Origin of the sequence: Cupriavidus oxalaticus, assembly GCF_038900635.1 — a bacterium.
Classification (GTDB): domain Bacteria; phylum Pseudomonadota; class Gammaproteobacteria; order Burkholderiales; family Burkholderiaceae; genus Cupriavidus; species Cupriavidus oxalaticus_B.
Genome location: NZ_JAYMRX010000009.1, coordinates 55,655 through 111,466, shown reverse-complemented (window position 1 = coordinate 111,466; position 55,812 = coordinate 55,655). Strand labels below are relative to the sequence as shown.

The window sequence follows — 55,812 nt, the reverse complement described above, 5'->3', positions numbered from 1 at the left end:
CGCCCAGGTAGGCGCCCCACGGCCACGCCGCGATCGCCACGTGGATGGTGTTGCCCTTGGCCGACACGCCCAGCTTTTCCGAGCCGATCCACACCAGCGGGCGGATGTAGCAGGATTCCAGGTTGTTGGCGCGCACTACTTCGCGCTGGGCGGCTTCCAGGGTGGCCTCGTCGAACGGCATGGCCATCTGGAAGATCTTGGCGGAGTTGAACAGGCGGCGGGTGTGCTCTTTCAGGCGGAAAATGGCGGTGCCTTCGGGCGTCTTGTAGGCGCGCACGCCCTCGAACACGCCCATGCCGTAGTGCAGCGTATGCGTCAGCACGTGGATCTTGGCGTCGCGCCATTCGATCAGCTTGCCGTCCATCCAAATCTTGCCGTCGCGATCCGCCATCGACATGTCTATTCTCCCAGCGCCGTGAAAGTAGCAAAAACGACATTGTAAGCCCGGGGGGCATGGGTGCCAACGCGAGCGGCGGGGGGAGGGCAGGGGAAAAGGGGGAGAGAAGGCCGCCGCGGCGGACTAGAATCCTCATTTCCGTGCGTTTGCCGGGTCGCCGCTTGCATCGTCAGGCCCTGCCCCGCGACGCCAGCCCATTCCCTCGTGCCTTTGACCAGACATTCCGACCCGCATGCCGAACCCGGCCAGCCAGGCTGGGAGCAGGCGCTGGAAGCGCTGCGCGCCCTCGCCGGCGCCGAGCCCGCCGCCGCCAGCGAGGGCGGCCGCCGCCTGCTGTGGGCGCTGACGCTGGAGCCGGATGGCGCGGTGGCCACCATCGAGCCGCTCGAGCAGGTGCGCGGGGCGCGCGGCTGGGGCAAGCCGAAGCCCGTACCGCTGGCGCGCGTGGCCGAGGATGACCGGCTCGAGCCATGGGACGCACGCATCGCGCGCGCGATCCGGCGCGATGCCTCGCACAACCGGCGCTATGTGCTGGACCGCGCCGCCGCCGCCATGGCGCTGGTCGGCCACCCGGCGGTGGTGCTCGCCCACGCGCCGTCGCAGACACTGGAGGTGGTCGAGGACGCGCCCGCGCTGGAGGCCGTGCACAGTGCCGGCCGCTTCGTGCTGCGCCTCTACCCGCCGCTGCGCGAGGCGCCGGCGATGGAGGCTCTCCTGCCAGCCGCCGCGCGCCAGGAGGCCGAGGCGCTGCGCCAGGTCACGGTGCTGCGCGACGGGCCGCACCGCCTCAAGGTGCTTCGCTTCACCCCGGCGCAGTTCGACGCCGCGCGGCTGATCGGCGACGGGCTGGCGATCCCGGAGGACGGCCAGGCCCAGCTCGACCGCACGCTGCGCGCCCTGGCCGGCCACTTCCAGGTCCATGCCGACCAGGCCGCCGGCACACGTCCGGTCGAAGCCGAAGCGCGGCTGCGCGCCGAGGTCGCGCCCATCGGCGGCGTGGCCGGGCGCGGCATCACGATGCGGCTGGTGGTCACGCCGCTGGGCCAGCTCGGGCCGCGGCTGGCGCCGGGCGCGGGCAGGGAACACCTGATGGCCGCGGTGCGCGGCGAGACGCTGGTCACCCAGCGCGATCTCGACGCCGAACTGGCCTGCGTGGCTGAGGTCTTTGCCGCGCTGCCGGTGCTGGTCACGCAGTCGCCGCCGGGCGGGGAATACACCTGGACGCTGGACGACCCGGAGGATGCGCTGACCGTCCTTGAAACGCTGCCTGGCCTGCCCGCGGTGCAGGCCGTGGAATGGCCGCGCGGCAAGGAAATCCGCATCGTGCCCGCCGACCTGCCGCAGCTCGGCGTCCACATCGAAAGCCGCGGCGCCTGGTACCGGCTCGCCGGCGAGCTGCGCGTGGCCGAGGGACTGGTGCTGGAGCTGGGCAAGCTGATTGACTGGACTGGCAGCCACGCCGGTCGCTTCGTGCCGATGGGGCAGGGGGTCTACGTGGCGCTGACGCGGGCACTGCGCGGCCAGCTGCGCGACCTGGCCTCGGTGGCCGAGCGCATCCCCGACGGCATCCGCGTGCCGCAGATGGCCACGCCGTGGCTGGATGACGTGCTGGCCGGCGCGGGTGTCGATCCCGACGCGCATTTCCGCCAGCGCATCGCCCGCCTGCGCGCGGCGCGCGACACGCAGATCACCGTGCCCGCCACGCTGGCGGCGGAGTTGCGCCCCTACCAGGAAGCAGGCTACCGCTGGGCCATGACGCTGGCCGCGTCGGGGCTGGGCGCCTGCCTGGCCGACGACATGGGACTGGGCAAGACGGTGCAGTCGCTGGCGGTACTTGTGGCGCGCGCGGCCGGTGGCGCCGCGCTGGTGATCGCGCCCACCTCGGTGTGCGGCAACTGGGCGGCCGAGGCGCGCCGCTTCGCGCCCACGCTCAATGTCCATGTCTATGCCGAAGGTGCGGACAATGCGCGCGAAACGCTGCTGGCACAGGCCGGGCCGCACGACGTGGTGATCGCCTCGTACACGTTGCTGCAGCAGGCGCGCCAGGATTTCTGCGCGCGCGACTGGCATACGGTGGTCGCCGACGAGGCGCAGGCATTCAAGAACGCCATCACGCGGCGCGCCCAGGCGATGTTTGATCTGCGCGCCGATTTCCGCATGGCATTGAGCGGTACGCCCGTGGAAAACCGGCTGGCCGAGCTGTGGTCGGTGATGCGCTTCTGCAACCCGGGTTTGCTGGGCTCGCTGGCCCGTTTCAACGAGCATTTCGCCAACCCGATCGAGCGCGGCGGCGTGCGCGAGGCGCGCCAGCGCCTGCGCCGCATGATCGCGCCCTTCGTGCTGCGCCGGACCAAGGCCCAGGTACTCGACGAACTGCCGCCGCGCACGGAGCTGGTGATCCGGGTCGAGCCCGAGGCGGTGGAAGCCGCGCATTACGAAGCCCTGCGCCGGCAGGCGCAGACCCAGGCCGAAGCCGCGCTGGCGCGCGTGGAGGCGGCACGCAAGGCCACGCAAGGCGCGCCCGCAGGGGCCAGGGCGCGCGCCCTCGCGCAGGCGCAGCAGCAATCGCAAGCGCGCATCCATGTGCTGGCGCAGATCATGCGCCTGCGCCGCGCCGCGTGCGACCCGCGCCTGGTTACGCCCGAAATCCGCAGCCAGCTGCGAGAGGGGGAAGAGAGCGCCAAGCTGCGTGCCTTCGTCGCGCTGGCGAGCGAACTGGCCGCCAGTGGCCACAAGACGCTGGTGTTCAGCCAGTTCGTCGATTTCCTGCAGCTGCTGCGCCAGGGCCTGGAGCGCGCCGGGCTGGCGCTGCAGTACCTGGACGGCGCCACGCCGGCGGCCGAGCGCACACGCCGCGTGGCCGCGTTCCAGGCGGGCGAGGGCGATGCCTTCCTGATCAGCCTGAAGGCGGGCGGCTTCGGCCTGAACCTGACCGCGGCCGACTACGTGATCATCGCCGACCCGTGGTGGAACCCCGCCGCCGAGGACCAGGCCATGGGCCGCGCGCACCGCATCGGCCAGCAGCGCCCCGTGACGGTGTACCGGCTGATCAACGCCGGCACCATCGAGGAGCGCATCGTCGACCTGCACCGCGACAAGCGCGCGCTGGCCGACGGCTTGCTGGAGGCGGATGACGAAAGTGCCGCGGGAACGGGTGCGCCATTGCCGGATATCGACGAACTGGTGGGCCTGCTGCGCCGCTGAACGTCACGCCAGGCCAACCATATGCTTCCAGGGCATACCTACAAGCGAACTGGTTCGTTTGGTTTTGGCAGGATCCTTGCTATCTTGTGACGCTGGCCCGGGGCCCAGACCCCGGCCGTTTCTTGTGCTGACCTTCCTGACGGTGCCCCCATGCCCTTTTCGTCCCGCCTGCCGCGCTTGTCCTTCCGTTCCGCTTCCCGCCTGGCCGCAGGCATGGCCGCCCTGTGCGCCGCCGCTGCCGTGAGCGGGCCCGCCCGGGCCCAGGGCGAGTGGCCGACGCAGCCGGTGACCATCCTGATGGGTTTCACTGCCGGCTCCGGCGTCGACATGGTGGGCCGCGCGCTGCAGGAATCGCTGCAGAAGTCGCTCAAGACCACGATCATCTATGACTACCGTCCGGGCGCCGGCGGCAACGTTGCCTCTGAGGTGGTGGCGCACGCGAAGCCGGATGGCTACACGCTGCTGCTCGGCACCGCGGCCACGCACGGCATCAACCCGGCGCTGTACAAGAACCTGCCGTTCGACGCCGAAGCCGATTTCACGCCGGTGGCGCCGCTGGTCGAAGTGTCCAACGTGCTGACCGTCAATCCGGCCGTGATCGACGTGAAGACGGTGAAGGAATTCATCGAGACGGTGAAGGCCAATCCGGGCAAGTACAACTATGCCTCGACCGGCAACGGCACCGGCACGCACCTGGCCTTCGCCGAGTTCAATTCCCGCGCCGGGCTGGACATGGTCCACGTGCCATACAAGGGCGGGCCCGATGCGCTGCAGGCCGTGCTGAAGGGCGAGGTCTGCTGCATCTTCAACCAGGTGCAGAGCGTGCTGCCGCAATACCGTGCCGGCAAGGTGCGGCTGCTGGGCGTGACCACCGGCAAGCGCGTGCCGGTGATTCCGGACGTGCCGACCATCGCCGAGAGCGGCGTCGCGGGCTACAACAGCACCATCTGGTTTGGCTTCTTCGGTCCCAAGGGGCTGGATCCGAAGATTGCGCGCAAGATCAACGACGCGGTCAAGGTCGCGCTGGAAACCCCGTCGATCCGGCAGAAGCTGGTCGATGCCGGCAATACGCCGCGGATCGAGTCGGTGGAGCAGTTCAAGGCTACCGTGAAGGCGGACCGGCAGAAGTGGGCGGGGGTGGTGAAGACGGTGGGGGCTTCGATCGATTGAGGGCACATCGGGGGCTTCACTTCGTTGAGGCTCCGGCCCTCTCCCCCGGCCTCTCTCCCGCGAGCGGGAGAGGGGAGCAAGCAAGCGGGGTGCCCTAAGCCCTGACCCCCAGCCGCGTCAACAAGTGCGCCAACTGCGCCTGCGTCCCCGTAGCAGTCTTGTTAAAAATAGCCTTCAACTGCGTCCTCCCGGTCTCCCGCCGAATCCCGATTTGCTCGCAAGCCTCGGGCAACCCCATCCCGGTTGACAGCTGCAGCGCCAGCCGCGTCTCCGCCGGCGTCAGCCCATACAGGTCCCGCAGCACCGCCGGCAATGTCATCGGCGCAACCCCCGGCTCATGGATCGCCACCAGCACGCTGGGCCGTTGCCAATCCATCGACAGCTGATGCGCCGGCGGCAATGGCAGCAAGATAACCTGCGCCTGCCGCCCGCCGCCATCGACCGCCCGCAGCGCCTGCGCCGGCTGCGGATTGCCCGGATCGCACGCGGCCTTCAATGCTTCGGCAAAGGGCCGCGAAAGCCGCCATTCGTCAGTCCGCATGCCTGCCGCCGATACCGCCGCCGCACTGGTTTCGATCGACACCGCCGGCAGCAGCCGCCGCACCCACGCCTCTCCCGTACTGTTGGCGAGCAGCGTCTTGCCATCGTCCCGCAGCACGATCACCCCGAACGGCAGCCGCTCCAGCAACTGGCTCGACGCATGCGCCAGCGCCGACACCTGGTGCGTGCGGTCGCGCAGCGCCATGGCGTGGCGCACATGCGGAATCGCCCAGTCGAGCGCGCGCGCGTCCTCGGGCGAATACTGGTTGCCGCCCAGCGGCCGCTGCAGCGACAGGAACACTTCATAGTGCGGCTTGCGCTCGATCAGGCAGGCCATTACCGATGATTGCTCGAACTGGCGCAGGAACTCGCCATAAAACGGCGAGTGGCGCATCGCCAGCGAACCAAGTTCGCGCGAATCGATATACCAGTTGCCTACCGACATGCGCTGTGCGAAGGGCAGGGCCGGGTCGATGGTTTCGTAGTACTCGCTGTAGGCGGCCACCGCTTCGGGAACGGGATTGACCACCTGGTTCACCAGCACGCGTTCGTGGACCGTATCGCGCACCAGCAGCAGCGCATGCGAGCTGTCGCTGGCCTGGCAAAGCGCAGCCAGGCTGCGGCGCCAGGCATCGGCGTCGAAGATCCCCTCGTACAGCGCGCGGATGGTGTCATGCATCGGCGTGTCGCTCATGGTTTTTCTTCTTTCTTTTTTTTCGTACTTTTGGTACTTCCTTCGCGCGGCTGTGCCAGGGCTGCCGGTGTGTGGCCGGCCGGCGTACCGCGCGAGGGTGGAATTCAGGCCCCTTCCAGCGCAGCGCCCAGGCGCGAAAGCAGGTGGGTGAGCTGGGCCTGGCTGTTGGTGCCGGTCTTGAGGAACACGGCCTTGAGCTGCGTACGCGCCGTTTCATGGCGGATGTTCAGCTGCTGGCTGGCTTCGGGCAGGCCCTGGCCGCCGGCGAGCTGGGTCGTCAGCCGCGTTTCCGCCGGCGTCAGGCCGTAGAGGTCGCGCAGCACGGGTGCCAGCAACAGCGGCGCGTTGTCGTGCTCGTGCACCACCACCAGCGCCGCCGGCTCCTGCCACTGCGCGGCAAAGGCGTGCGAGGGCGGCAGCGGCAGCACGATCACCTGCGCGCTGGCGCCGTTGCCGTCGGTGGCGCGCGCGGCCTGGGCGGCCACCGCGCGCTGCGGATCGCAAGCCGCGGCCAGCATTTCGCCGAACGGGCGCGACAGGGTCCAGTCCGAGACCTTGCCCGCCGGGTCCAGGCGCCGCACCCAGCGTTCGCCGGCGCGGTTGCTCAGCAGCACCTGGCGCTGCGGCGAAAACACCAGCAGCGCGAAGTTGAGCCGCTCCACCAGCTGCGACGACAGCCGCGCCAGCACGGTCAGGCCGAGCGTGCGGTCGCGCATGGCCATGGCGCTGCGCATGTGCGGGATGATCCAGTCCATGCCGCGGGTGTCGTCGGTCGAGAACAGCGGCTGCGTGCGCCCGCGCTGCATCGAGAAATAGACTTCGTAGTGCGGCTGGCGCGCGACCAGACATGCCACGTAGGAGCGCAGGTCGTAGCGGTGGAAGAAATCGCGGTAGAACGGGTGGCGCGCCATGGTGCCTTCGCCCAGTTCGCGCGCGTCGACGTACCACGCGCCCGGCTGCAGCCGCGGTGCGAAGTGCTTGGCCGGGTCGATGGCCTGGAAATCCGATTCGTACTCGGTGAACAACTCCACCACCGGATTGACGATTTCATTGACGGTGACCTGGTCGCGTACGGTGTCCCAAACCATCATCGAGGCGTGCGCCGAGCCGGCCATATCTGTCAGGGTGCGCAGGCTTTGCTGCCAGGCACCGGGATCGAGAATGCCCTCGTACAAGCCACGGATCGCTCCGTGCATGTCGGCTTCTTTCATCTGATTACCCCCTGCATTCGCGACAAAACAATGCGCGGCGCCGGCTGTGCGCCCAGGCGCACGCCGGCATGCCTTTGTTGTTATCCGCCTGGTGCTGTTCTGGCCGTTTGCTGGACCGGCTCTGGTGTCAATGCGTGTCTGTTGTAGCAGACGTTGCATACATTACCGCACTCGGGGGGCCAGGGGGACATTGCCTTGACCCTTCTTTCGTGGGGAGGCAGGGAAGCGGCCACGCCGGCCCGGAACCTTCGTGTGCATGATGGGGCACATTATGAGTCCATTGCAGCCCGGAATCGCCAAAGCGTCCACCGCGATCAGGTAAAATCCCCGTTTCCCCGATTTTTCAGCGAAATCTCGCGCCTTTCACCGTCATGACCACTGTCCTGCGTCTTTCCGATCTGATTTCCCAAGGCAAAATCTCCGGCAAGCGGGTATTCATCCGCGCCGACCTGAACGTGCCGCAGGACGACGCCGGCAATATCACCGAGGACACGCGCATCCGCGCCTCGGTGCCAGCGATCGAGGCCTGCCTGGCCGCCGGCGCAGCGGTGATGGTCACCTCCCACCTGGGCCGCCCGACCGAAGGCGAGTTCAAGCCGGAAGACTCGCTGGCGCCGATCGCCACGCGCCTGTCCGAGCTGCTGGGCAAGCCGGTCAAGCTGGTGCAGAACTGGGTCGACGGCGTCGAGGTCGCGCCCGGCCAGGTGGTGCTGCTGGAAAACTGCCGCGTGAACAAGGGCGAGAAGAAGAACAGCGACGAGCTGGCGCAGAAGATGGCCAAGCTCTGTGACGTCTATGTAAACGACGCCTTCGGCACCGCGCACCGCGCCGAAGCCACCACCCACGGCATCGCCAGGTACGCCCCGATCGCCTGCGCCGGCCCGCTGCTGGCCGCCGAGATCGACGCGCTGGGCAAGGCGCTGGGCCAGCCGGCGCGTCCGCTGGTGGCAATCGTGGCCGGCTCCAAGGTCTCTACCAAACTGACCATCCTGAAGTCGCTGGCCGACAAGGTCGACAACCTGGTCGTCGGCGGCGGCATCGCCAACACCTTCATGCTGGCGGCCGGCCTGAAGATCGGCAAGTCGCTGGCGGAAGCCGACCTGGTCGGCGACGCCAAGGCCATCATCGACATCATGGCCGAGCGCGGCGCCTCGGTGCCCATTCCCGTCGACGTGGTCTGCGCCAAGGAATTCAGCGCGACCGCCGCGGCGACCGTCAAGGACGTCAAGGACGTGGCCGACGACGACATGATCCTGGATATCGGTCCCAAGACCGCAGCGCTGCTGGCCGAGCAGCTGAAGGCCGCCGGCACCATCGTCTGGAACGGCCCGGTGGGCGTGTTCGAATTCGACCAGTTCGGTAATGGCACCAAGGTGCTGGCGCAGGCCATCGGCGAGTCCAAGGCGTTCTCGATCGCCGGCGGCGGCGACACGCTGGCCGCCATCGCCAAGTACGGCATTGCCGACCGCGTGGGCTACATCTCCACCGGCGGCGGCGCGTTCCTGGAATTCCTGGAAGGCAAGACGCTGCCCGCCTTTGAAGTGCTGGAACAGCGCGCAGCAGGCTGAAGCATCCGCCAGGCCTGGCGCCGTGCCGGGCCGCAGTCCCGCAGTCCCGCAGTCCCGCAGTCCTTTACCAAGGCCAAGGAAACCCGCGCATGACCCGTTCTACCAAGATCGTTGCCACCATCGGCCCCGCCTCCAGCTCGCTGGAGATCCTGACGCGCATGATTGCTGCGGGGGTCGACGTGGTGCGGCTGAATTTCTCGCACGGCAGCGCGCAGGACCATATCGACCGCGCCCGACTGGTGCGCGAGGCGGCGCAGGCGTGCGGCCGCGAGGTCGCGATCATGGCCGACCTGCAGGGCCCCAAGATCCGCGTCGGCAAGTTCGAGCATGGCAAGGTCACGCTGAAGCCGGGCGACCCCTTTGTGCTCGATTCGGCCTGCCAGCTCGGCAATCAGGAACGCGTTGGCCTGGACTACCAGGACCTGCCGCGCGATGTCGGCCCGGGTGACCTGCTGCTGCTCAACGACGGCCTGATCGTGCTGGTGGTGGACCGGGTGCTCGGCACCGAGATCTTCACCACCGTGCGCATCGGCGGCGACCTGTCCAACAACAAGGGCATCAACCGCCAGGGCGGCGGGCTGTCGGCGCCGGCTCTGACGGCCAAGGACATGGACGACATCAAGACCGCCATGGCCCTGGGCGCGGACTATGTCGCGGTCAGCTTCCCGAAGAACGCCACCGACATGGAAATGGCGCGCCAGCTGGCCGCCGTGGCCGGCCAGCCGCACGGCCACAAGGCCCGCATGATCGCCAAGATCGAGCGCGCCGAGGCCATCCATCCGGGCGTGCTGGAAGAAATCCTGCTGGCGTCCGACGGCATCATGGTGGCGCGCGGCGACCTCGCCGTGGAAGTCGGCAATGCGGCCGTGCCCGCGCTGCAGAAGCGCATGATCAAGCTGGCGCGCGAAGCCAACAAGCTCACCATCACCGCGACGCAGATGATGGAAAGCATGATCGTCAACCCGGTGCCGACCCGCGCCGAGGTGTCGGACGTGGCCAACGCCGTGCTGGACGGTACCGACGCGGTGATGCTGTCGGCCGAGACCGCTGCCGGGCGCTACCCGATCGAGACCGTCGAGGCCATGGCCGCGGTCTGCATCGAGGCCGAGAAGTCCGAGGTGGTGCAGCTCGACACCGACTTCCTGAACCAGACCTTCTCGCGCATCGACCAGTCGGTGGCGATGGGTGCGCTGTTCACCGCCTATCATTTGCAGGTGAAGGCAATTGCCGCGCTGACCGATTCCGGCGCCACCGCGCTGTGGATGAGCCGTCACCGCATCCATGTGCCGATCTACGCCATGACGCCCAACCTGGCCTCGCAGCGCAAGATGCAGCTGTACCGCAACGTGGTGCCGCTGCCGCTGCAATCCAGCGCCGACCGCGACACCGCGCTGGAGCAGGCCGAAGAACTGCTGCTGGCGCAGGGCGTGGTGCAGCGCGGCGATTTCATCGTGCTGACCATCGGCGAACCGATGGGGCAGCCGGGCGGTACCAACACCCTGAAGATCGTCAGGGTGGGGCATTGAGCGCCGACAGAAGAATACAGAGACACCCCATTTTTATTTAGGAGTTAGACATGCCACTCGTTTCGATGCGCCAGCTGCTGGACCACGCAGCCGAGAACAGCTACGGCCTGCCGGCCTTCAACGTGAACAACCTCGAGCAAGTGCAGGCCATCATGCAGGCGGCCGACGAGGTCAACGCTCCGGTGATCATGCAAGCCTCGGCCGGCGCCCGCAAATACGCCGGCGAGCATTTCCTGCGCCACCTGATCGAAGCCGCGGTCGAAGCGTATCCGCACATCCCGGTGGTGATGCACCAGGACCATGGCCAGTCGCCGGCGATCTGCCAGGGCGCGATCGACCTGGGCTTCTCGTCGGTAATGATGGACGGCTCGCTGCGCGAAGACGGCAAGACCCCGGCCGCGTACGACTACAACATCGACGTCACCCGCAAGGTGGTGGAACTGGCCCACGCCGTCGGCGTGACCGTGGAAGGCGAACTGGGCTGCCTGGGCTCGCTGGAAACCGGTGAAGCCGGCGAGGAAGACGGCATCGGCGCCGAAGGCGTGCTGGACCACTCCATGCTGCTGACCGATCCGGAGCAGGCCGCAGATTTCGTCAAGGCCACCCAGCTGGACGCACTGGCCATCGCCATCGGCACCTCGCACGGCGCGTACAAGTTCACCCGCAAGCCCACCGGCGACATCCTGGCGATCAGCCGCATCAAGGAAATCCACGCCCGCATCCCCAACACCCACCTGGTGATGCACGGCTCGTCGTCGGTTCCGCAAGAACTGCTGGAAGAAATCCGCAAGTTCGGCGGCGACATGAAGGAAACCTACGGCGTGCCGGTCGAGGAAATCCAGGAAGCCATCAAGTACGGCGTGCGCAAGATCAACATCGATACCGACATCCGCCTGGCCATGACCGGCGCGATCCGTCGCTTCTTTGTCGAGAACCCGAGCAAGTTCGACCCGCGCGAATACCTGAAGCCGGCCCGCGAAGCCGCCAAGCAAGTGTGCAAGGCGCGCTACATTTCCTTCGGCTGCGAAGGCCAGGCCAGCAAGATCAAGCCGGTCACGCTGATCGACGTCGCGCAGCAGTACAAGTCGGGCAAGCTGGCGCAGGTCGTGCAGTAAGCAGCCCCCTGGCCCCGCACAGGCGGGGCCGACGCTGACGCCTGGGGCTTCGCTACCGCACGAGGCCCCGCATTGTTTTCTCCCCTCTCCCGCTCGCGGGAGAGGGGTCGGGGGAGAGGGCAGGCGGTTGCCCGTGCCACGGTGTCCGTTGATGCGCTCCCCCTCTCCCCCAGCCCCTCTCCCGCGAGCGGGAGAGGGGAGCAAACCGGACGGCGATTCGCCAACTACATCATGTCCAACGCTCTCTACCAGTCCTCCATCAACTCGCTGCCGCTGCTGGGCCACGGCAAGGTGCGCGACAACTACGCCGTCGGCGCCGACAAGCTGCTGATCGTCACCACCGACCGCCTGTCGGCCTTCGACGTCATCATGGGCGAGCCGATTCCCGACAAGGGCCGCGTGCTGAACCAGATGGCCGACTTCTGGTTCAGGAAGCTGGCGCACATCGTGCCGAACCATGAGACCGGCATCGAGCCCGAAACCGTGGTCGCGCCCGAGGAAGTGGAGCAGGTCAAGGGCCGCGCCGTGGTGGTCAAGCGCCTGAAGCCGATCCTGGTCGAAGCCGTGGTGCGCGGCTACCTTGCCGGCAGCGGATGGAAGGACTACCAGGCCACCGGCAAGGTGTGCGGCATCGCGCTGCCCGCCGGCCTGCAGAACGCGCAGAAGCTGCCCGAGCCGATCTTCACCCCGGCCGCCAAGGCCGAGATGGGCGAGCACGACGAGAACATCTCGTTCGCCGAGGTCGAAGCCCGCATCGGCATCGCGCTGGCGCGCCAGATGCGCGAGATCTCGATCCGCCTGTACAAGGAAGCGGCTGAATTTGCCGCCACGCGCGGCATCATCATTGCCGACACCAAGTTCGAGTTCGGCCTGGACGACAACGGCGTGCTGACGCTGATGGACGAAGTGCTGACCGCCGATTCCTCGCGCTTCTGGCCGGCCGATTCGTACCAGGTCGGCACCAACCCGCCGTCGTTCGACAAGCAGTTCGTGCGCGACTGGCTGGAAGCCGTGCGCATCGACGGCAAGCCGTGGGGCAAGACCGCCCCGGCGCCGCAGCTGCCGGATGACGTGATCGAGAAGACCGCGGCGAAGTATCGCGAGGCGCTGACGCGCCTGACGGGCGAAGAATTGAAGTAAGGTTTCCACCGGCTTCCCGTAAGCCGACTGCGTTCCCCTCTCCCCGCATGGGGAGAGGGTAGGGTGAGCGGTGGTTGGCATGGCACCACGCGTCGAGAGGCGCATGGCCCTCACCCCCGGCCCCTCTCCCGCAAGCGGGAGAGGGGAGCAAACAAGCAAGGATCAAACGTGAGCAAGCAAGACAAGCCGCTGGTCGGCGTCGTGATGGGCAGCAGTTCCGACTGGGACGTGATGCAGCACGCGGTGGCCATGCTGAAGGATTTCGGCGTGCCGTTCGAAGCCCAGGTGGTGTCCGCCCACCGCATGGCCGATGACATGTTCCGCTATGCCGAGACCGCGCGCAGCCGCGGCATCCGCGCCATCATCGCCGGCGCCGGCGGTGCCGCGCACCTGCCGGGCATGATTGCCGCCAAGACCATCGTGCCGGTGTTCGGCGTGCCGGTGCCGTCGAAGTACCTGCGCGGCGAGGATTCGCTGCTGTCGATCGTGCAGATGCCCAAGGGCGTGCCGGTCGCCACCTTCGCCATCGGTGAAGCAGGCGCCGCCAATGCCGCGCTGCATGCCATCGCCTCGCTGGCGACCACCGATGACGCGCTGGCCGCCGCGCTGGAAGCTTTCCGCGCGAAGCAGACCGAAGCCGCGCGCGCCATGACTTTGCCGCTGTAATGCTGCCGCTGTAATTCTCCGGACCCACACGGAACCGAGCAATGCCGACCGATATCCATCCCTACCTCTCCGAAGCCCACACGCCGGAATCGCGCGCCGAGTTCGGCGTCGACCGTCCCGACGCGCCCATCCTGCCCGGCGCGTGGCTGGGCATGCTGGGCGGCGGCCAGCTCGGCCGCATGTTCACGCATGCGGCGCAGGCGATGGGCTATCGCGTGTGCGTGCTCGATCCCGACCAGGACAGCCCGGCGGGCGCGGTGGCTGACAAGCATATCTGCGCCCAGTACACCGACGAGGCCGCGCTGGCCGAGGTGGCCAAGCTGTGCCAGGCGGTGAGCACGGAATTCGAGAACGTGCCGTCGCTGTCGCTGGACCGCCTGGAGCAGCTGGGTTCGTTTGTCGCGCCGCGCGGCTACTGCGTGTCGATCGCTCAGAACCGCATCGGCGAGAAGAAGTTCTTCGCCGCATGCGCCGAGCGCACCGGCGTGCCGACGGCCCCGCACTGGGTGATCCAGCACGACGCCGACGTCGACCAGCTGCCCGACCACGTGCTGCCCGGCATCCTCAAGACCGCGCGCATGGGTTACGACGGCAAGGGCCAGGCCCGCGTCAAGACGCGCGACGACGTGCGCGCAGCATGGAAGGCGATGCAGCACGTGCCGTGCGTACTGGAACGGATGCTGCCGCTGGCCTATGAAGTCTCGGTACTGGCCGCGCGCGCCGCGGATGGTTCCACCGCGACCTGGCCGCTGGCCGAGAACGTGCATCGCGACGGCATCCTGTTCTCGACGGAAATGCCCTCCACCAGCGTCTCGCCCGAGATCGCCGACCGCGCCCGCGCCGCGGCTGCCGCCATTGCCACGGAAATGGGCTATGTCGGCGTGCTGTGCATCGAGTTCTTCGTGCTGACCGACGGCTCGCTGGTCGCCAACGAAATGGCGCCGCGCCCGCACAACTCGGGCCACATCACCATGGATGCGTGCGAGACCAGCCAGTTCGAGCAGCAGGTGCGCGCCATGGCCCGCCTGCCGCTGGGCAGCACGCGCCAGCATTCGGCCGGCAAGATGCTGAACCTGCTGGGCGATGTGTGGTTCGAGTTCGGGCTTGAACGTACGCCCGCGTGGGACGAGGTGGTGGCGCAGCCCGGCGCCAAGCTGCACCTGTACGGCAAGAACGATGCGCGTCCGTCGCGCAAGATGGGGCATGTCAACTGCATCGGCGAGCATGCCGAAGCGGCCGACGCGGCCTTTGCCGCCGCCGCGCAGGCACTGCATATCCCCCTCTGATATCCCGCTCTGATTCGACGCAAGGAACACGATGTCGCCGCGAATGCCCACGGCTGCTGAACTCGATGAAGCCGTCCGCCTGCTCGAGGCGGGGCAACTGGTCGCTTTCCCGACCGAGACGGTCTACGGGCTCGGCGCCGACGCCGAAAATCCCGAGGCGGTCGGCCGCATCTTTGCGCTGAAAGGGCGGCCGTCCAACCACCCGGTGATCGTGCATGTGGTCGATGGCGCCGATATCAGCTACTGGACCGACGAGGTCCCGGAAGCCGCGCAGAAGCTGATCGATGCGTTCTGGCCGGGGCCGCTGACACTGATCCTGAAGCGCGCTTCGCATATCGATGCCGCGGTGGCGGGGGGGCAGGACAGCATTGGCCTGCGGTGCCCGTCGCATCCGGTGGCGCAGGCGCTGCTGGCGCGCTTCAAGCGTGGGCGCGGCGGGGTTGCGGCGCCTTCGGCGAACAAGTTCGGGCAGGTGAGCCCGACCACCGCGCAGCATGTGCGGGATGAATTCGGCGACGCGGTCTATGTGCTGGAAGGCGATGGGGTCGAGGTCGGGATTGAATCGACCATCGTCGACCTGTCGCGCCTGAGCGCCGGCGTCGGGCCGGTCTTGCTGCGACCCGGTGCCGTCACGGTGGGGATGCTGGCGCAGGTACTGGGCGAGGCGCCCTTGCCGCCCGATGCTGCCGCGCCACGCGCTTCAGGCACCCTGAAGGCCCATTACGCGCCGCACACGCCCTTGTTGCTGGCGGATGCGCAGGCGGCTGCCGCGCGGTTGGTCGCCCTGCCGGCCGATGCGCGCGTGGCGTGGGTAGGACGCGCGCCGCTGGCGGATCAGCGCTGCACGTGGGTGCAGGCGCCGGCCGATGCTGCCGCGTATGCGCAGGAGCTGTATCGGTTGCTGCGCAAGCTCGACAAGCAGGGCTATTCGCAGCTGGTGTTCGAGACGTTACCTGAAGGGCAGGATTGGGCCGGGGTGCGGGATCGGCTGGAGAGAGCGGCTGCGGCGTTCGGGGGCTGAAGCGGGAGCCCTCACCCCAATAACCGCAATGCCGTATAAACCGCCATACCCACCGCAATCATCCCCACCATCCGCCGCGTCAGCAGGTAGAACGCTGTGGCCACCACCCCCGCCACCAGCTTGTAGTTTGACAACGCCACGGTGAAATGCCCCTGCCACGTCATCAGGTCGGGCAGGATGATTGCCGCTAGCGCCGCTGCGGGCGCGTAACGCAGCGCTCGCTGGATGCGGTCAGGCACCGAGACGTGCTCGCCGGCCATCAGGAACAACGCGCGCGTCAGCACTGTGACCACCGCCATGCCAACCAGCGCGATCCAGATCTCGGCATGGCTCATGCCCGGTCTCCCGGCGGCGTCTCAGCCGCATTGCCGATCGGGGGGGACTTGCGCTGGCGGATACCCCGCAGCGTAGCCCGAGCCGCCAGCTCGTCGCTGGCCATGCCCGCTGCAATCGCACCGACCACCGCCACCACCAGCCCGAGCCGGTACGGCAGGTCAAAGCACAACAATGCCAGCACCGCCGAAATCACCACAGCCATCAGCGTCGAGCGCGAATTGATGGTGGCGATCATCACCGGGATCAGCGCCATCGTGCCCGCCAGCCCCAGCCCCCAGCTGTCGGGAAACAGGCTCGCCAGCACGATGCCGAGGATCGACGACACCTGCCACATCGCAAAGTTGGTCAGCGCCATGCCCCAGAAGTAACCTTCCTTGCCGGGCTCATAGCCCGGCGTCGAATACTTCTGCAGGAAGTAGACAAAATGCAGGTCGCCGTTGAAGAACCCCAGCACCGTGCGCCGCGCCAGCGTCAGGTAGCTGAAGTGCGGCTGCATGGCGGCGCTGAAGATGACGAAGCGCAGGTTGACCATGGCCGCGGTCAGCCAGATGGTCCACAGCGGCAGCCCGGCGGCGAACAGCGGCAGCACCGCCAGCTGCGCCGAGCCGGCGTAGACCAGCAGCGACATGCCGATGGCTTCGGGCACGGTCAGCACCGATTTGCTCATCGCCACGCCGGTCACCAGCCCCCAGGAAAACACCGCGGGAAGGGATGGGGCAAAGCGGCGCGCGCCGGCCATGAAGCCGTCGCGTTCGGCGGGTGCGAAGCGATGCCAGAAGCGCAACCACAACGAGGGTTGTCGGGAAGTCATGTCAAAGGAATGGGGCGATGCAGGCCCGGGGCCGAGGGCCGGCCCGGAAAGCTGCCGCCGCAGGACGCGGCCGGCACCCTGGCATTATAGGGTCGGAACGCGTCCTGGTAAGTAGACGCTTAACAAAATGAAGCGCCGGCGTTGGTGGCAGGCCACGCGGCGTAGCACGGCGGGCGCAATCTCAGGGCGCTCCGCGATACACCCACTGCATCAGCGCGTCGTGCGCCTCCCGCGCCTGCGAGGCGTTGGGGTGGTTGATCATGCTCACCAGCACGTAGCGGTTGCCGTCTTCCGCGTCGACATAACCAGCCAGCGCACGCACGTCGACCAGCGTGCCGGTCTTGAGGTAGCCGCTGCCGGCCGCATTGGCGCCGGTCAGCCGGTTGCGCAGCGTACCGTCGACGCCCAGCACCGGCAGCGAATCGACCAGCACCGGGCCGACGTTGCTGGCCGCGGCCTGCTGCAGCAGGCGCGCCATGTCGTAGGCGCTGATGCGTTCCTCGCGCGACAGGCCGGAGCCGTTGTCCAGCACCAGCCCGGGCATGTCCAGACCCTGCTTTGTCAGCCACTGCCGCACCACGCGGATCGAGCGCTCGGGGCTGGCCGGGCCGCCGCGGTCCAGCTCGGCGCCGATGGTCAGGAACAGCTGGCGCGCCATCACGTTGTTGGAAAACTTGTTGATGTCGCGCACGATGTCGGACAGCGGCAGGCCATAGTGGCGCGCCAGCAGCACCGCGCCGCGCGGCACCTTGCCGCTGCGCAACGCCGGCAGATGGGTAAAACGCCCGCCTGCGCGCTGCCATTCGGCGACGAAGCCGCCCCAGGTGAATTCCGCGTGCGACAGCGTGGCGATATTGAGCACGTGCTCGCCGCAGTCGCTCGAATAGTCGCCGGCGAACGATGCCAGCACGGTGCCGTCGGTCTGCGGCTGCACGCTGGGGGTGGCGCGGCTTTGCCAGTCGCCGCAGCGGCCGTTGGTCAGAGCCAGCTGGTTGTCGAGCTTGAGTTGCGCCAGCTCTGGCGTGACGCTGACCGCCACCGTCTGCGTGACGGGATCCGGCGTCAGCGTGAACGACAGCGTCTTGAAGGCATAGAGCAGGGCATCGGGGCCGACGTTGTAGGCGCGCTGCACTTCGCCGTCGATGGTGCCGTTGCCGTCCAGGCCGTCGGCAAAATAGCTGCGGTCCAGCACCAGGTCGCCGTTGATGGCGGTGGCGCCGCCGGCGCGGGCGCTGCCGACCAGCTTGGCCATTTCCTCCGGCACCAGCTTGGGATCGCCGCGGCCGCGCAGGTAGACGTTGCCGTTGACGGTGCCGTCGAAGCCAGGCTGCGCGTCGGCGTAGAGCGCGGTCTGCCAGCGGTAGTCGGGTCCGAGCAGCTGCAGGCCGGCGAAGGTGGTGACCAGCTTCATGGTCGAGGCCGGATTCATCGGCTGCTGCGCGTTCCAGCTGGCGCGCGCGCCGGGTGCGCCCAGCCTGACCACGTAGAAGCTCGCGGCCGAAGCCGGCACGCCGGCGCGGCGCAGGGCCGCCGCCACCTGCGCCGGCACGCCGGCCTGCACCAGGCCGGCATCGGCGGAACGCGTGGCTTTTGCCGCCTTGCCGGCAATCTGGTCCTTCTGTGCTTTCGCGCCTTTCTGGACCTTCTGGGATTTCTGTGCCTTGGCCGGCGGCTTGGCCAGCGCCGGCTCGATGACAGCACCGCCGGCCATCAGCAAGGCGGCGGCAAGAAGGGGCGACAGGCGGCGCAGCAGCGCGCCAGGTCGCGATGCGGTTCGCGTGGCGGTTGTTCTTGGCATGGCGGCCATGTTAACGCATGGCAAGCGCCTGCCGGATGACAGCAGCGTGGCGCTCAGCCGGCGCGCGGCGGCGCCAGCCGGGACAGCAGCGATTTCAGCGTGGCCTGGTCGCTGTCGGACAGCGCGCTGCCCACATGCGCGTCATGCTCGACCACCGCGCGGGTGGCAGCGTCCAGCGTCTTGCGGCCCGATGGCGTCAGCACCAGGCTGTAGGCGCGCCGGTCGCCCGCCGCCGGGCGGCGCGCGACCAGGTTCATCTCTTCCAGCGCATCGACCAGCAGCACCGCGCCCGAGCGCGCGATGCCCAGGATGCGCGCCAGCTCGGTCAGCTTCAGGTGTGGATTGCGCGAGATGATCACCAACGCAGAGAAGCGCGGCGGGGTGATCTGCCATTGCGACAGCGACAGCACGAAATCCTCGTAGATGCGGATCTGTGCGCGGCGGATGGCGTAGCCGATCAGCCTGTCGAGCACGCCATAGTCGACATTCGGCACATGCGGATCGAAGCCGCCGTCGGCCACCGCCGGATCCGGCGCAAGCGGCTCGCGCGGCTTGCGTCGCGCGCTGGCGGTGTGCGTGCTGCCAGTCTTGCTTGCCGCGGCGGGTGCGTCGGATGCACCGGATGCGTCGGGGATCATTGCAGTAGTTTCCAGTTGCCGTTGTCGATTGTCAGCATAACGCGGCCGCGCTGGTCAAAGCCATAGTGGTCTTGCCCACTGTAATTGAGCACGCCGTGCGACACCACGATGTCCTTTTCGCTCTCCAGCGCCTGGCGCAGCGCCTGGCGGAAGGCCTGCGTCCCCGGCCTGGCGCTTTTCAGCGCCACCGGCACGATCCGCTCCAGCACCAGCCCGGCGTCGTAGGCATGCGCGCCGAACTGCGTGCGCGACTCGGCGCCATATTGCTTCTCGTAGCGGGTGACGTAGTCGAGTCCCGGCTTGCGTACCGGATCGCCGGCTGCCAGCTGCTCCGGCACGATCACCGGCCCCGCCGGCAGGATCGCGCCATTGACCAGGCGTCCGCCGATGCGGATCAGGTCCTTGGTGGCGGCGCCGTGGGTCTGGTAGATGGCGCCGCCGTAGCCGCGCTCGCGCAGCGTGGTGTGCGGCAGCGCAGCACCGGTGCCGGCGCCGGCAATCAGGATGGCGTCGGGTTTGGCGGCGATCAGCTTGATGGCCTGCGCGGTCACGCTGGTATCGGCGCGGCCATAGCGCTCGGTGGCGATCAGGCGCAGGCCATTGGCGGTGGCGGCGTCGGTGAAATCCTTCAGCCAGGTTTCGCCGTAGGCGTCGGCAAAGCCGATAAAGCCGATGGTCTTGACGCCCCTGGTCTTGGCGGTGGCGGCGACGGCGTTGGCCATCAGCCGCACCGGCTGCGCCAGCCGGAAGGTCCAGGCACCCCGGCCGGGCTTGAGCTCGATCGGCGAGAAGGCCAGCTGGACGGTCTGGCTTTCCTCGGCGACCTCGGCAATGGCGATCGACGGCGCGACCGCGGACGAGCCGAGGATGATGTCGACCTTGTCCTCGGACACGAAGCGGCGCGCGACCTTGGCGCCCTGGGTAGGATCGGAGGCATCGTCCAGCACGATGTAGCGCACCGCCTCGCCGCCGATCTTCTGCGGCAGGTACGGCATCGAGTTCTTCTGCGGGATGCCGAGCGAAGCGGACGGGCCCGTCGTCGACAGGCTGACGCCGACGGTGATATCGGCCAGTGCGGCGGTGGCGGTGAAGGTCGCGGCGATGACAAGTGCGAGGCGGGTGAGCCTGGCAGGGGTTGGGGGCGCCATGGTTGTTCTCCTCGATGCTGAATGATCTTATGGGTTTTCAATTCCTGACGGTTTGCTCCCCTCCCCCGCTTGCGGGAGAGGGGCAGGGGGGGAGGGCAGGCGGGTCAAAGGCTGAGTCCGTGGGATAAAACCGCTGGCCTTGCTTGATGTGGTGCCTTGCTAGCCCACCCCTCACCCCGGCCCTCTCCCCATGAGGGGAGAGGGGGAACACCTTGCTTAGGCTAGTTCGGGCGGCTTGGGGGCATCCCAAACCGTTGGCCTCCGATCTACTTCGTTCCCTGCATCGACTGCCGGTCGAACCCGGCCAACTGCTTGTACCGCAGCGAAATCGCTTCCAGCTCGGCGCGCGGAATCACCTGCTCGACATCGTGGAACCCCTGCGGCGCGCGTTCCTCCGCCAGCTGCATCACCTGCTCCGGCCCGTTCATGCGGTTGCGCAGCACGATACCCGCGGTGCGCGGCAGGCGCTCGGCCTCGTATTCGCGCAGCGCGTAAGCCGTGTCTTGCGTGCCCAGCAGGCTGTCGAGCAGGTAGCGCGCATCCAGGATCGCCTGCGCGCTGCCATTCGAGCCGATCGGATACATCGGGTGCGCGGCGTCGCCCAGCAGCGTGATGCGGTCGAAGGTCCAGCGCGGCAGCGGGTCCTTGTCGACCATCGGAAATTCATAGATCGCCCCGGCGCCGTCGATCAGCGCGGGGATGTCGATCCAGTCCCACTGCCAGCCGGCAAACCGGGCCCGGAACACCGACTTGTCGACCTGCTTGTTCCAGTCGCTGCGCGGCGGGGTGTCCGGCACGCTGTCGGGTACGCGCAGTTCGGCGATCCAGTTGACCAGCGAGCGGCCCTGGCGTCGCAGCGGCTCGGAGATGGGATAGGCGACGAACTTCTGGTCCTGGTGCCCGGCCATGAACATCGAGCGCCCATCGAGATAGGGGGGCGCCTCGGTGACCGCGCGCCACAGCATGCGGCGCGAGAAGCGCGGTGCATCGCCGGTGGCGTAGAAGTGGCGGCGCACCGCGGAGTGGATGCCGTCGGCGCCGACCAGCACGTCGGCGCTGGCTTCGACCTCGGCGCCATCGCCGCGGCGGCGCAGGCCGAAACGCGCCGGCCCGCGCGCGCCGGTATCGAGCACGGTCTCGAACGCATGCCCGGTGTGGATGGCATCGGCACCCAGCCGCTCGACCACGGTGCGATGCAGCAACATATGGAACTCGCCGCGATGGATCGAGAACTGCGGCCAGTCATAGCCCGCCGCCAGCCCGCGCGGTTCATGCCAGATGCGCTGGCCCAGCTTGTTGTAGTAGGAGAGCGACGAGGTCTCGATCGCGAGTTCGGCCAGCGCGTCGCGCAGGCCAAGCTCGGACAGGATGCGTACCGCGTGCGGCAGCAGGTTGATGCCCACGCCCAGCGGGCGCAGCGATTCGCTGGCTTCCCAGACTTCGGCGTCGATGCCGTGGCGGTGGCACAGCAGCGCCAGCGTCAGCCCGCCGATGCCGCCACCGGCGATTGCGATCTTCATGTTGTCTCCCCGCTTGCGGCGCGCACGCACGCGCCATGTCGTCGAATTTGTTATGGAGTATAACAATTCGCGTCCGCTGGGCAAGGCGGGGAACCCCCGGAGCGGGCTGTCCGGGGTCAGGAAAAACCCGGCCTCAGCCGGCCGCCACGCCGTCGGGCCTGGCGGCGGCTTGCTTCAGCGACGGCACCGGGAAAACGATGTCGTAAAGCCAGTTGTACACCAGCGCGTAGACCATGTAGAAGACGGCCACGGCGATATCCATGATCAGCGCGTCGATCAGGCTGATATTCAGGTACCAGGCCAGCGCCGGCAAAAACACCACCAGCAGGCCCATCTCGAACAGGATCGCGTGCAGCACCCGCACCATGACCGATTTGCGGACCTGCCCGGTGATGCGCAGCATGGCCTTGTCGAACAGGAGGTTGTACAGGTAGTTCCAGCCGGTCGCGATCAGCGAGGCGACCGCGCCGATCACGCCCATCTCGTGCAGCTCGTAGCCAAAGGCCCAGCTGGCCAGCGGCGCGAAGATCAGCAGGCCGACAACCTCGAAGCCAACGGCGTGGCGGATCCGGTCCCGGGTAGTGCGCATGGTTATTTCTCCTGCTAGGCAAAAATTCAGACCGGGCCGAGTCTATCTGCTTTGCAGGGATTGCCAAGTTGGATACTATCGTCAAAACCGATAGATATTGAAAAAGGGCATCGCATGAGTCTCTCGCTGGACCAACTCCAGGCTTTCGTCGCTGCTGCCGAAGCCGGCTCTTTTTCCGCCGCCGCGCGCCGGCTCGGCAAGGCCCAGTCAGTGGTCAGCGCCGCCGTGTCGAACCTGGAGATCGATGTCGGCAACGCCTTGTTCGACCGCACCGGCCGCTATCCGGTGCTGACCCCGGCCGGCGAGCGGCTGCTGGCGGAAGCGCGCGTGATCCTGGAGCGCTGCGAGCACTTTCGCGGCGTGGCCAAGAGCCTGGGCGAGGGTGTGGAGACGCGGCTGGTGCTCGCCGTCGACGAGCTCTACCCGGAAGAAACGCTGGGCCAGCTGCTTGAAGCGTTTTCCGGCCGCTTTCCGGCGGTCGAGCTGGAAGTGCTGTTTCCCCTGATGGAAGACGTCAGCCGGCTGGTGCTCGAGGGCGGCGCCGATCTCGGCATCATGTGGCGGCAGGAAGTGCTGCCGCCCGAACTGGGCTTCCATGCGCTGGGCTGGATGCCGATGCAGATCCTGTGCGCGCCCGACCATCCGCTGGCGTCGCAGCGGGTGGACTGGGAAGAGCTGAAGCGCTACCGCCAACTGATGGTCGCGACACGTACCGACAGCGAAGAGAAGATGCGCCTGCGCGTGGCGGCGGACGTGTGGTGGGTGGAGAGCCAGTGGGTCATCGTCGAGCTGGTGAAGCGCGGGCTGGGCTGGGCATTCGTGCCGTGGCACGTGGTGGCCAACTCGCCGGCCGCGGCGCAGCTGGTGTCGCCGCCGCTGGCGTTCCAGCAGCAGGACTGGCCGGTGGCGATGGAACTGGTGTGGCACAAGCAGCGGCCGCTGGGCAAGGCCGCCACCTGGCTGCGCGAGCGCATCTGCGCGCAGCCGTTGCCGAACGCGCCGCAGCGCGGCGCCTAGCGCTGGCCGACTGTCGTGGCGGGTGCGGCGATTGCGGCTGGTGCGGCGCCGGCGGGCGTGCTGCCGGTCGCGCCATCCAGCGCCTGCGGATGCCAGTTGCCGCCCAGCGCCTTGATCAGCACCACCGCCGCCGTGTACTGGCGTCCCGCGATCGTCAGCGCGGTGCGCTCTGCGGTGTAGGCCGCGGTCTGCGCGGTCAGCACGTCTAGCAGCCCCGCGGTGCCGGCGCGGTAGCGGTTGTTGACCAGCACCAATGCCTCGCGCGCGGAGCGCAGCGCGTCGTTCTGCACCACCGCTTCCTGCTCCAGCAGCCGCTGCGCGGCAAGGTTGTCCTCCACTTCCTGGAACGCCGACAGCACGGTCTGGCGGTAATTGGCCACGGTCTGGTCGTAGGCGGCCACGGCCTGCGCCTTGGCCGCGCTGCGCAGGCCGCCGTCGAACAGCGTGCCGGCCAGCCCGCCGCCGATCGACCAGATGCGGTCCGGCAGCGACATCCAGCGCGCCAGCGTGCTGGCGGTCAGCCCGCCGCTGGCCGACAGCGACAGCGTCGGGTAGTAAGCGGCCTGCGCCACGCCGATCTGCGCGTTGGCGGACGCCATGCGGCGCTCGGCCGCGCCGATGTCGGGCCGGCGCTCCAGCAGCTCCGACGGCACCGCACCAGGCACGCGCGGCGGCGCCTCGCGGAAATCGTCCGCGGCCAGCGACAACGCTGCGGGCGGCTTGCCGACCAGCACGGCGATGGCATGCTCCAGTTGCGCGCGCGTGATCTGGATGTCGATCTGCTGCGCCTGCGCGCTCTTGAGCTGGGTCTCCGACTGCAGCACGTCGGAGCGTTGCGCGGTGCCGGCGGCATACTGGTTCTGCACCAGCTGCAGCGACTTCTGGTAGTCGGCCACGGTGCGGTCGAGCAGCGCCTTCTGCGCATCGGCCACGCGCAGCAGGAAATAGCTCTGCGCCAGCGTCGCCTGCGTCGACAGCAGCGTCGAGGCCAGGTCGGCCTGGCTTGCCTGCGCGCTGGCTTCGCTGCTTTCCACCTGGCGGCGCACGCGGCCCCACACGTCGATCTCCCAGGTTGCGCCCAGCGTCAGGCTCTGACCGTTAAGCGTATTGCCGCTGGCGCCACGCGCGCGCGATGCACCGGCCTGCGCATCGACGGTCGGGAAGAAGCCGGCGCGCGCCGCCTGCAGCGCAGCAACCGCCTGCCGGTACTGCGCTTCCGCCGCCTTGATGTTCTGGTTGGAGATCTGCACTTCCGACATCAGCGTGTCGAGCTGCGGATCGCCGAAGACGGTCCACCAGTCGGCACGCGCGATGGCATCCTGTGGCTCGGCGGTTTTCCAGTCGCCGCGCCAGGCATTGGCATCGGAAGTGGTGTCGGTGGCTTCCTTGAACGCTTCCGGCACCGGCGCATCGGGACGCTTGTAGTCGGGGCCGACCGCGCAGCCGGCCAGCAGCAGCGCGCACGCCAGCGGCAGCGGCAGCACATAGGTCAGCATCCTGCTAAACACAGGGCTAATTACAAGGCTAGACACAGGGTGAAACACAGTCATGTGGAATCTCTGCAAATTCAGACAGCGGCCGGATGGTCAGGCGTGCCGCGACCGCCGCGGCGGCGCTGGCGCCAGGCCTTGACCTTCAGGCGCCAGCGGTCCAGCGTCAGGTAGACCACCGGCGTGGTGTACAGCGTCAGCAGCTGGCTCACCACCAGGCCGCCGACAATGGAGATGCCCAGCGGCGCGCGCAGCTCGGCGCCGTCGCCGCGGCCGATCGCCAGCGGCACCGCGCCCAGCAGCGCGGCCATGGTCGTCATCAGGATCGGACGGAAGCGCAGCAGGCAGGCGCGGTAGATGGCTTCGCGCGGCGACAGCCCTTCGCGACGCTCGGCGTCGATGGCGAAGTCGATCATCATGATCGCGTTCTTCTTCACGATGCCAATCAGCAGGATCACGCCGATCAGCGCGATGATGCTGAAGTCCGTCTTCGACGCCATCAGCGCCAGCAGCGCGCCCACGCCGGCCGACGGCAGCGTCGACAGGATGGTGAGAGGGTGCACGTAGCTCTCGTACAGCACGCCCAGCACGATGTAGATCGTGATCAGCGCCGCCAGGATCAGGACCGGCTGGCTCTTGAGCGAATCCTGGAACGCCTTGGCGCCACCCTGGAAATTGGCGCGCAGCGTTTCAGGCACGCCGATGCGCGCCATCTCGCGGTGGATCGCATCGGTCGCCTGCGACAGCGAAGTCCCTTCCGCCAGGTTGAACGAGATCGTCGATGCCGCGAACTGGCCCTGGTGGTTCACGCCCAGCGGCGTGCTGGTCGGCACCACGCGCGCGAACGCGGCCAGCGGCACGCGGTTGCCGTTGCCGGTGACGACGTAGATGTCCTTGAGCGCGTTCGGGCCCTGCAGGTACTCGGGGCTCAGCTCCATCACCACGCGGTACTGGTTGAGCGGATGGTAGATGGTCGACACCAGCCGCTGGCCGAAGGCATTGTTCAGCACCGCATCCACCTGCTGCGCGGTCACCCCCAGGCGCGATGCCGCGTCGCGGTCGATGATCACCGAGGTCTGCAGGCCCTTGTCGTTGGTGTCGGTGTCGATGTCCTCCAGCCCCTTCAGGTTGGACAGCGCCGCGCGCACCTTGGGTTCCCACGCGCGCAGCACCTCCAGGTCATCGGACTGCAGCGTGAACTGGTACTGCGAGCTGCTTTGCCGCCCGCCGATGCGGATGTCCTGCACCGGCTGCAGGAACAGGCTCGCACCGGGCTCCTTGGCCAGCTTGCCGCGCAGCCGCGCGATGATGGCGTCGGCCGACTCCTTGCGTTCCGACAGCGGCTTGAGCGTGACGAACATCTGACCCGTGTTGCGCTGCGAGCCGCCGGTAAAGCCGGTCACGTTGTCCACCGCCGGATCCGACTGCACGATCTTGATAAAGCTGTCGAGCTTGCCGCGCATGGCCTGGAACGAGGTGGCCTGGTCGGCGCGGATAAAGCCGATCAGCCGGCCCGTGTCCTGCTGCGGAAAGAAGCCCTTGGGCACGATCACGTACAGCCAGACATTGAGCGCGATGGTGGCGATCAGCACCAGCCACACCAGCGGGCTGAAGCGCAGCGCCGTCGACAGCGAGCGCGCGTAGCCGTCGTGCAGCCACTGGAACATGCGCTCGGTCGCGCGGAAGAAGCGGCCCTGGTGCTCCGGCTCGGCCGGACGCAGCAGGCGCGCGCACATCATTGGCGTGGCGGTCAGCGACACCACCAGCGACACCAGGATCGCCACCGACAGCGTGATCGCGAATTCCTGGAACAGGCGCCCGACGATGCCCCCCATCATCAGCAGCGGAATGAACACCGCGATCAGCGACAGGCTCATCGACAGCACCGTGAAGCCCACCTCGCGCGCGCCGCGCAGCGCGGCCGCCAGCGGTTTCATGCCTTCCTCGATATGGCGCGAGATATTCTCCAGCACCACGATGGCATCGTCGACCACGAAACCGGTGGCGATCGTCAGCGCCATCAGCGACAGGTTGTTCAGCGAGAACCCGGCCAGGTACATCACCGTGAAGGTGCCGATCAGCGAGACCGGCACCGCCACGCTGGGGATCAAGGTCGCGCGCACGTTGCGCAGGAAGATGAACACCACCATGATCACCAGCGCCACCGAGATCATCAGCGTGTGCTCGACCTCGCGCAGCGAAGCGCGGATGGTGGGCGTGCGGTCCATCATCACGTCCATCGAGATCGCCGCCGGGATCATCTTCTGCAGGTTCGGCAGCATCTCGCGCACGCGGTCGACGGTCTCGATGATATTGGCGCCGGGCGAGCGGTTCAGCACCAGCAGCACCGACGGCTTGCCGTTGGCCGAGCCCGCGTTGCGGATGTCCTGCACCGAATCGACCACGTTGGCCACGTCGCGCAGCCGCACCGGCACCGCGAACGAGTTGGGGCCGCTGGTGGCGCTGGTGCCCCCGGTGGCGCCGCTGGTGATGGTGGTGGTGCCGCTGCTGGTGGTCAGCGTGGTCACGGTGACGCCGTTGACCACCTTGGTGCTGACGCCCCCGCTGGCCGTCGCATTGGCGGTGCTGGCGATCAGCGCCCCCGCCGACGCCGACGAGTACGTGCCCGGCGTGGCGTAGCGAACGATCAGCGGCATGTAGTCTTCCGCCTTCATCATCTGGTCGTTGGCGTAGACCTGCCAGTTGTTGCTGGCGTTCTCCAGCGTGCCGAGCGGCCGGTTGGCGTTGGTCGCGCTGATGGTGTTGCGCACATCCTCCAGCGAGATGCCGTAGTTGTTCAGTGCGGTCGGGTTCAGCTCGACCCGCACCGCCGGCAAGGAGGCGCCGCCGATCGTGACCTGTCCCACGCCTTCCACCTGCGACAGCTTCTGCGCGAGGATGGTCGAGGCCGCATCGTAGAGCTGCCCGCGCGTCATCGTCGGCGAGGTCAGCGCGATGATCATGATCGGCGCGTCGGCGGGGTTGACCTTGCGGTAGGTCGGGTTGTTGGGCAAGCTGGTCGGCAGCGTCGCGCGCGAGGCGTTGATCGCCGCCTGCACGTCGCGCGCGGCGCCGTCGATGTTGCGCGACAGGTCGAACTGCAGCGTCACGCGGGTCGAGCCCAGCGAGCTGCTGGAGGTGATTTCGGTCACGCCGGCGATGGTGCCGAGCGCGCGTTCCAGCGGCGTCGCCACGGTGGCGGCCATTGTTTCCGGGCTGGCGCCCGGCAGCGACGCCGATACCGAAATGGTCGGGAAGTCCACCTGCGGCAGCGGCGACACCGGCAGCAGCCGCAGTGCCGCAAGCCCGGCCAGCAGGATGCCGAGCGTCAGCAGCGCGGTCGCGACCGGGCGATGGATAAAGGCAGCCGAAAGATTCATGGTCAGACCGGCTCCTCGCCCGTGCCGCCTTCCTCCGGATCGCCGAAGCGGCGCTTGCGCCAGCCCTTCACGCGCGTCGCCACGCGGTCGAACGCCAGGTAGATCACCGGCGTGGTGAACAGCGTCAGCACCTGGCTGAGCAGCAGGCCGCCCACCATGGTCACGCCCAGCGGCTGGCGCAGCTCGCTGCCGATGCCGGAGCCCAGCATCAGCGGCAGCGCCGCCAGCAGTGCCGCCATCGTCGTCATCAGGATCGGTCGGAAGCGCAGCAGGCAGGCCTGGAAGATCGCGTCGCGCGGCGTCATGCCGCCTTCGCGCTCGGCCTCGAGCGCGAAGTCGATCATCATGATCGCGTTCTTCTTGACGATGCCGATCAGCAGGATGATGCCGATGATGGCGATGATGCCCAGGTCCATTCCCGCCACCAGCAGCGCCAGCAGCGCGCCCACGCCGGCCGACGGCAGCGTCGACAGGATCGTGACCGGGTGGATGGTGCTTTCATACAGCACGCCCAGCACGATATACATCGTCACCACCGCGGCCAGGATCAGCCACAGCGTGTTCGACAGCGACGCGCGGAACGCCAGCGCCGCGCCCTGGAAGCTGGTCTGCATCGAGATCGGCAGGCCCAGCTCCTGTTCCACCCTGGTGATCTTGTCGACCGCGGCGCCGAGCGATTCGCCATGCGCCAGGTTGAACGAGATCGTCGCCGCGGGGAACTGCCCCTGGTGGTTGATCACCAGCGGCCCGGTGCGCTCGGTGATGCGCGCGAATGCGCCCAGCGGCACCTGTCCGCCGGAAGAGGAGGGCAGGCGCAGCTCGGCCAGCGATTGCGGGCTCTTGCGGAATTCCGGCATGGTCTCCAGCACCACGCGGTACTGGCTCGACTGCGTGAAGATGGTCGACACCAGCCGCTGGCCGAAGGCGCTGTACAGCGCGCTGTCGATCACCGCGGTGGTGATGCCGAAGCGCGCCGCGGCGTCGCGGTCGATATCGACATAGGCGCGCAGGCCGTTGTTCTGCTGGTCGCTGGTGACGTCGCGCAGCTCGGGCTCCTGGCGCAGGCGCTCCACCAGTTTCGGCACCCATGTCGCCAGCGTCTCGGGATCGGGATCCTCCACCGTGAACTGGTACTGCGTGCGCGAGACCTTGTCCTCGATGGTCAGGTCCTGCACCGGCTGCGTGAACAACGACACGCCGCCGAGGCTCTGCACCGACTGCTGCAGGCGCTGCGTGACCACGTCGATCGGGTCGCGCTCGCCCTTGGGCTTGAGGTTGATCAGCATGCGCCCGGCGTTGAGCGTGGTGTTGCTGCCATCCACGCCGATAAACGACGACAGGCTCGCCACCGCGGGGTCCTGCATCACCACCTTGGCCACCGCTTCCTGCTTGCGCGCCATGGCGCCGAACGAGGTGGTCTGCGCGGCTTCGGTGATGCCCTGGATCACGCCGGTATCCTGCACCGGGAAGAAGCCCTTGGGCACCAGCAGGTACAGCAGCACGGTCAGCGCCAGCGTGGCCACCGCGACGATCAGCGTTGCCTTCTGGCGATCGAGCACCCACTCCAGGCCGCGTCCGTAGCGCTCGATCACGTTGTCGAAGAAGCGGCCGGTGGCGCGGTGGAAGCGCGACAGCTTTTCCTCCGGCACATGGTGCAGCAGGCGCGCGCACATCATCGGCGTGAGCGTCAGCGACACCACCGCCGAGATCAGGATCGATACCGCCAGCGTGATGGCGAACTCGCGGAACAGGCGGCCGACCACGTCGCCCATGAACAGCAGCGGGATCAGCACCGCCACCAGCGAGAAGGTCAGCGAGATGATGGTGAAGCCGATCTGCCTGGAGCCCTTCAGCGCCGCCTGCATCGGCGAATCGCCCTTCTCGATGTAGCGCATGATGTTCTCGATCATCACGATCGCATCGTCGACCACGAAGCCGGTGGCAATGGTCAGCGCCATCAGCGTCAGGTTGTTGATCGAGAAACCGGCCAGGTACATCACGCCGAACGTGCCCACCAGCGACAGCGGCACCGCCACGCCCGGGATGATGGTGGCGGGGATATTGCGCAGGAACAGGAAGATCACCAGCACCACCAGCGCGATCGCCAGCAGCAGCTCGAACTGCACGTCCTCGACCGAGGCGCGGATGGTGGTGGTGCGGTCGGTCAGCAGCTGCACGTGGACCGACGCCGGCAGCGCGTTCTGCAGCTGCGGCAGCAGGGCCTTGATGCGGTCGACCACCTCGATCACGTTCGCGCCGGGCTGGCGCTGGATGTTCAGCACGATCGCGGGCTTGTCGTTGGCCCACGCGGCCAGGCGGCTGTTCTCGGGGCCGTCGATGATCTCGGCCACGTCGGTGATGCGGATCGGCGCGCCGTTCTTGTAGCCCAGGATGATCTGGCGGTATTCGTCGGCGGAGCGCAGCTGGTCGTTGGCGTCGATGGTCGAGGCGCGCTGCGGGCCGTCGAAGCTGCCCTTGGCGCCATTGACGTTGGCAGAGCCGATCGCGGTGCGCAGGTCGTCGATCGACATGCCGAGCGACGCCAGCGCGGTCGGGTTGGCCTGGATGCGCACCGCGGGGCGTTGCCCGCCGCTGATGGTGACCAGGCCCACACCCTGGATCTGCGAGATCTTCTGCGCCACGCGCGTATCCACCATGTCCTGCAGCTTGGGCAGCGGCATGGTGTCGGAGGTCATGGCGATGGTCATGATCGGCGCGTCGGCCGGGTTGACCTTGCTGTAGACCGGCGGCATCGGCAGGTCGGACGGCAGCAGGTTGCTGCCGGCGTTGATGGCGGCCTGCACTTCCTGTTCGGCCACGTCCAGCGGCAGCGTCAGCTCGAACTGCAGCGTGATCACCGAGGCGCCGCCCGACGAGGACGACGACATCTGCTTCAGGCCGGGCATCTGGCCGAACTGCCGCTCCAGCGGCGCGGTCACCGACGACGTCATCACGTCGGGGCTGGCGCCGGGATAGAGCGTGGTGACCTGGATGGTCGGGTAGTCGACCTCCGGCAGCGCCGACAGCGGCAGCAGCCGGTAGGCCACCAGCCCGGAAAGCAGGATGGCCAGCATCAGCAGCGCCGTCGCGACCGGGCGCTCGATGAAGAGGCGTGAGGGGTTCATGCGTGGTCCTTACTGCTGCTGCTGCTGCTGCTGCTGGCGGCGCTGGCCTTCTGCAACCGGGGCACTGGCGCCGCCTTCACGATGGCGGCGCTGTTCCGCCGCCACGCCGGATGCACCGCTAGCCGCCGCGCCACTGGCATCGCCGCGCGGCGCGCTGGCACCGCCCCAGCCCGCGCCATCGCGGTTGCGCCGGCCGCGCCCGCGCGGCTGGCTGGCCGGCACCGTCGCCGCGGCACGCGCGGCCGGATCGACCGCTTCCACCGTCATGCCTTCCTTGAGCCGGTCGGCGCCATCGACCACCACGCGCTGGCCGGGCTCCAGGCCCTTTAGCACCGCATTGCGGCTGCCATCGCCAGGCCCGAGGGTGATCACCTGCACCTTGACCTTGCTTGCGTCGTCGACGGTGTAGACAAAGGTGCCCTGCTGGCCGCGCTGGATCGCCGCCACCGGGATCACGGTGGCGTCCTTGAGCGTGTCCACGCGCGTACGCACGTTGACGAACTGGTTCGGGAACAGCATGCCGTCTTCATTGGGGAAGACCGCCTTGAGCTTGACGGTGCCGGTGGTGGTGTCGATCTGGTTGTCGGTGGTCAGCAGCTCGCCTTCGCCCAGCTGGTTGCGCACCTGGCGGTCCCACGCCTGCACCGGCAGCTTTTCGCCGGCGTTGAGCTTCCTCAGCACCGACGGCAGGTTGTCCTCGGGGATGGTGTACATCACGGCGATCGGCTGGATCTGCGTGATCAGCGCGATGCCGTTGGTGTCGCTGGTGTTGACGATATTGCCCGGATCGACCTGGCGCAGGCCGATGCGGCCGGACACCGGCGCCACGATCCTGGTATAGCCCAGCTGCAGGCGGGCGTTGGCGACGTTGCCCTGGTCGGTCTTGACCACGCCTTCGTACTGGCGCACCAGCGCGTCCTGGGTATCGACCTGCTGCTTGGAGATCGAATCCTGTCCCAGCAAGGTGCGGTAGCGCTGCTGGTCCAGCCTGGCGTTCTGCAGCAGCGCCTGGTCGCGCGCCAGCTGGCCCACGGCCTGGTCGAGCGCGGCCTGGAACGGGCGCGGGTCGATCTCGGCAAGCACGTCGCCGGCCTTGACCATCTGTCCTTCCTTGAACAGCACCTTCAACAGCGGGCCGGAAACCTGCGCGCGCACGGTCACGTTCGAGACCGGAGTCACGTTGCCCAGCCCGTTGAGCACCACGTCCATGTCGCGCTGGGCCACGGTGGCCACCACCACCGGCGAGCGCGGCATGCCGGCGCGCCCGCCCGGGCCGCCGGGACCGCCAGGCCCTCCTGCAGCGGGTCCGCTGGCGCCGCCGGGGCCGCCTGCGGTGCCCTTGGTGGCATCGCCGCGGTGCGCATACCAGTACCAGCCGCCCCCGGCCAGCAGCAGCACCAGCAGGCCGGCATACAGCCGGCGCCGGTTCCTGCGCGGTGGAGTGCCGCCGGGCGGCAGGGGCGGTCGGGAAGACGAAGACGGGGAAGGGTTAGGTTGGCCTTGTTCGGGGTTGGACATGTCCGCAATCCTGGGTACGGCGCGCCCGGCGCGCCGCGGTGTTCTGCCGGCAAGTGCTGCCGGCAAGTGACGATGCAGCACAGCAGTATGCCGCAACGCAAAGGGCGCCGGCCGGCCGCGGGGGCGGGGCGCCCAGGGGCCGCCGGCGTGCCGGCAAGTGCCGTGCGGCGCGCATGGGGCGGCGCCGACGGCAAGTCATGCGGCAAGGATAATGTGCGGGCGTGGCCGCCCGTATTTCGGCGCCCGGCGCTTTTATTACAGAGGATTACCAGCGCCCCAGGTGTAACCTCCGGAAACAAAACCGGCCGGCCGATCCGGCATGTGCGCCGCCCGGGCTGACTATCATGTGCCTATGCGAACGAACCAGCCTACCCAGATCCTCGTCGTCGACGACGATCCCGAACTCCGCGACCTGCTGCGCGAGTACCTGACCCAGCAGGGCTTTGCCGTCTCGGTGCTGCATGACGGCGACGGCCTGCAGGCGCGCCTGGAGCGCGAACGGCCGGCGCTGATCGTGCTCGACCTGATGATGCCCAAGGTCGACGGCCTGACCGCGCTGCGCAACCTGCGCGCCAAGAACGACGACATCCCCGTGATCCTGCTCACTGCCCGCAGCGACGAGATCGACCGCATCGTCGGCCTGGAGATCGGCGCCGACGACTACCTCGGCAAGCCCTTCTCGCCGCGCGAGCTGCTGGCGCGCATCAATGCCGTGCTGCGCCGCAAGCTGGCCCGCCCCGCCGCGGCGCCCGAGGACCGCGAATCGGTCGCGTTCGGCCCGTTCCGCGTCAATTTCCGCCAGCGCACGCTGATCCGCGCCGGCCAGCCGCTGTCGATCAGCGATACCGAATTCGCGCTGCTCAAGCTGCTGCTGATGCATCCGCTTGAAGTGCTGTCGCGCGAGCGCATCGTCGAGCTGATGTACGGCAGCGCCAGCGGCATCAGCGACCGCGGCATCGACGTGCAGATCTGGCGCCTGCGCCGCCTGCTGGACGAAGACGCGCAGCGCCCGCGCTATATCCAGACCGTGCGCGGCCGCGGCTACACCTTCGTGCCCGACGAAGCGGAAGAGATTCCCGCCGAGCTTTCCGATTAAAGCCCGCGGCGGCCAGCCGTTTTACCGCCTGACGTGCCGCCGCGTGCCACCCGACCCTCATTCCCGATGAAGTTGCGACGTATCGATACCCTGTTCGGCCGTATTGCCTTGCTGATCGCGGCCGTGCTCGTGATCAGCCACTTCTCGTGGCTGGCCATCCTGCGCATGGACCGGCGCCAGCAGCAGGTCGACTATTCCGTGGAGCAGATGCTGTTCCAGCTCGACAGCATCGAGCGCGCGCTCGATGCGCGCCCGCCGGCGAAGCTGCCCAGCCTGGTGGAGACCGCCGATACCACCAGCGCCGACGAGCATGCCACCGCGCCCAAGGGCGGCCGCTCGCGCCGCCTGGTCGAACAGTTCATCTCGCGGCTGCCGCAGGGCACCGAGATCCGGCTCGAGGACGAGACCACGCCGCGCATCTGGATCAAGCTGCCGAGCCGCGACGACTGGATCGCCATGCCGATCCTCTGGGTCCACAACCCGCCGCCCGACAACCGGCTGGTGCCGGGCGTGATGCTGGTGGTGGGCGTGGCGATCGTGTTCGCGCTGCTGATCGCATGGCAGCTGCAGCGGCCGGTGCGGGACATGGCCAACGCGGCCGAACTGCTGTCGCGCCAGCGCGAGGTGCCGCCTTTGCGCGAGCGCGGGCCGCATGAATTGCGCCAGCTGATCGAGCGCTTCAACCGCATGGTGGCTGACCTGGCGCGCATCGACCAGGAGCGGAATACGATGCTGGCGGGCATCGCGCATGACCTGAAGACGCCGCTGGCGCGGCTGCGGCTGCGCGCTGAGATGATGTCCGATCCCAAGGCCGCGGCGGGGGTCACGCGTGATGTGGATTCGATGCAGGCGATCGTCGAGCAGTTCCTGAGTTTTGCGCAGACCAGTGAGTCGACGGCGCGGCCCGTGCCCGTGGACCGGCGGGTCAACGAGCTGGCGGCTTCGCTGGCCGAGCAGGAGCGGCAGGTGGTGTTGTCGCTGGGCGCGGGCGACGGGTTCCGGATGATTGCCACGCAGTTGGACCGGATCATCGGCAACCTCGTTGACAACGCTTATGCCTATGGCAAGCCGCCGGTGTGCATCGCCACGACGCGGACGGCCGATGGCTATTTGCTGGTGGTGGAAGACCAGGGGGCGGGGATTCCCGAAGAGGACAAGGAACGGGTGACGTTGCCGTTCGTGCGGCTGGACCCGGCGCGTGGGGGCAATGCGCATTCCGGGCTGGGGCTGGCGATCGTGGATCGGCTGGTGCGGCAGGCTGGGGGCAAGCTCAACCTGGTCAATGCCGATGGGGGTGGATTCAGGGTCGAGATGGCGTTTGGGGTGGTGGCATGAGGTTTGATATGGCTGGGGTTTGTGCTGCGGCTGGGCAAGCCGCAGCAAGATAGACTCAATCCTCCGCCACGAATCCCGTAGCCTCAACAATCGGCTTCCAGGCAGCCCGCTCTACCTGGATCCTGCGCTTTGCCTCCTGCCCAGGCCGTGCCACCACCTCAAGCCCCAGCGCCTCCAGCCTGGCCGCCGTAGCGGCATTCCCCGAAGCCGCAATAAACATCTTCTCAACCTTGGCAACCACGTCGGGCTGCGTGCCCGCCGGCACGAACACCCCATACCAGCTGGTCGCATACTCGTACTGGCTGAAGCCTTGCTCCTTCATGGTAGGCACTTCCGGCAATGCCTTGGCCCGCCGTGTCCCGCTGACGCCGAGGAACTGCAACTTGCCCCCCTTGTACAGCGGCATCATGCTGGCAACGGCATCCCACCCGATCGACACATTGCCGCTGACCACGTCGACCAGCATCGGCGCCGCGCCGCGATAGGCGGCCGGCGTGATGGCGATGCCTGCTGCCTTGCCGAGCGCCACAGTACCGAGGTGTCCGGCGCTGCCGATGGTCGCCAGGCCCAGGCTCGCGCCCGAAGGGTTTCGCTTCGCCCACTCCAGGTATTCCTTCATGTTCCGGTAGGGCTGTTGCACTCCGGCGGCCACCACGGTCGGCACGTCGGTCAGCACCGCCGCCGGCACCAGGTCCTTGTCGGCGTCGTAGCCGAGCTTCTTGTACGTCAGCGGAAAGATCGTGAACAGCGGCGATGGCCCGATGAACACCGTCTTGCCGTCCGGCCTGGACCGCTTCACGTAGTCCAGCGCCAGCCGTGCCGACGCACCCGGCCGGTTCTCGACCACCACGGTGCCGTGGCCGTCCTGGCGCAGTTGCTCGGCGTACAGGCGCGCCAGGCTGTCGGCGGCGCCGCCCGGGGCGTAGCAGACGATGATGTGCATCGGTTCGGCATCGGCTGCACGGGCCGCGCCCGCGACGGCAATAGCGGCTGCGGCAGCCGCGGTGGTCAGTGCGGCCAGCAGGCCGCGTGCGAAACGGGAGTCAGCAGTCATGGCGTTCGGGATGCGTTGAGTTTGGCGGCGCGGGACAGGGGTATTCATGGCAGCGTGGGCCAGCGGCCGCGGAAGTCGTGCGTGGACTCGAACAGCGCTGCGGCATGCAGCAGGCCAGCGTCGTGCCGGAACCGGCCTACCAGTTGCAGGCCGATGGGCAGGCCATCCTTGCCAAAGCCGCAGGGCAGACTGATCGCCGGATGGCCGGTCATGTTGAACGGCATGGTCCACGGAAACCAGTACGCGCGCACATTGTCGTAATGCCGGCCGTCGATCTCGACCTGGCCGAACAGGTCCTGGTCGAGCGGCAGGGCCGTGCGCGTGAGCGTGGGCATCGCCAGCAGTTCGGCATCCGCCAGCAGGTCTTGCACGCGCAGGAACAGCTTCGAGCGCTCGAACATGGCCTGCTGGTATTCCATGCCGGTCACGTGCGCGGCGGATTCCACCTGCCGCACAAAGGTTGCGCTGAGGGCCTCGCGATGCTGGGCCACGATCGGCGCGAAGCGGGTGCGCCAGACCGTATGGTTGATGGCGCGCCAGATCGGCTCGACTTCGAAGCCGTCGCCGGAAAACGGCTCCAGCACGGCGCCCAGTTCGCGCAGACGCTCCAGGCTAGCCTCGAACGCTGCGGTGACATCGGTGGCCACCGCGCGGCCCGGCGGCGCCAGGCAATAGCGGATTCGCACGCCGCGCAGATCGCCATGCGGCTGCGCGGCTGCCACATAATCGGGGGCCGGCACGCCCAGCGACCAGGGGTCGCAAGGATGCTCGCCGCCCATCGCCTGCATCATCAGCGCCGTATCCATCACCGTGCGCGTGGTCGGCGTGACATAGGTCTGGTTGCCGAACAGGTCCTGCGCCTGGCTGTGCGGGATCACGCCCTGGCTCTGCTTGATGCCGACCACGCCGTTGCAGGCCGCCGGGATGCGGGTCGAGCCGCCGCCATCGGTCGCCACCGCCAGCGGTGCGATGCCACTCGCGACTGCCACCGCGGCGCCGCCGCTGGAGCCGCCGCTGGTGCGCTGCGCATGCCAGGCATTGCACGTGCGGCCAAACAGCGGCGAATCGGTCAGGCACTTGGAGCCGAACTCCGGCGTGGTGGTCTTGCCGACGAGGATTGCTCCCTGTGCGCGTAGCCGGGCCACCGCGACAGCGTCTTCGCCCGGCACATTGTCGCGCATCGGTACGGCGCCAAAGGTCGTGCGCACGCCGCGCGTGTTGACGATGTCCTTGACGGTGAAAGGGATGCCATGCAGCGGACCGAGCGGGCGGCCGGCCATCACGTCCTGCTCGGCGGTGCGGGCGGCGGCCATGGCCTCGTCGGCGCATAGCGTGATGAAGCAGTTCAGCTCGGGCTGCAGCCGTGCGGCACGGGCCAGCACGGCGTCCATCAGTTCGACGGGGGAGATGTCCTTGCGTCGGACGCGGGCCTGCAGTTCAGCAGCGGAAAGAAGGCAAAGCGCTTCGCTCATCGGCGTGCGTCTCCTGGCACGGGCCGGTACGTAGCCGGCCACGATGGGACGGCGGCGGACAGGCCCGCCGCCGCGGATCAGCGGGAAAGACCCGCCATGGCAGGGCCCGGCCGCAAAGCGCGCGCGCCGGACGCCGGCGCTGGCAGTGTAACCCGCTCAGACCTTCTTTTTGTCCCCGATCCGGCTTTCCTTGCCGGCCAACAGCTTGGCAATGTTCTGCCGATGCCGCGCGATCAGCAGCACGCTGATCGCGAAGATCGCGCCAGTCATCACATCCATGCCATTCATCAGCACATAAAAGAACGGCGCGAAGATCGCAGACACCAGCGCCGCCAGCGACGAATAGCGGAAGAAGAACGCAATGATCAGCCAGGTGGCCAGCGTGCCCAGGCCCAGGATCGGGTCGATCGCCAGCAGGATACCGGCCGCCGTGGCCACGCCCTTGCCGCCGGCAAAGCGGTGGTACACCGGGAACAGGTGGCCGAGGAATACTGCCAGCGCCACCATGGCCAGGCCGGTTTCATTCAATCCGTAGGCCGGGCCGAAGCGCGCCGCCAGCCACACCGCCAGCCAGCCCTTCAGCGCATCGCCGATCAGCGTCAGGATCGCGGCCTTCTTGTTGCCGGTGCGCAGCACGTTGGTCGCCCCCGGGTTGCCCGAGCCGTACGAGTGCGGATCCGGCAGCCCCATCAGCTTGCTGACGACGACAGCAAAGGAAATCGAGCCGATCAGGTAGGCGGCGAGGGCGAATAGCAGGTTGGCCATGTGCAGTGGGGTGTTTTCAAGCTGGCGGGATTGTAGCGCGGCGGCGCCTTCACCACGTCCGTGACTTCCCGGATTGGCATGGGCGGCGGCTATGCGCGTGGCGCCAGGTGGCGGCTGCGGCGCCTGGCCGGTGCCTCAATCAGGCAGCGCGCATTGGACCGGTTGTGCATCGACCAGTCCCCGCAGCAGCTTCGGGTCCAGGCTGACGAGGTAGCCGCGGCGCCCGCCGTTGATGTAGATGCGCTCCAGCTCCAGCACCGTGGCCTCCACATACACCGGCATGCGCTTGCGCGTGCCGAACGGCGAGGTGCCGCCGACCATGTAGCCGCTGTGGCGCTGCGCCACTTCCGGCTTGCACGGCTGCACGCTCTTGCGTCCGGTCTGGCGCGCCAGGTTCTTGGTCGAGACCGAGCAGTCGCCGTGCATCAGCACCACCAGCGGCTGCGCGCGCTCGTCTTCCATGATCAGGGTCTTGACCACGCCGTGTTCGGGAACGCCGAGCTGGCGCGCCGATTCGCCGGTGCCGCCATGCTCGACGTATTCATAGGGGTGTTCGCCGAAGGCCACGCCTTGCTTGCGCAGGAACTGGGTGGCAGGGGTTTCGGAGACGTGCTTGTTCTTGCTCATGACGATGGTGCCGCTCGGTGTCGCTGTCGCCAGGTTTCCCTCACCCGCGCGGATGGTGCTGCTGGTGCAGCTCGCGCAGGCGCTCGCGCGCGACGTGGGTGTAGATCTGCGTGGTGGAGATATCGGCATGGCCGAGCAGCAGCTGCACCACGCGCAGGTCGGCGCCGTGGTTGAGCAGGTGCGTGGCAAAGGCGTGCCGCAGCGTGTGCGGCGACAGCGGCGCGTGCACGCCGGCCTCGCGCGCGTGGCGCTTGATCAGGTGCCAGAACGCCTGCCGCGTCATGCCTTCGCCGCGCTGCGTGACGAACAGCGCGTCGCAGGCGCGCCCGGCCAGCAGTGCGGGGCGCGCGCTGGCGAGGTAGCTGCGCAGCCAGTCGGCGGCCTGCTGGCCGAACGGGACCAGCCGCTCCTTGTCGCCCTTGCCGCCGACCACGCGCGCCACGCCCTCGTTCAGGCCGATCTCGATGGTCTTCATCTGCGTCAGCTCGGACACGCGCAGGCCGCTGGCGTACATCAGCTCGAGCATGGTGCGGTCGCGCAGGCCCAGCGGCGTGCCAGTGTCGGGCGCTTCGAGCAGCGCATCGACCTGCGCCTCGCTCAGTGTCTTGGGGTAGCGCGGCGGCTGCTTGGCGGGGCGCAGCAGCAGGCAGGGATCGGCTTCGACGATGTGCTCGCGCAGCGCCCACTGGTAGAAGCGCCGGAACACCGCCAGCCGGCGGTTGGCCGACGACGCGCGCGTCTGCGTGTGGCGTGCGTTGAAGTAGGCCGACAGCACGTTGTCGTCCACGCCCGGCAGTTCGCCACGGCCTTCGTGGCGCAGCCAGCGCGCCAGCAGGGTCAGGTCGCGCCGGTAGGCGTCGATGGTGTTCTGCGACAGGCCGTCTTCCAGCCACAGCGCATCGCAGAAGCGGCTGACCAGCGCCGCGTCGGCATCGCTCGCGGCCGCGGCGAGGTCTGGCGGCGTGTCCGCCGTTGCCGTGCGTGCCACGGGGCTCATATCAGCATGGCTCCTTCATGGCGCAGCAGCCAGCGTTTGACATCGAGGTGGAAACCATCTTCGGCATGATGGGAGAAACCGCCGATGCCGCGGGCCGAGACCACGCGATGGCAGGGAATCACGATCGGGAACGGGTTCTGGCCGCAGGCCTGGCCTACCGCGCGCGGCATCGCGCCGATGGCCTCGGCAATGGTGCCGTAGGTGGTGGTGGCGCCGCGCGGCACGGCGGCGATGGCCTGCCAGACGCGCTGCTGGAAATCGCTGCCGGCCGGTGCCAGTGGCAGGTCGAAGCGCGCGTCGGGGTTGGCGTAGTAGGCCTCGAGCTGCGCTTCGAGCCGGGCCACGACCTCTCGCGTCCGTACATCGGCCGGCGCGCGGGCTTCGACGTGCCCGGGCAGGTACACGATGGCCCGGATGCGCGTGCCGTCCGTGCGCACGCCGACCTTGCCGAACGGGGCAGGGAGGATGGCATCGAAAGTGGCGGGCATGGCGGTCTGACTGGGGCGAATGCTGGATTTTAGTGCTTTTTGCATCGGCAAGAAAAAAGCCGCCTTTGCAGGCGGCCTTGGTGGCGTGCGATGGCGACCAGTGCTGCAGCCGGATTACTGCTCCAGCTTGATGTTCTGCACCTTCACCAGGTTCTTCATCTTGTCGAACTCCTTCTTGATCTCGGCCGCGTGCTGCGCCGGCGTATTGCCCGACGGCTCGGCGCCGGCGGTGCGCAGGCGCTCCTGGAAGCCCTTGTCCTGCAGCGCCTTGACCGCGGCGTCGTTCAGCTTCTTGATGACGTCGTCAGGCGTGCCTGCAGGCGCCACCAGGCCGTACCAGGCCGGGTCGTTCGGCTCCTTCAGGCCCATTTCGCCGAAGGTCGGCACGTCCGGCAGCGAGTCCAGGCGCTTGTTCCAGGCCACCACCAGCGGGCGCAGCTTGCCGGCCTTGATGTAAGGCATCGACGACGGCAGGTTGTCCACCATGATCGGTACCTGGCCGGCCAGCACGTCGTTCAGCGCCGGGCCCGCGCCGCGGTACGGGATATGGACCATGAAGGTCTTGGTCGAGACCTTGAACTGCTCGCCCAGCATGTGGCCGAAGCCGCAGGTGCCCGACGACGCGTACGAATACTTGCCCGGATTGGCCTTCAGCACGGCCAGGAATTCTTTGTAGTCCTTGGCCGGGAAGTTGGGGTTCACCGCGATCACGTTGGCCACGTTGGCCAGGTTGGTGATGGGCTTGAAGTCCTTGATCGGGTCGTACGACAGCTTGGGGTTGCAGGCCGGGTTCACGGCCATGGTCGACACCGTCGAGATGCCGATGGTGTAGCCGTCCGGTGCCGCCTTGGCGATCGCGTCCGCCCCGATCGAGCCGCCCCCGCCGGCGCGGTTTTCCACGACCACCGGCTGGCCCAGGATGCGGCTCATCTGGTCGGCGGCGCCGCGGCCGACGATGTCGGTGGTGCCACCCGGTGCGAACGGAATGATCAGGCGGATCGGCTTGGTCGGAAAGCCCTGGGCGTGCGCCGTGGTGGCGGCCGCGGCCAGGGCCAGGGTCAGGGCGAATTTGCCAGCTTGCATGAGATCATGTCTCCGTCAGAAATCCGGGCAGGGTGCTGCCCGGAAGCAAAGAAACCGTCGCGGTGCCAGAGGCGAAGGCACGGCGGCGGCAGCGTAAAAGAAGGCAGCCCGAGGGCAGCCCGAGGGCAGCCTTGGTCAGCCGCCGAGCAGTCCGCGCTTGACGTCCTGGTCGACCGGACGGTCGCCCAGGAACACCCGCAGCACAGCCTGGTAGAAGTCTTCGCCGGGGATCGGACGGCCGCGCGGCGTGCCGTTGATGGCGACGACAGTGCCCGTCTGCGGGCTAAAGTCCAGGTTGATCACGTCGCCCTTGTGCGCGTTGCCGACCTCGCCCAGGGTGCGCTCGAACTGCACCATCCGCGCGGCCAGTCCCCGCACCTGCGCTTCGCTGTGGTTGTCGCGGATGCCCTGGCGGATGGCGCGGGCAAAGGCGGGCGGTTCGGCCTCGCGCAGCATGCGCAACTGTAGCCGCTTGGCGCCGGGCGTGCCGAGTACCACGGTCGCGTTGCGGGCCTTTTCCTGCAGGTACAGTGCGGCCACGTAGCCCTTGGTCAGGAAGCCCGCGCGCAGCCCGGTGCCGTTGAGCTGCAGTTCCCTGCCGCCCACGCGCGCGGCGTCATCGAAGCGGATCCCTTCCATCTCGACCGCGCGCGCCGGCATGGCAACGGCCGCGGTGGTGGCGCACAGCAGCATCACCAGCAGGGCGGCCGCGCGCGAGCGCAGGCCGCTGGGCAGGCTAGCAGGCAGGCCAGGGCGTGAACGGGAACGAAGGCGGGAGTCCGGGCCTGGCGGCGCGGAACGGATGCGGGACAACATGGCGGCAGGGCGTACAACTTGGCATGCCATGCTGACCTAAATCTGGAAAAATACCTATCCGTATCTGCCCTAGTCTGCACATTCCCGCGCGCCGGCCGTTATTTCCGTCCCCCATGCGGCCGGGATCGCGACCGTAACCCAGGCAGCTACCGCGCCGTGCCCTCGCCATTACAACAACGACAATGTCTTCTGCTCTCCTGCTGGTGCCTGACTTCAGCCTGATCCTGATCGGCTGGCTGCTGGTGCGCTATACCCCGTTCGACCGCCCCTTCTGGGGCGGAGTGGAGCGGCTGGTCTACTTTGTGCTGTTCCCGGCGCTGCTGCTGCAGTCGACCAATGCCGCGGTGTTCGATTTTTCCTCGACCTCGGCGATGCTGGGCCTGGCGCTGCTGGCGATGGCCGTCGGCATGGCAGGCGGCTACGCCGTCAAGTGGGTGCTGAAGCCCGATGCGCTGAGCTTTGCCTCGGGCCTGCAGACCGCTTTTCGCTTCAACTCCTATATCGGCCTGGCGCTGGCGTCGCGCCTGGGCGGCAGCGAGGGGCTCGCGCTGATGGCGGTGATCGTCGGCTGCACCGTGCCGCTGTGCAACGTGGCGGCGGTATGGGCACTGGCCCGGCATGGCGAGACCGCGCTGTGGAAAGAACTGGCGCGCAACCCGCTGATACTGGCCACCGCCGGCGGCCTCGTGACCAACCTGCTGGGCCTGCACCCGCCCGAGGTGGTGGCGATGACGCTGAACCGGCTGGGCTCGGCCTCGACCGCGCTGGGACTGATGACGGTGGGCGCCGGGCTGCAGATGAGCGGGGCGACCGGCACGGTGGGGCCGGTCGCCTGGTGGACCGGGGTCAAGCTGCTGGCGATGCCGTGCGTGGCGTGGCTGGCGGGCCGGTACCTGCCGCTGACCACGTTGCAGTACCAGATCGTGGTGCTGTATGCCTCGCTGCCGACGGCGTCGAGCGCCTATATCCTGGCGGTGCGCATGGGCGGAAACGGGCCGATGGTGGCGGCCACGATCTCGGTGATGACGGTAGGTGCCATCGTTACCACGCCGCTGTGGCTGGCGCTGGTCAGCTAGGGGTCAGCCAGATGGTCAGCCAGGTCCGGTCGTCCGGATCCGGTCATCCGCTGCGTGCCGGCTCGCCTTGCGCGAGCGCCCAGTCGATATGCTCTTGCACCAGCGGTGAAGCGGACTCGCGCCGCGCCTGCAACGCCTCGCGGATGCGCGCGGCGAGGGCGGCGTCTTCCGCGCCGGTGCCGGAAAGCGCCGCGCGCAGGCTGTTGCCCAGCCCGACGGCCAGGTTGCGCAGCCAGCGCTCATGGCCGATGCGGCGGATCGGGCTGCCCTCCAGACGCTGGTTGAACTCGTCTTCGGTCCACTGGAACAGCGCCACCATGTCGGGCGCGTCCAGGCCATTGCGCACGTCGAAATCCGGCACGCTGGCCACGTGCGCGAACTTGTTCCACGGGCAGGCCAGCTGGCAGTCGTCGCAGCCGTAGACGCGGTTGCCCATCGGCGCGCGGAATTCGACCGGGATCGAGCCCTTGTGCTCGATGGTCAGGTAGGAGATGCAGCGGCGCGCGTCGAGCCGGTAGGGCGCGACGATGGCGCGCGTGGGGCAGATGTCGAGGCAGCGGTGGCAATTGCCGCAGTGGTCCCGTTCGGGCGCATCGGCCGGCAGCGGGATATCGACCAGGATCTCGCCCAGGAAGAACATCGAGCCGCCGTCGCGGTCGAGCAGCAGCGTATGCTTGCCGCGCCAGCCGAGTCCGCCCTGGCTGGCCAGCGCCACTTCCATCACCGGCGCGGAATCGGTAAAGACACGGTAGCCGAACTTGCCGATTTCGGCCTCGATCCGGCTGGCGAGCTGCTGGAGACGGCTGCGCAGGACCTTGTGATAGTCGCGGCCGCGCGCGTACAGCGACACCACCGCCGTGGCCGGATCGCCCAGCCGCGCCAGTTCGCGCCGGCGCCAGTCGGGTGCGCCCGGCGGGGTCTCGGTGGCGGGGACATAGGGCATGCGCGCCACGATGGCGCGTACCGTGCCCGGCACCAGTTCGGCCGGACGGGCGCGCCGCAAGCCGTGGTTCGCCATATAATCCATGTCGCCGTGGTAACCCTGCTCCAGCCATGCCAGAAGCCCCGGCTCGGCGTGGCCAAGATCGACGTCGGCGATGCGCACCGACGCAAAACCCAGCGCCGCGCCCCAGGCGCGGATGGACTCCGCAAGCGCCGCCAGCTCCCCCGGGCCGGCCTGGCCGGATTGCCCTGGAGCGTTTGCGGGAACACTGTGCGCGCCTGGCGCGCTGGCCGGCGGCTTGACTGCTGGGTCGATCATCCCTGAATTGTACGCAATGCCCTTGCTCGAAGAACGCACCCTGACGCTGCCCGACGAAGCCGCCACCGCGCGCCTGGGCGCCGCGCTGGCCGGCACGGTGCAGGCCATGCCGCCGCGCGCGGTGCATGTGCAGCTCTCCGGCGACCTCGGCGCCGGCAAGACCACGCTGTCGCGCGCGGTGCTGCGCGCCCTCGGCCACGCCGGCAAGGTCCGCAGCCCCACCTACACGCTGTGCGAGCCTTACGAGGTGGCGCGCGCCGACGGCTCGCCGCTGACCGTCTACCACTTCGACCTGTACCGCTTCGCCGATCCGGAGGAGTGGATCGACGCCGGTTTCCGCGACTGTTTCGCCGAACCGGCCTTCAACCTGGTCGAATGGCCGGAAAAGGCGGGCCGCCTGCTGGGGGAACCCGACCTGCATGTGTTGCTCCAATCGGACACGGCACCGCCGGCCGAAAGCGAAAGCGATGCCGGCGAGCGGCGCATCGCGACCTTGCGCGCCTATACTCACACTGGACTTTCCCTGCTGAACGCATGCTGATCAAGCGACTTGCCACCGACCGCCCCGATGGACCCGACGGCCTGCTGCAGGCGCGCCGCAAATGGATGGCGCAGGCGCTGAAGCTGGGCGCGGGCACCGCCGTGCTGACGCTCGCCGGCCCGCAGATCGCGTTCGGCGCCGGCATCGTCGCGGTGCGCGTATGGCCGGCCGAGGACTACACCCGCGTCACCATCGAATCCGACGCGCCGCTGTCCGCGGTGCACCAGATGATTCGCGATCCGGACAGGCTGGTGGTGGACATCGATGGCCTGGACCTGTCGCCCACGCTGCGCGAGCTGGTGGCCAAGATCACCCCCAACGACCCGTATATCCAGACCGTGCGCGTCGGCCAGAACCGCCCGCGCGTGGTGCGGATGGTGTTCGACCTGAAGGAGAACGTGGCGCCGCAGGTGTTCACGCTGCTGCCGATCGGCAGCTACCGCAACCGGCTGGTGTTCGACCTGTACCCGGTCAACCCGCCCGACCCGCTGTGGAAACTGGTGCGCGACACCGAGGACAAGCAGCGCCGCTTCGCCACCATGGACCCGGCCCCGGGTCCGGACAGCATCGCCGGCGCCCCGGCCGGTGCCGAGGAAGATGCCATCGGCGCGCTGGTGCGCAAGTTCGACGAGAAGGGCGAAGTGCCGGCCACCACCGCGCCGCCGCCGCCGGTGGTCGCCGCCCGGCCCAAGCCGTCGGCGCCGGTGGTGCCGAAGCCCGATGCGCCCGTGGTGCCGCCCGTCGCGCGCGACAACCCGACTGCCGAGCGCCCGTTCAAGATGCGCCGCCTGCTGACGGTGGCCCTCGATCCCGGCCACGGCGGCGAAGACCCCGGCGCGATCGGCGCCGCTGGTTCGCGCGAGAAGGACGTGGTGCTGCAGATCGCGCACCGGTTGCGCGCCAAGATCGACGCCCAGCCCAATATGCGCGCGATGATGACGCGCGATGCGGATTTCTTCGTGCCGCTGAACGTGCGCGTGCAGAAAGCGCGCCGGGTGCAGGCCGACCTGTTCGTGTCGATTCACGCCGATGCCTTCCTGTCGCCGGAAGCCAATGGTGCTTCGGTGTTTGCGCTGTCCGAGCGCGGCGCTTCCAGTACCGCGGCGCGCTGGCTGGCCAACAAGGAAAACGCTTCCGACCTGATCGGCGGCGCCAACATGGGCAACAAGGATGCGCAGGTCGCGCGCGTGCTGCTGGACCTGTCCACCACCGCGCAGATCAACGACAGCCTGCAGGTCGGCAAGTCCGTGCTGGGCGAGATCGGCGGCATCAACCGGCTGCACAAGGGTAGTGTGGAGCAGGCCGGGTTTGCGGTGCTGAAGGCGCCGGACATCCCATCGATCCTGATCGAGACCGCGTTTATCAGCAACCCGGCGGAGGAGCGCAAGCTCAACGACAGCGCGCACCAGGAACAGCTGGCGAATGCCATCCTGCGCGGGATCAAGGCGTACTTCGCGAAGAATCCGCCGCTGTCGAAGAACCCGTCGGTCTGACCTTGGCGCCGCCACGGCGGACGCTCAGCTCTCGCCGAATTCCTTCTCGCTGCGTGGCGCATCAGGGCATTGCCGGTCCAGCGATTCGCGGTACTTCACGCAGCCGCGCATAAACTGGGGCCACGCCGGAACCGTCGGGACCTGGTCGCCCGGCTCGGGCAGCAATGCCCACAGAGCCGGATGGTGCCAGCACAGGTCGTGACCCGAAGCATCGCGATGGCGGCGTATGCCCGCGCGCAGTGCCTTCAATTCTTCGATCAGCCGCTCGCGGCTCATCGTATCGAGGTCGTCGTCCATATCCACTCCTCAACCCTCGGGGGTTGCCCGCCATGCAGCGGGCCGGCGCGACGACGGATGGCGCGGATCAGGCGCGCGCCGCGGCGCGGTCCTCCAGCAGCGCATCGCGGTTGGCATAGCGCGAGGCAATCACCGAGCAGACGATCAGCTGCAACTGGTGGTAGACCATCAGCGGCAGCACCAGCAGCCCCAGCGCGGGGTGGCCGGCAAACAGGATCTTGGCCATCGGGATGCCGTTGGCCAGGCTCTTCTTCGAGCCGCAGAACACCGCGGTGATTTCGTCCTCGACCGAGAAACCCATCCGGCGGGCGGTCAGCGTGGTGAAGCCCAGCACCACGAACAGCAGCACCGCGGCAATCAGCATCACCGCGCCGATGGTCTGCCACTCGTACTGGTGCCACACGCCTGCTGCAGTCGCATCGCAGAACGACGAATAGACGATCAGCACGATCACGCCGCGGTCGATCTTGGTGGTGATCTGCTTCTTCTTCGCCAGCCAGTTGCCGATCAGCGGACGCAGCAGCTGGCCCAGCGCGAACGGCAGCAGCAGCTGCAGCGCCACGCCGGTGAGCGCCTTGCCCAGCGGCATCGAGGCGCCGCTGGCGCTGATCACCAGCCCCATCAGCAGCGGCGTGACCAGCATGCCGATCAGGCCCGAGATGGTGGCATTGAAGATCGCGCCGGACACGTTGCCGCGTGCCATCGAGGTCATCGCCACCGACGACGACACCGTCGAAGGCAGCGCGCACAGGAAGAACACGCCCAGCAGCAGGTCAGCCGGCAGCGTGTTGTGCAGGGCCAGCATCAGCAGCGCGCCGACCACCGGGAAGACCACATAGGTGAACGACTGCACGAACGCATGCAGGCGCCAGTTCTTGGCGCCCGCCACCAGCTTGTCGCGCGACAGTGCCGCGCCATGCAGGAAGAAGACCAGTGCCACGCCCACGCTGGTGACCACGCCCAGGTGCAGCGGGCCCTTGCCGGCGCCGATTTCCGGGGCCGCCAGCGCGATGGCGATGGCAGTCAGCATGATGAGGACAAAGCCGTCGATCAGGTCATAGAGTTTCTTGAGCTTGGCAAAAAGGCGAGACATGACTGCGGTTGGTTAGGGTTTTGCCTAGTATTGGACGCCAGCCGGGTCTAGAATGCAAATTCATTTATAGAATCTATTTATCCGGTCGTTGCATGAATTACACACTGCGCCAGCTGCGCGTCTTCCTGGCGGTGGCCAGCAGCGGCGGTTTCAGCCGGGCCGCGGACGTGGTGGGACTGACTCAGCCCGCGGTCAGCCGGGGTGTGGCCGAGCTGGAAGAGGCACTTGGCGTCAAGCTGCTCGACCGCACCACGCGTGAAGTGGTGCTGACCGATGCTGGCCACGCGCTGGTGCCGGCGCTGGAGCGGCTGCTGGGCCAGCTCGACGACACCCTCGAGGAAACGCGCCAATTAGGCGAGCGCTATCGTGGCCGCGTCGTAATAGCCGGTGCTCCCACGATTTCCGCGCGGCTGATGCCGATGTATGTCGCGGCCTGCGCCGCGCAATACCCCGATATCCGGCTGATCGTGCGCGACAACGTGCAGGCCGACGGCCTGGAGCAGGTCCGCGCCGGTGCCGTCGATTTCGGCGTGCTGATCGACCCGCTGGTGCGCGAAGGGCTGGCGGTGGAGCCGGTGGCGACCGACCCGTTCTGCTTCGTCTGCCGGCGCGACCATCCGCTGGCGCAGTCGGCGACGGTGCCGTGGTCGGCGCTGCACGGCATGCAGCTGGTGCTGCTGGACTTTGCCTCGGGCAGCCGGCCGCTGATCGACCGCATCTTCAGCCGCCACGGCGTGGCGCCGCAGGTGGTGCAGGAACTCGGGCACTCGGCCAGCGTGTTCGGCATGGTCGAGGCCGGCATCGGCGCTTCCGTGCTGCCCTCCTTCTCGCTGCCGCTGCCTGCCGCATCGCCGCTGGTGTGGCGGCCGCTGGTGCCGCGCGAGGAGCGCAGCATCGTCATGGTCCGGCGCGAGGACCGCTCGCTCTCGCCGGCCGCCGCGGCGGTGTGGGCGCTGGTGCGGCGGCTGACGCTGCGTGTCGAGGCGCCCGCGATGGGCGCCGCGGCCTGAGCGCCGCCGCCTTGCGGGTCAGCGCGCGGTGACCATCACCGCTTCCAGTTCAAAGCTGCCATCCGCCTGCACGCGATAGTGCTCGCGCACTTCGGCCGGCGCGACCTGCCACAGGTGGCGGATCGCCGCGACCGCCACCGCCGGCGTGCGCATGCGCCGGACCCAGCTGTCGAACTCGATGCCGATACGCCAGGGCTCGCACACCCTGACACCTTGCGCGGCGAAGCCCGCCGCCTCGAACAGCGCGCGCCAGGCGGCCGGTGTGTAGTCGCGCACATGCGACGGATCGCGCAGCAGTTCGACCGACTGCAGCCAGGTATCGCGCAACGGATCCGCGGAACCTGCGATATCGATCAGCACCACCTTGCCGCCCGGCTTGAGTACGCGGCGCACTTCGGCCAGCGCCGCGGGGACATCGCGCCAGTGGTGGGCGCTCATGCGCGAGACCACCGCGCAGAAGCTGGCGTCGTCAAACGGCAGCCGCTCGGCAGCGCCCTGGCGCGTGCGGACGTTGGCCAGTCCGCGCTCGCGCGCGGCGCCTTCCACCACGGCCAGCATGTCGGGCGACAGGTCGTAAGCCGTCACTTCGCCTGCCACCGCCGCGGCGGCAAAGCTGGCGTGGCCGGCGCCGCAGCCCAGGTCGAGCACGCGGCTGCGCGGCCGGTTCGCTTCCGGGATCAGCGCGGCCAGTTCGTCCTGCAGCTGCTGCAGGTCGGCGCCGCTGGCATGCACGGCACTGGTGAGGTAGGCGCTGGCGGTGGCGCCAAACTGCGCGGCGACGAGTTCCTGTTGTTGCATGGCTGGCTCCTTGGGCTTTCTTGGGGAAAAGGGTTGCCCGCAATGGCGGGTTCGGCATACTGTAGGCGGCACGTATTCCCGGTACAAGTCAGCGTTTTATCCTGGTATAAACGCCACCAGCCTGTCATGTCCCCTGTGATGTCCGCTTCCGCTCCCGTCCCCGAATCGCTTACCCCATCTACCCGCGAGGCCGTGCTGGGCGCCTTCCTGCGCGCGCACCGCGAGCGGCTGGCGCCAGCCGATGTCGGCCTGGCCCCCGGCCGCCGCCGCCGTACCCCGGGCCTGCGGCGCGAAGAGGTGGCACAACTGGCGGGGCTGAGCGCAACCTGGGTGACGTGGCTGGAACAGGGCCGTCCGGTCTCGCTGTCGGCACGCTCGCTGGCCAGCCTGGCGGCGGCGCTGCGGCTGTCACGCGCGGAACGCGCCTATCTGTTCGAACTTGCCGGCCGGCGCGATCCGCAGCAGGCCGCCGGCGAAGCCGTTGCGCCCGCGGTGCTGGCAAGCGTGCATGCGGTCTCGGGCCCGGCCTACCTGCTCGACCGGCAATGGACCGCGCTGGCCTGGAATGACGCCGCGGCGCGGCTGTTCACCGGCTGGCTCGACCACGACAGCGTCGAGCGCAACCTGCTGCGAGCGATGTTCCTGTCGCCGCCGCTGCAGGCGCTGGTCGAAGACTGGCCGCACCGCGCCGCGCGGCTGGTGGCCGAATTTCGCGCGCACAGCATCCGCCATGCCGACGAGGCGCCGACGCGCGCGTTGATCGATGGGCTGATGGGGGAGAGCGCGGCCTTCCGCGATGCCTGGCTGTCCCAGGATGTGGAAGACCGCGAGGGCGGGCGCCGGGGGTTCCGGCATCCGCAGCTGGGGGCGCTGCAGTTCGAGCAGCTGACGCTGGTGCCGGCGGCGGCGCCAGGGCTGATGCTGGTGATGCTGCTGCCCGGCTAAGCGCGCGGGCTTGCAAGCTTATTACTTCGGCTGCATCCGGATCGCGCCGTCGAGGCGGATCACTTCGCCGTTCAGCATGGTGTTTTCGATGATCGCGCGTGCCAGCCTGGCGTATTCGGCCGGGCGGCCCAGGCGCGGGGGGAACGGAACCATCTTGCCGAGGGCGTCCTGCACTTCCTGCGGCATGCCGAGCAGCATGGGCGTTTCAAACAGCCCCGGGGCGATGGTCATGCAGCGGACGCCGTCGCGGGACAGGTCGCGGGCGATGGCCAGGGTCATGCCGACCACGCCGCCCTTGGAGGCGGCATAGGCCGCCTGGCCGATCTGGCCATCGAAGGCCGCCACCGAGGCGGTGTTGATGATCACGCCACGCTCGCCTTCGCTGTCGGGATTGTTCTGGACCATGGCAGCGGCGGCCAGGCGGATCATGTTGAAGGTGCCGATCAGGTTGATGCGGATGGTCTTGTCGAAGGCATCCAGGGGATGCGGCCCGTTCTTGCCTACCGTCTTGTTGGCGGTGGCGATGCCGGCGCAGTTGACCAGGCCTGACAGGCGGCCCAGTGCCTGGGCGGCGGCGACAACGGCCTGGCCGTCGGCTTCGGAGGTGACGTCGCAGCGGACGAACTGGCCGTTCAGTTCAGTGGCGAGGGACTGGCCAGCTTGCTCGTTGAGGTCGGCGATGACGACTTTGGCGCCGGCTTCCGCCAGCATTGTTGCCGTGCCGGCGCCCAGGCCGGAGGCGCCGCCGGTGATGATGAAGACGTTGTCCTTGATTTGCATTTGCGGTGTCTCCTTTGTGTTTCCGTTTACGTAAACGTCAACTATTGTACGGGGCGGAGTTTGTTGTGCAAGGGTTTTGGGCCCGTGCGGACGTCTGGTGGTGACTTATGTGCCCGGTTCCGCCCTGAAGGGCGGGTAACTTTTTGTCCGAGCGACAAAAAGTCACCAAAAAGCGCGTTTACTGCCCTGGGCGGGCGGCCACTCTTATCGTAGTGTGCTGCGGTTATCGTACGGGGCTTCGCTTCGTTGCAAAGCAGGACTGCCTGACGCCTTGGTGCGCCACCGTGGCCGGGATTGACGCGATGTTTGAACGAGCTCTGAGCCGTGGGTGGTCCCTGCTGCTGGCGGCATGATAGGAGCGCCTTCGGCTGCGCTGCGCGCGGGCCCAAAGAAAAAAGCGGCCCTTGGGCCGCTTTTTCTTGTCGCATTCGACTCCGGATTACTTCAGCGCGTCGAACACTTGCGCGGTGATCTCGTCGACGTTGCCTACGCCGGAGATCTTCCGGTACTTGGGCGGGGCTACCTTCGCAGCGGCATCGCCCTTGGCGGCCCAGTCCGAGTAGTAGTCGACCAGCGGGCGGGTCTGCTGGGAGTAGACGTCGAGGCGCTTCTTGACCGTCTCTTCCTTGTCGTCGTCGCGCTGGATCAGCGCTTCGCCGGTTTCGTCGTCGATGCCTTCGGTCTTCGGCGGGTTGTACTTGACGTGGTAGGTGCGGCCCGAGGCCACGTGCACGCGGCGGCCGCTCATGCGCTCGATGATGGCGTCGAACGGCACGTCGATTTCCAGCACGTAGTCGATCGCCACGCCGGCTTCCTTCATCGCTTCGGCCTGCGGGATGGTGCGCGGGAAGCCGTCGAACAGGTAGCCGTTCTTGCAGTCGTCCTGCTTCAGCCGGTCTTTCACCAGGCCGATGATGATGTCATCCGACACCAGTCCGCCCGCATCCATGACCTTCTTGGCTTCCACGCCCAGGGGGGTGCCGGCCTTCACCGCCGCGCGCAGCATGTCGCCGGTGGAGATTTGCGGAATGGCGAACTTCTCGCAGATGAACTTGGCTTGCGTGCCTTTGCCGGCGCCGGGTGCGCCCAACAGGATCAAACGCATTTACGGGTCCTCAGAGTTTTGAATCTGGTGTGGCGGGAGATCAGAAGGAGGGTAATGCCGCAACTTGACGCAAGACTTACTGCTGTCTTGTCGGATATTGACGGCATTTTTGCGCGGACACACGCCCACGCGGACGTCCGGCGGCGGCTGCCAGGAGGATGGCGGCGCGGCGCACCGGTCGGGCTCTATCTTTATCTCCCCACCGAGCCTTGGCCGGCGGCGCGTTGGCGCACAGCCGGGGCGGCTCTGTATCGGCAAGCATTATGCCATGAGGCGGCGCCGATCCGGCCTGAAATCCGCCCCCCGGTTCAGGTTGCAGCAGTTTGAACCTGAGCGGGCGGCCGGCCGGGCGGGATGGCGAGCCGGGTGGCGATCAGGGCCCGTCCTGCGCCATCGACTCGGCCCACAGCGCGCGCACGCGCTCCAGGTCAGCCAGGGTGTCGACGCCCGGTGCCGGTGCGGCAGCGGTTTCCACCACCGCGATGCGCTCGCCATGCCACATCGCGCGCAGTTGCTCCAGCGCCTCGGTCTGCTCGAGCGGCGCGGCCGCCAGGGTCGGGAAACGCCGCAGGAAGCCGGCGCGATAGGCGTACAGCCCGATATGGCGCAGCACCGGCATGGCCGGCAGCGGCACCTGGGCCATGGCGGCGGGCACCGCCGGCACCCCCGCCCAGGCGTCGCGCGCCCACGGGATCGGCGCGCGCGAGAAATACAGCGCGCGTCCGGCGGCGTCGCACACGACCTTGACCACGTTGGGATTGAAGACCTCGGCGATGTCGTGCAGGGGGTGGGCCGCGGTGGCGACGGCGCAGTCGGCATGGTGCGACAGGTGCAGCGCCACCTCGTCGATCAGCGTGGGGTCGATCAGCGGCTCGTCGCCCTGCACGTTGACCACGATGGCGTCGTCGGGCAGGCCGAGTTGCGTGGCCACTTCCGCCAGGCGGTCTGTGCCGGTGGCGTGGTCGGCGCGGGTCAGCACGGCTTCGATGCCGTGGTCCGCGCAGGCCTGCGCCACCGACGGGGCGTCAGTGGCGACCACGGTGCGCGTGGCCGACGAGGCATGCGCGCGTTCGGCGACGCGCACGACCATCGGGCGCCCGCCGATATCGGCCAGCGGCTTGTCAGGCAGGCGGGTCGAAGCGAGCCGCGCGGGGATGACGACGGTGAAGGCGGGGACGGTCATGGTGCTGGCCAGGTTAGCTTCGGATTGCCGTCAGCTGCCCTCAGTTGCCATTGGCCGGCGCGTCCGGGTCAATGGCACGGCCCGGCACCGACTGGCGCGCTTCGTCGGCCAGCATCACGGGGATGCCGTCGCGGATCGGGTATGCGAGCTTGTCGACGTGGCAGATCAGTTCCTGCGCGGCGCGGTCGTATTCCAGCTTGCCTTTGCACAGCGGGCAGACCAGGATTTCAAGCAGCCGGTTGTCCATCTCGGTGTTCCTCGTTGCGCCCGGCGCTGCCGGACGTGGCCGCCGCGGACTGCGCGGTCGGTGCGGTGTTGATATGCGCCAGCACGGCGCTGCGGATTTTGTCGATCAGGCCCGCGTCGATCACCGGCCTGGTAGGCACGACCCAGATGCGCGGGTCGTCGAAGCGCTCGCATTTTACGGCATCCTTCTCGGTGATCAGGATCACGTCGGCATCGAGCGCGTCGGCGTTGCCGGCGAAGGGGTCTTCGGCAAAGTCATAGTGGTCGGGCAGCGGCAGCGTCTTCGGCGACAGCCCGGCACCGCGCAGGCTGGCAAAGAAGCGCTCGGGGTTGCCGATGCCGGCCGCGGCCAGCACGCGCCGCCCGGCAAAGGCGGAAACCGGCCGTGCCATGGTCGGGTCGTTCAGCTGCCAGGCGTCTTCCAGCTCCAGCCGCATGCCGTAGACGCCGGGGCGGTCGGGCGTGGCGCGGAAGTTGGGATCGTTGATCAGCGTGGCGTCGCGCGGGCGCGTCAGCGGTTCGCGCAGCGGGCCGGCCGGCAGCATCAGGCCGTTGCCGCCCATGCGCGTGTCGAACATCACGATCTCGAAATCGCGCTGCAGCTTGTAGTGCTGCAGGCCATCGTCGAGCAGCAGCACGTTGACGCCAGGGTGCGACACCAGCATGGTCTGCGCGCACAGCGCGCGGTCCGGAAACACCCACACCGGCACGTCGGTGGCGCGCGCGATCAGCAGCGGCTCGTCGCCGACGTCGCAGGCCTGCGAGGTCGGCTTGACCCGGCGCGGATGCTTCAGCTCGACCCCATAGCCGCGCGACACCACGCCGGGGCGCAAGCCGGCCTCGGTCAGCGCGTGGGCCAGCGCGATCACCGCCGGCGTCTTGCCGGTGCCGCCCACGGTCACATTGCCGACCACCACCACTGGCATCGGCAGCCGCGTGGACTTGAACCAGCCGCGCCGGTACCCGTGCCGGCGCACGCGGGCCACCAGCCCGAACAGCAGCGAGAACGGCAGCATGACCCAGGCAAACCAGCCGCGGCGCTGCCACTGGGCGGTCACGAAGTCGGCGAGGGCATGGCGGGGAGCGGGCATGGACGCGGCGGGTCGTTCAGGTCGTGGATGGGATGGGATTGTAGTGCGCTCGGGATCTGGCGCCCGAAAGAGGCCAAAGGGAGGATCGGCAAAGGCCGGCGGATCAACCCATTATGGGCACTGCGCAGCGCATGGGGCAAGCCTGGGCAGGCTGCGCGCCCGCAGGCCAGGCCGCCGGTCCCCGCCTTCGCGGGGACGATCATGGCCGGCGCTCAGCGCGGCTGCGCGCTCTGCGTCGCGAAGGTCAGGCGC

49 protein-coding genes (2 of these 49 only partly in view) are annotated in these 55,812 nt (G+C 68.2%); 17 read left to right on the top strand and 32 right to left on the bottom strand.

Annotation, left to right across the window (positions count from 1 at the left end; translation table 11 throughout):
- On the bottom strand, positions 1-397 hold the start of the coding sequence (locus tag VSR71_RS16610; RefSeq protein ID WP_209756768.1) for a branched-chain amino acid transaminase. Its footprint begins 524 nt before the window's first position; only the first 397 of its 921 coding nucleotides appear in the window; the start codon lies at positions 395-397; the stop codon falls past the left edge of the window.
- Between the two features lie 204 nt (positions 398-601).
- Between VSR71_RS16610 and VSR71_RS16605 the strand changes: the two genes are divergently transcribed.
- Positions 602-3,601, top strand: a complete 3,000-nt coding sequence (locus VSR71_RS16605) for a DEAD/DEAH box helicase (RefSeq protein WP_342914949.1) — start codon at positions 602-604, stop codon at positions 3,599-3,601.
- Positions 3,602-3,751: 150 nt separating this feature from the next.
- Positions 3,752-4,771, top strand: coding sequence for a tripartite tricarboxylate transporter substrate binding protein (locus tag VSR71_RS16600; RefSeq protein ID WP_342914948.1), 1,020 nt, complete (start codon positions 3,752-3,754; stop codon positions 4,769-4,771).
- 94 nt (positions 4,772-4,865) lie between these two features.
- Here the strand turns inward: VSR71_RS16600 and VSR71_RS16595 are convergent, their stop codons facing one another.
- Both VSR71_RS16595 and VSR71_RS16590 read right to left on the bottom strand, forming a co-directional pair.
- The gene (locus tag VSR71_RS16595) at positions 4,866-6,005 is read right to left on the bottom strand and encodes a helix-turn-helix transcriptional regulator (RefSeq protein WP_342914947.1); all 1,140 of its coding nucleotides are present in this window, start codon (positions 6,003-6,005) and stop codon (positions 4,866-4,868) included.
- 104 nt (positions 6,006-6,109) lie between these two features.
- The gene (locus tag VSR71_RS16590; RefSeq protein ID WP_342914946.1) at positions 6,110-7,216 is read right to left on the bottom strand and encodes a helix-turn-helix transcriptional regulator; all 1,107 of its coding nucleotides are present in this window, start codon (positions 7,214-7,216) and stop codon (positions 6,110-6,112) included.
- Positions 7,217-7,587: 371 nt separating this feature from the next.
- On the opposite strand from VSR71_RS16590, the gene VSR71_RS16585 reads away from it, so the two are divergent.
- The 7 genes from VSR71_RS16585 to VSR71_RS16555 all read left to right on the top strand — a co-directional run bounded on the left by VSR71_RS16585 (position 7,588) and on the right by VSR71_RS16555 (position 15,538).
- The gene (locus tag VSR71_RS16585) at positions 7,588-8,784 is read left to right on the top strand and encodes a phosphoglycerate kinase (protein WP_342914945.1); all 1,197 of its coding nucleotides are present in this window, start codon (positions 7,588-7,590) and stop codon (positions 8,782-8,784) included.
- An 89-nt stretch (positions 8,785-8,873) separates the two neighbouring features.
- Complete coding sequence (gene pyk, locus VSR71_RS16580; RefSeq protein ID WP_342914944.1) at positions 8,874-10,310, top strand: pyruvate kinase; 1,437 nt, start codon at positions 8,874-8,876, stop codon at positions 10,308-10,310.
- Positions 10,311-10,360: 50 nt separating this feature from the next.
- Entirely contained in the window at positions 10,361-11,425 is a 1,065-nt protein-coding gene (fba, locus tag VSR71_RS16575) for a class II fructose-bisphosphate aldolase (protein ID WP_342914943.1), read from the top strand.
- Positions 11,426-11,656: 231 nt separating this feature from the next.
- Positions 11,657-12,565 carry a phosphoribosylaminoimidazolesuccinocarboxamide synthase gene (locus VSR71_RS16570; protein ID WP_342914942.1) on the top strand — a complete coding sequence of 303 codons (909 nt, stop codon included), beginning with the start codon at positions 11,657-11,659 and terminating at the stop codon, positions 12,563-12,565.
- A gap of 168 nt (positions 12,566-12,733) precedes the next feature.
- A complete protein-coding gene (gene purE, locus VSR71_RS16565) occupies positions 12,734-13,231 on the top strand; it encodes a 5-(carboxyamino)imidazole ribonucleotide mutase (RefSeq protein WP_342914941.1) in 498 nt (165 codons plus the stop codon).
- Between the two features lie 41 nt (positions 13,232-13,272).
- Positions 13,273-14,517 carry a 5-(carboxyamino)imidazole ribonucleotide synthase gene (locus tag VSR71_RS16560; RefSeq protein ID WP_342914940.1) on the top strand — a complete coding sequence of 415 codons (1,245 nt, stop codon included), beginning with the start codon at positions 13,273-13,275 and terminating at the stop codon, positions 14,515-14,517.
- A 31-nt stretch (positions 14,518-14,548) separates the two neighbouring features.
- A complete protein-coding gene (locus VSR71_RS16555; protein WP_342914939.1) occupies positions 14,549-15,538 on the top strand; it encodes an L-threonylcarbamoyladenylate synthase in 990 nt (329 codons plus the stop codon).
- 11 nt (positions 15,539-15,549) lie between these two features.
- Here VSR71_RS16555 and VSR71_RS16550 read toward each other — a convergent pair whose 3' ends face one another.
- The 7 genes from VSR71_RS16550 to VSR71_RS16520 form a co-directional block, all read right to left on the bottom strand.
- Entirely contained in the window at positions 15,550-15,873 is a 324-nt protein-coding gene (locus VSR71_RS16550) for an AzlD domain-containing protein (protein ID WP_342914938.1), read from the bottom strand.
- Positions 15,870-16,685, bottom strand: coding sequence for an AzlC family ABC transporter permease (locus VSR71_RS16545; RefSeq protein ID WP_342914937.1), 816 nt, complete (start codon positions 16,683-16,685; stop codon positions 15,870-15,872). The genes VSR71_RS16550 and VSR71_RS16545 overlap by 4 nt, the downstream gene beginning before the upstream one ends.
- A gap of 181 nt (positions 16,686-16,866) precedes the next feature.
- Positions 16,867-18,492: a D-alanyl-D-alanine carboxypeptidase/D-alanyl-D-alanine endopeptidase gene (dacB, locus tag VSR71_RS16540; RefSeq protein WP_342914936.1), complete on the bottom strand. Its 1,626-nt coding sequence runs from the start codon at positions 18,490-18,492 to the stop codon at positions 16,867-16,869.
- Positions 18,493-18,536: 44 nt separating this feature from the next.
- Entirely contained in the window at positions 18,537-19,121 is a 585-nt protein-coding gene (locus tag VSR71_RS16535; RefSeq protein ID WP_342914935.1) for a MarR family winged helix-turn-helix transcriptional regulator, read from the bottom strand.
- The gene (locus VSR71_RS16530; RefSeq protein WP_342914934.1) at positions 19,118-20,269 is read right to left on the bottom strand and encodes an ABC transporter substrate-binding protein; all 1,152 of its coding nucleotides are present in this window, start codon (positions 20,267-20,269) and stop codon (positions 19,118-19,120) included. The genes VSR71_RS16535 and VSR71_RS16530 overlap by 4 nt, the downstream gene beginning before the upstream one ends.
- Positions 20,270-20,535: 266 nt before the next feature.
- Positions 20,536-21,789 (bottom strand): flavin-dependent oxidoreductase, encoded by a 1,254-nt coding sequence (locus tag VSR71_RS16525; RefSeq protein WP_342914933.1) that lies wholly within the window; start codon positions 21,787-21,789, stop codon positions 20,536-20,538.
- A gap of 133 nt (positions 21,790-21,922) precedes the next feature.
- On the bottom strand, positions 21,923-22,378 hold the full coding sequence (locus VSR71_RS16520; protein WP_342914932.1) for a PACE efflux transporter: 456 nt from the start codon (positions 22,376-22,378) through the stop codon (positions 21,923-21,925).
- 114 nt (positions 22,379-22,492) lie between these two features.
- Here VSR71_RS16520 and VSR71_RS16515 point away from each other — a divergent pair, with 114 nt between their 5' ends.
- Positions 22,493-23,395, top strand: a complete 903-nt coding sequence (locus tag VSR71_RS16515) for a LysR family transcriptional regulator (protein WP_029048134.1) — start codon at positions 22,493-22,495, stop codon at positions 23,393-23,395.
- Here VSR71_RS16515 and VSR71_RS16510 read toward each other — a convergent pair.
- The 4 genes from VSR71_RS16510 to VSR71_RS16495 form a co-directional block, all read right to left on the bottom strand.
- Entirely contained in the window at positions 23,392-24,891 is a 1,500-nt protein-coding gene (locus VSR71_RS16510) for an efflux transporter outer membrane subunit (protein ID WP_342915065.1), read from the bottom strand. The genes VSR71_RS16515 and VSR71_RS16510 overlap by 4 nt on opposite strands.
- Positions 24,892-24,962: 71 nt before the next feature.
- Positions 24,963-28,265 carry an efflux RND transporter permease subunit gene (locus VSR71_RS16505; RefSeq protein WP_342914931.1) on the bottom strand — a complete coding sequence of 1,101 codons (3,303 nt, stop codon included), beginning with the start codon at positions 28,263-28,265 and terminating at the stop codon, positions 24,963-24,965.
- A gap of 2 nt (positions 28,266-28,267) precedes the next feature.
- Positions 28,268-31,390: an MdtB/MuxB family multidrug efflux RND transporter permease subunit gene (locus VSR71_RS16500; protein ID WP_342914930.1), complete on the bottom strand. Its 3,123-nt coding sequence runs from the start codon at positions 31,388-31,390 to the stop codon at positions 28,268-28,270.
- Between the two features lie 9 nt (positions 31,391-31,399).
- On the bottom strand, positions 31,400-32,908 hold the full coding sequence (locus tag VSR71_RS16495) for an MdtA/MuxA family multidrug efflux RND transporter periplasmic adaptor subunit (protein WP_342914929.1): 1,509 nt from the start codon (positions 32,906-32,908) through the stop codon (positions 31,400-31,402).
- Positions 32,909-33,260: 352 nt separating this feature from the next.
- Here VSR71_RS16495 and VSR71_RS16490 point away from each other — a divergent pair, with 352 nt between their 5' ends.
- Complete coding sequence (locus tag VSR71_RS16490; protein ID WP_342914928.1) at positions 33,261-34,004, top strand: response regulator; 744 nt, start codon at positions 33,261-33,263, stop codon at positions 34,002-34,004.
- Positions 34,005-34,070: 66 nt separating this feature from the next.
- Complete coding sequence (locus VSR71_RS16485) at positions 34,071-35,339, top strand: ATP-binding protein (RefSeq protein WP_342914927.1); 1,269 nt, start codon at positions 34,071-34,073, stop codon at positions 35,337-35,339.
- 55 nt (positions 35,340-35,394) lie between these two features.
- Here the strand turns inward: VSR71_RS16485 and VSR71_RS16480 are convergent, their stop codons facing one another.
- The 8 genes from VSR71_RS16480 to VSR71_RS16445 form a co-directional block, all read right to left on the bottom strand.
- Positions 35,395-36,393, bottom strand: coding sequence for a tripartite tricarboxylate transporter substrate-binding protein (locus VSR71_RS16480; protein WP_342914926.1), 999 nt, complete (start codon positions 36,391-36,393; stop codon positions 35,395-35,397).
- Between the two features lie 44 nt (positions 36,394-36,437).
- Positions 36,438-37,865 (bottom strand): amidase, encoded by a 1,428-nt coding sequence (locus VSR71_RS16475; protein ID WP_342914925.1) that lies wholly within the window; start codon positions 37,863-37,865, stop codon positions 36,438-36,440.
- Between the two features lie 156 nt (positions 37,866-38,021).
- Entirely contained in the window at positions 38,022-38,630 is a 609-nt protein-coding gene (gene plsY, locus VSR71_RS16470) for a glycerol-3-phosphate 1-O-acyltransferase PlsY (protein ID WP_342914924.1), read from the bottom strand.
- A 135-nt stretch (positions 38,631-38,765) separates the two neighbouring features.
- Positions 38,766-39,257, bottom strand: coding sequence for an aminoacyl-tRNA deacylase (locus VSR71_RS16465; RefSeq protein WP_342914923.1), 492 nt, complete (start codon positions 39,255-39,257; stop codon positions 38,766-38,768).
- Between the two features lie 40 nt (positions 39,258-39,297).
- The gene (gene xerD, locus VSR71_RS16460; RefSeq protein ID WP_342914922.1) at positions 39,298-40,254 is read right to left on the bottom strand and encodes a site-specific tyrosine recombinase XerD; all 957 of its coding nucleotides are present in this window, start codon (positions 40,252-40,254) and stop codon (positions 39,298-39,300) included.
- The gene (locus tag VSR71_RS16455) at positions 40,251-40,742 is read right to left on the bottom strand and encodes a methylated-DNA--[protein]-cysteine S-methyltransferase (protein ID WP_342914921.1); all 492 of its coding nucleotides are present in this window, start codon (positions 40,740-40,742) and stop codon (positions 40,251-40,253) included. Before VSR71_RS16455 ends, xerD begins: the two co-directional genes overlap by 4 nt.
- Positions 40,743-40,856: 114 nt before the next feature.
- Positions 40,857-41,825: a tripartite tricarboxylate transporter substrate binding protein BugE gene (locus VSR71_RS16450; protein ID WP_342914920.1), complete on the bottom strand. Its 969-nt coding sequence runs from the start codon at positions 41,823-41,825 to the stop codon at positions 40,857-40,859.
- Between the two features lie 135 nt (positions 41,826-41,960).
- Positions 41,961-42,518, bottom strand: coding sequence for a chalcone isomerase family protein (locus tag VSR71_RS16445; protein WP_342915064.1), 558 nt, complete (start codon positions 42,516-42,518; stop codon positions 41,961-41,963).
- 305 nt (positions 42,519-42,823) lie between these two features.
- Here VSR71_RS16445 and VSR71_RS16440 point away from each other — a divergent pair, with 305 nt between their 5' ends.
- A complete protein-coding gene (locus VSR71_RS16440) occupies positions 42,824-43,717 on the top strand; it encodes an AEC family transporter (RefSeq protein WP_342914919.1) in 894 nt (297 codons plus the stop codon).
- A 43-nt stretch (positions 43,718-43,760) separates the two neighbouring features.
- On the opposite strand, the gene queG is transcribed toward VSR71_RS16440, so the two are convergent.
- Complete coding sequence (gene queG / locus VSR71_RS16435) at positions 43,761-44,978, bottom strand: tRNA epoxyqueuosine(34) reductase QueG (protein ID WP_342914918.1); 1,218 nt, start codon at positions 44,976-44,978, stop codon at positions 43,761-43,763.
- Positions 44,979-44,994: 16 nt separating this feature from the next.
- On the opposite strand from queG, the gene tsaE reads away from it, so the two are divergent.
- Together tsaE and VSR71_RS16425 are read left to right on the top strand one after the other, a co-directional pair.
- The gene (tsaE, locus tag VSR71_RS16430) at positions 44,995-45,519 is read left to right on the top strand and encodes a tRNA (adenosine(37)-N6)-threonylcarbamoyltransferase complex ATPase subunit type 1 TsaE (protein WP_342914917.1); all 525 of its coding nucleotides are present in this window, start codon (positions 44,995-44,997) and stop codon (positions 45,517-45,519) included.
- A complete protein-coding gene (locus tag VSR71_RS16425) occupies positions 45,513-47,012 on the top strand; it encodes an N-acetylmuramoyl-L-alanine amidase (protein ID WP_342914916.1) in 1,500 nt (499 codons plus the stop codon). Before tsaE ends, VSR71_RS16425 begins: the two co-directional genes overlap by 7 nt.
- A gap of 24 nt (positions 47,013-47,036) precedes the next feature.
- On the opposite strand, the gene VSR71_RS16420 is transcribed toward VSR71_RS16425, so the two are convergent.
- Both VSR71_RS16420 and VSR71_RS16415 read right to left on the bottom strand, forming a co-directional pair.
- On the bottom strand, positions 47,037-47,309 hold the full coding sequence (locus VSR71_RS16420) for a hypothetical protein (protein WP_342914915.1): 273 nt from the start codon (positions 47,307-47,309) through the stop codon (positions 47,037-47,039).
- Between the two features lie 67 nt (positions 47,310-47,376).
- The gene (locus VSR71_RS16415) at positions 47,377-48,402 is read right to left on the bottom strand and encodes a bile acid:sodium symporter family protein (RefSeq protein WP_342914914.1); all 1,026 of its coding nucleotides are present in this window, start codon (positions 48,400-48,402) and stop codon (positions 47,377-47,379) included.
- A 92-nt stretch (positions 48,403-48,494) separates the two neighbouring features.
- Between VSR71_RS16415 and VSR71_RS16410 the strand changes: the two genes are divergently transcribed.
- Complete coding sequence (locus VSR71_RS16410; RefSeq protein ID WP_342914913.1) at positions 48,495-49,412, top strand: LysR family transcriptional regulator; 918 nt, start codon at positions 48,495-48,497, stop codon at positions 49,410-49,412.
- Between the two features lie 18 nt (positions 49,413-49,430).
- Here VSR71_RS16410 and VSR71_RS16405 read toward each other — a convergent pair whose 3' ends face one another.
- Positions 49,431-50,210: a class I SAM-dependent methyltransferase gene (locus VSR71_RS16405; protein ID WP_342914912.1), complete on the bottom strand. Its 780-nt coding sequence runs from the start codon at positions 50,208-50,210 to the stop codon at positions 49,431-49,433.
- A gap of 126 nt (positions 50,211-50,336) precedes the next feature.
- Here VSR71_RS16405 and VSR71_RS16400 point away from each other — a divergent pair, with 126 nt between their 5' ends.
- On the top strand, positions 50,337-51,155 hold the full coding sequence (locus VSR71_RS16400) for a helix-turn-helix domain-containing protein (RefSeq protein WP_428979418.1): 819 nt from the start codon (positions 50,337-50,339) through the stop codon (positions 51,153-51,155).
- A 21-nt stretch (positions 51,156-51,176) separates the two neighbouring features.
- Here VSR71_RS16400 and VSR71_RS16395 read toward each other — a convergent pair whose 3' ends face one another.
- The 6 genes from VSR71_RS16395 to VSR71_RS16370 form a co-directional block, all read right to left on the bottom strand.
- On the bottom strand, positions 51,177-51,935 hold the full coding sequence (locus VSR71_RS16395; RefSeq protein ID WP_342914911.1) for a 3-hydroxyacyl-CoA dehydrogenase: 759 nt from the start codon (positions 51,933-51,935) through the stop codon (positions 51,177-51,179).
- Positions 51,936-52,374: 439 nt separating this feature from the next.
- Positions 52,375-53,040: an adenylate kinase gene (gene adk, locus VSR71_RS16390; protein ID WP_342914910.1), complete on the bottom strand. Its 666-nt coding sequence runs from the start codon at positions 53,038-53,040 to the stop codon at positions 52,375-52,377.
- 373 nt (positions 53,041-53,413) lie between these two features.
- Positions 53,414-54,223, bottom strand: a complete 810-nt coding sequence (kdsB, locus tag VSR71_RS16385) for a 3-deoxy-manno-octulosonate cytidylyltransferase (protein WP_342914909.1) — start codon at positions 54,221-54,223, stop codon at positions 53,414-53,416.
- Positions 54,224-54,263: 40 nt separating this feature from the next.
- The gene (locus tag VSR71_RS16380) at positions 54,264-54,470 is read right to left on the bottom strand and encodes a Trm112 family protein (RefSeq protein ID WP_342914908.1); all 207 of its coding nucleotides are present in this window, start codon (positions 54,468-54,470) and stop codon (positions 54,264-54,266) included.
- Positions 54,451-55,560, bottom strand: a complete 1,110-nt coding sequence (gene lpxK / locus VSR71_RS16375) for a tetraacyldisaccharide 4'-kinase (RefSeq protein ID WP_342914907.1) — start codon at positions 55,558-55,560, stop codon at positions 54,451-54,453. Before lpxK ends, VSR71_RS16380 begins: the two co-directional genes overlap by 20 nt.
- Before the next feature lie 212 nt (positions 55,561-55,772).
- Positions 55,773-55,812: the end of an ExbD/TolR family protein gene (locus VSR71_RS16370; RefSeq protein ID WP_029047916.1), read on the bottom strand. The gene runs 398 nt beyond the window's last position; the window shows 40 of its 438 coding nt (coding positions 399-438); its start codon lies off the right edge, out of view — the gene reads right to left on this strand; the stop codon is at positions 55,773-55,775.

What these genes read in the sequence shown, in the direction of transcription:
- VSR71_RS16560 (WP_342914940.1), top strand. Translation starts at nt 13,273, where the DNA reads ATGCCGACCGATATCCATCCCTACCTCTCCGAAGCCCACACGCCGGAA.
- VSR71_RS16555 (WP_342914939.1), top strand. Translation starts at nt 14,549, where the DNA reads ATGTCGCCGCGAATGCCCACGGCTGCTGAACTCGATGAAGCCGTCCGC.
- VSR71_RS16520 (WP_342914932.1), bottom strand. Translation starts at nt 22,378, where the DNA reads ATGCGCACTACCCGGGACCGGATCCGCCACGCCGTTGGCTTCGAGGTT.
- VSR71_RS16510 (WP_342915065.1), bottom strand. Translation starts at nt 24,891, where the DNA reads ATGCTGACCTATGTGCTGCCGCTGCCGCTGGCGTGCGCGCTGCTGCTG.
- VSR71_RS16450 (WP_342914920.1), bottom strand. Translation starts at nt 41,825, where the DNA reads ATGCAAGCTGGCAAATTCGCCCTGACCCTGGCCCTGGCCGCGGCCGCC.
- VSR71_RS16380 (WP_342914908.1), bottom strand. Translation starts at nt 54,470, where the DNA reads ATGGACAACCGGCTGCTTGAAATCCTGGTCTGCCCGCTGTGCAAAGGC.
- VSR71_RS16485 (WP_342914927.1), top strand. Translation starts at nt 34,071, where the DNA reads ATGAAGTTGCGACGTATCGATACCCTGTTCGGCCGTATTGCCTTGCTG.
- VSR71_RS16530 (WP_342914934.1), bottom strand. Translation starts at nt 20,269, where the DNA reads ATGGCGCCCCCAACCCCTGCCAGGCTCACCCGCCTCGCACTTGTCATC.
- VSR71_RS16415 (WP_342914914.1), bottom strand. Translation starts at nt 48,402, where the DNA reads ATGTCTCGCCTTTTTGCCAAGCTCAAGAAACTCTATGACCTGATCGAC.
- VSR71_RS16475 (WP_342914925.1), bottom strand. Translation starts at nt 37,865, where the DNA reads ATGAGCGAAGCGCTTTGCCTTCTTTCCGCTGCTGAACTGCAGGCCCGC.
- VSR71_RS16585 (WP_342914945.1), top strand. Translation starts at nt 7,588, where the DNA reads ATGACCACTGTCCTGCGTCTTTCCGATCTGATTTCCCAAGGCAAAATC.
- VSR71_RS16490 (WP_342914928.1), top strand. Translation starts at nt 33,261, where the DNA reads ATGCGAACGAACCAGCCTACCCAGATCCTCGTCGTCGACGACGATCCC.
- VSR71_RS16405 (WP_342914912.1), bottom strand. Translation starts at nt 50,210, where the DNA reads ATGCAACAACAGGAACTCGTCGCCGCGCAGTTTGGCGCCACCGCCAGC.
- VSR71_RS16515 (WP_029048134.1), top strand. Translation starts at nt 22,493, where the DNA reads ATGAGTCTCTCGCTGGACCAACTCCAGGCTTTCGTCGCTGCTGCCGAA.
- fba (WP_342914943.1), top strand. Translation starts at nt 10,361, where the DNA reads ATGCCACTCGTTTCGATGCGCCAGCTGCTGGACCACGCAGCCGAGAAC.
- VSR71_RS16525 (WP_342914933.1), bottom strand. Translation starts at nt 21,789, where the DNA reads ATGAAGATCGCAATCGCCGGTGGCGGCATCGGCGGGCTGACGCTGGCG.
- VSR71_RS16545 (WP_342914937.1), bottom strand. Translation starts at nt 16,685, where the DNA reads ATGACTTCCCGACAACCCTCGTTGTGGTTGCGCTTCTGGCATCGCTTC.
- VSR71_RS16590 (WP_342914946.1), bottom strand. Translation starts at nt 7,216, where the DNA reads ATGAAAGAAGCCGACATGCACGGAGCGATCCGTGGCTTGTACGAGGGC.
- VSR71_RS16410 (WP_342914913.1), top strand. Translation starts at nt 48,495, where the DNA reads ATGAATTACACACTGCGCCAGCTGCGCGTCTTCCTGGCGGTGGCCAGC.
- VSR71_RS16505 (WP_342914931.1), bottom strand. Translation starts at nt 28,265, where the DNA reads ATGAATCTTTCGGCTGCCTTTATCCATCGCCCGGTCGCGACCGCGCTG.
- dacB (WP_342914936.1), bottom strand. Translation starts at nt 18,492, where the DNA reads ATGGCCGCCATGCCAAGAACAACCGCCACGCGAACCGCATCGCGACCT.
- VSR71_RS16445 (WP_342915064.1), bottom strand. Translation starts at nt 42,518, where the DNA reads ATGCTGCTGTGCGCCACCACCGCGGCCGTTGCCATGCCGGCGCGCGCG.
- VSR71_RS16495 (WP_342914929.1), bottom strand. Translation starts at nt 32,908, where the DNA reads ATGTCCAACCCCGAACAAGGCCAACCTAACCCTTCCCCGTCTTCGTCT.
- VSR71_RS16425 (WP_342914916.1), top strand. Translation starts at nt 45,513, where the DNA reads ATGCTGATCAAGCGACTTGCCACCGACCGCCCCGATGGACCCGACGGC.
- VSR71_RS16570 (WP_342914942.1), top strand. Translation starts at nt 11,657, where the DNA reads ATGTCCAACGCTCTCTACCAGTCCTCCATCAACTCGCTGCCGCTGCTG.
- queG (WP_342914918.1), bottom strand. Translation starts at nt 44,978, where the DNA reads ATGATCGACCCAGCAGTCAAGCCGCCGGCCAGCGCGCCAGGCGCGCAC.
- VSR71_RS16600 (WP_342914948.1), top strand. Translation starts at nt 3,752, where the DNA reads ATGCCCTTTTCGTCCCGCCTGCCGCGCTTGTCCTTCCGTTCCGCTTCC.
- VSR71_RS16480 (WP_342914926.1), bottom strand. Translation starts at nt 36,393, where the DNA reads ATGACTGCTGACTCCCGTTTCGCACGCGGCCTGCTGGCCGCACTGACC.
- plsY (WP_342914924.1), bottom strand. Translation starts at nt 38,630, where the DNA reads ATGGCCAACCTGCTATTCGCCCTCGCCGCCTACCTGATCGGCTCGATT.
- VSR71_RS16465 (WP_342914923.1), bottom strand. Translation starts at nt 39,257, where the DNA reads ATGAGCAAGAACAAGCACGTCTCCGAAACCCCTGCCACCCAGTTCCTG.
- VSR71_RS16400 (WP_428979418.1), top strand. Translation starts at nt 50,337, where the DNA reads ATGTCCCCTGTGATGTCCGCTTCCGCTCCCGTCCCCGAATCGCTTACC.
- lpxK (WP_342914907.1), bottom strand. Translation starts at nt 55,560, where the DNA reads ATGCCCGCTCCCCGCCATGCCCTCGCCGACTTCGTGACCGCCCAGTGG.
- VSR71_RS16500 (WP_342914930.1), bottom strand. Translation starts at nt 31,390, where the DNA reads ATGAACCCCTCACGCCTCTTCATCGAGCGCCCGGTCGCGACGGCGCTG.
- VSR71_RS16395 (WP_342914911.1), bottom strand. Translation starts at nt 51,935, where the DNA reads ATGCAAATCAAGGACAACGTCTTCATCATCACCGGCGGCGCCTCCGGC.
- VSR71_RS16440 (WP_342914919.1), top strand. Translation starts at nt 42,824, where the DNA reads ATGTCTTCTGCTCTCCTGCTGGTGCCTGACTTCAGCCTGATCCTGATC.
- VSR71_RS16455 (WP_342914921.1), bottom strand. Translation starts at nt 40,742, where the DNA reads ATGCCCGCCACTTTCGATGCCATCCTCCCTGCCCCGTTCGGCAAGGTC.
- adk (WP_342914910.1), bottom strand. Translation starts at nt 53,040, where the DNA reads ATGCGTTTGATCCTGTTGGGCGCACCCGGCGCCGGCAAAGGCACGCAA.
- VSR71_RS16420 (WP_342914915.1), bottom strand. Translation starts at nt 47,309, where the DNA reads ATGGACGACGACCTCGATACGATGAGCCGCGAGCGGCTGATCGAAGAA.
- xerD (WP_342914922.1), bottom strand. Translation starts at nt 40,254, where the DNA reads ATGAGCCCCGTGGCACGCACGGCAACGGCGGACACGCCGCCAGACCTC.
- VSR71_RS16595 (WP_342914947.1), bottom strand. Translation starts at nt 6,005, where the DNA reads ATGAGCGACACGCCGATGCATGACACCATCCGCGCGCTGTACGAGGGG.
- VSR71_RS16550 (WP_342914938.1), bottom strand. Translation starts at nt 15,873, where the DNA reads ATGAGCCATGCCGAGATCTGGATCGCGCTGGTTGGCATGGCGGTGGTC.
- pyk (WP_342914944.1), top strand. Translation starts at nt 8,874, where the DNA reads ATGACCCGTTCTACCAAGATCGTTGCCACCATCGGCCCCGCCTCCAGC.
- kdsB (WP_342914909.1), bottom strand. Translation starts at nt 54,223, where the DNA reads ATGACCGTCCCCGCCTTCACCGTCGTCATCCCCGCGCGGCTCGCTTCG.
- VSR71_RS16535 (WP_342914935.1), bottom strand. Translation starts at nt 19,121, where the DNA reads ATGATCCCCGACGCATCCGGTGCATCCGACGCACCCGCCGCGGCAAGC.
- tsaE (WP_342914917.1), top strand. Translation starts at nt 44,995, where the DNA reads ATGCCCTTGCTCGAAGAACGCACCCTGACGCTGCCCGACGAAGCCGCC.